The organism is Planktothrix mougeotii LEGE 06226, from assembly GCF_015207485.1.
Taxonomy (GTDB): Bacteria; Cyanobacteriota; Cyanobacteriia; order Cyanobacteriales; family Microcoleaceae; genus Planktothrix.
This window is the reverse complement of the sequence record NZ_JADEWU010000013.1, coordinates 1-57671: the sequence shown is the minus strand read 5'-3', so window position 1 is coordinate 57671 and position 57671 is coordinate 1. Positions and strand designations below refer to the sequence as shown.

The 57671-nt window shown below is 38.7% G+C and carries 46 protein-coding genes and 1 tRNA gene (1 of these 47 running past the window's edge); 17 read left to right on the top strand and 30 right to left on the bottom strand.

The genetic code is table 11. The features are described 5' to 3' along the window. Together IQ236_RS08205 and IQ236_RS08200 are read right to left on the bottom strand one after the other, a co-directional pair. Positions 1–1600 carry the 5' portion of an ArsA family ATPase gene (locus IQ236_RS08205; RefSeq protein ID WP_193868810.1) on the bottom strand. It extends 302 nt beyond the left edge of the window, so only the first 1600 of its 1902 coding nucleotides appear in the window; its start codon is at positions 1598–1600; its stop codon lies beyond the left edge, outside the window. Positions 1601–1612: 12 nt separating this feature from the next. Next, positions 1613–2296: a GvpL/GvpF family gas vesicle protein gene (locus tag IQ236_RS08200; protein ID WP_190516860.1), complete on the bottom strand. Its 684-nt coding sequence runs from the start codon at positions 2294–2296 to the stop codon at positions 1613–1615. A 141-nt stretch (positions 2297–2437) separates the two neighbouring features. Between IQ236_RS08200 and IQ236_RS08195 the strand changes: the two genes are divergently transcribed. Then, positions 2438–2755 (top strand): gas vesicle protein, encoded by a 318-nt coding sequence (locus tag IQ236_RS08195; RefSeq protein ID WP_193868809.1) that lies wholly within the window; start codon positions 2438–2440, stop codon positions 2753–2755. Positions 2756–2959: 204 nt separating this feature from the next. Here the strand turns inward: IQ236_RS08195 and IQ236_RS08190 are convergent, their stop codons facing one another. The 9 genes from IQ236_RS08190 to mgtE all read right to left on the bottom strand — a co-directional run bounded on the left by IQ236_RS08190 (position 2960) and on the right by mgtE (position 10182). Continuing rightward, positions 2960–3202: a gas vesicle protein GvpG gene (locus IQ236_RS08190; protein WP_072721105.1), complete on the bottom strand. Its 243-nt coding sequence runs from the start codon at positions 3200–3202 to the stop codon at positions 2960–2962. A gap of 14 nt (positions 3203–3216) precedes the next feature. Further along, complete coding sequence (gvpF, locus tag IQ236_RS08185; protein ID WP_193868808.1) at positions 3217–3951, bottom strand: gas vesicle protein GvpF; 735 nt, start codon at positions 3949–3951, stop codon at positions 3217–3219. Positions 3952–3966: 15 nt separating this feature from the next. Next, positions 3967–4443 (bottom strand): gas vesicle protein K, encoded by a 477-nt coding sequence (locus IQ236_RS08180; protein WP_193868807.1) that lies wholly within the window; start codon positions 4441–4443, stop codon positions 3967–3969. Positions 4444–4548: 105 nt separating this feature from the next. After that, a complete protein-coding gene (locus IQ236_RS08175; RefSeq protein WP_190516866.1) occupies positions 4549–4980 on the bottom strand; it encodes a gas vesicle protein in 432 nt (143 codons plus the stop codon). 8 nt (positions 4981–4988) lie between these two features. Next, complete coding sequence (gene gvpN / locus IQ236_RS08170) at positions 4989–6134, bottom strand: gas vesicle protein GvpN (protein WP_193868806.1); 1146 nt, start codon at positions 6132–6134, stop codon at positions 4989–4991. A 399-nt stretch (positions 6135–6533) separates the two neighbouring features. Then, complete coding sequence (gene gvpC, locus IQ236_RS08165) at positions 6534–6920, bottom strand: gas vesicle protein GvpC (RefSeq protein WP_193868805.1); 387 nt, start codon at positions 6918–6920, stop codon at positions 6534–6536. A 214-nt stretch (positions 6921–7134) separates the two neighbouring features. Continuing rightward, positions 7135–7350, bottom strand: a complete 216-nt coding sequence (gene gvpA / locus IQ236_RS08160; protein WP_002735503.1) for a gas vesicle structural protein GvpA — start codon at positions 7348–7350, stop codon at positions 7135–7137. Positions 7351–8037: 687 nt separating this feature from the next. Continuing rightward, complete coding sequence (locus IQ236_RS08155; protein WP_193868804.1) at positions 8038–8682, bottom strand: hypothetical protein; 645 nt, start codon at positions 8680–8682, stop codon at positions 8038–8040. A gap of 96 nt (positions 8683–8778) precedes the next feature. Continuing rightward, a complete protein-coding gene (mgtE, locus tag IQ236_RS08150) occupies positions 8779–10182 on the bottom strand; it encodes a magnesium transporter (RefSeq protein ID WP_190516873.1) in 1404 nt (467 codons plus the stop codon). 382 nt (positions 10183–10564) lie between these two features. Between mgtE and sbcD the strand changes: the two genes are divergently transcribed. Beyond that, positions 10565–11791, top strand: coding sequence for an exonuclease subunit SbcD (gene sbcD / locus IQ236_RS08145; RefSeq protein ID WP_193868803.1), 1227 nt, complete (start codon positions 10565–10567; stop codon positions 11789–11791). Between the two features lie 2 nt (positions 11792–11793). Here the strand turns inward: sbcD and IQ236_RS08140 are convergent, their stop codons facing one another. Continuing rightward, a complete protein-coding gene (locus tag IQ236_RS08140) occupies positions 11794–13092 on the bottom strand; it encodes a CBS domain-containing protein (RefSeq protein WP_193868802.1) in 1299 nt (432 codons plus the stop codon). Positions 13093–13263: 171 nt separating this feature from the next. Here IQ236_RS08140 and IQ236_RS08135 point away from each other — a divergent pair, with 171 nt between their 5' ends. Further along, positions 13264–15144: a hybrid sensor histidine kinase/response regulator gene (locus IQ236_RS08135; RefSeq protein WP_193868801.1), complete on the top strand. Its 1881-nt coding sequence runs from the start codon at positions 13264–13266 to the stop codon at positions 15142–15144. Between the two features lie 39 nt (positions 15145–15183). After that, entirely contained in the window at positions 15184–15864 is a 681-nt protein-coding gene (locus IQ236_RS08130) for an N-acetylmannosamine-6-phosphate 2-epimerase (RefSeq protein WP_193868800.1), read from the top strand. A 69-nt stretch (positions 15865–15933) separates the two neighbouring features. Here IQ236_RS08130 and IQ236_RS08125 read toward each other — a convergent pair whose 3' ends face one another. After that, positions 15934–16944, bottom strand: a complete 1011-nt coding sequence (locus IQ236_RS08125) for a lysylphosphatidylglycerol synthase transmembrane domain-containing protein (protein ID WP_228041490.1) — start codon at positions 16942–16944, stop codon at positions 15934–15936. 22 nt (positions 16945–16966) lie between these two features. Next, entirely contained in the window at positions 16967–17686 is a 720-nt protein-coding gene (locus IQ236_RS08120; RefSeq protein ID WP_193868799.1) for a C40 family peptidase, read from the bottom strand. A 72-nt stretch (positions 17687–17758) separates the two neighbouring features. On the opposite strand from IQ236_RS08120, the gene IQ236_RS08115 reads away from it, so the two are divergent. Next, positions 17759–18694, top strand: coding sequence for a serine hydrolase (locus tag IQ236_RS08115; protein ID WP_190516885.1), 936 nt, complete (start codon positions 17759–17761; stop codon positions 18692–18694). 80 nt (positions 18695–18774) lie between these two features. Here the strand turns inward: IQ236_RS08115 and IQ236_RS08110 are convergent, their stop codons facing one another. The 3 genes from IQ236_RS08110 to grrP all read right to left on the bottom strand — a co-directional run bounded on the left by IQ236_RS08110 (position 18775) and on the right by grrP (position 21573). Next, positions 18775–19692, bottom strand: coding sequence for a ChaN family lipoprotein (locus IQ236_RS08110; protein WP_193868798.1), 918 nt, complete (start codon positions 19690–19692; stop codon positions 18775–18777). Positions 19693–19987: 295 nt separating this feature from the next. Then, positions 19988–20569 carry a superoxide dismutase family protein gene (locus tag IQ236_RS08105; protein WP_193868797.1) on the bottom strand — a complete coding sequence of 194 codons (582 nt, stop codon included), beginning with the start codon at positions 20567–20569 and terminating at the stop codon, positions 19988–19990. A gap of 110 nt (positions 20570–20679) precedes the next feature. Then, a complete protein-coding gene (gene grrP, locus IQ236_RS08100) occupies positions 20680–21573 on the bottom strand; it encodes an extracellular substrate binding-like orphan protein GrrP (protein ID WP_193868796.1) in 894 nt (297 codons plus the stop codon). A 133-nt stretch (positions 21574–21706) separates the two neighbouring features. Between grrP and grrA the strand changes: the two genes are divergently transcribed. Beyond that, the gene (gene grrA, locus IQ236_RS08095) at positions 21707–22039 is read left to right on the top strand and encodes a GrrA/OscA1 family cyclophane-containing rSAM-modified RiPP (RefSeq protein WP_193868795.1); all 333 of its coding nucleotides are present in this window, start codon (positions 21707–21709) and stop codon (positions 22037–22039) included. 85 nt (positions 22040–22124) lie between these two features. After that, the gene (grrM, locus tag IQ236_RS08090; protein ID WP_193868794.1) at positions 22125–23279 is read left to right on the top strand and encodes a cyclophane-forming radical SAM/SPASM peptide maturase GrrM/OscB; all 1155 of its coding nucleotides are present in this window, start codon (positions 22125–22127) and stop codon (positions 23277–23279) included. A 214-nt stretch (positions 23280–23493) separates the two neighbouring features. Here grrM and IQ236_RS08085 read toward each other — a convergent pair whose 3' ends face one another. Both IQ236_RS08085 and pyrE read right to left on the bottom strand, forming a co-directional pair. Then, positions 23494–24009 (bottom strand): hypothetical protein, encoded by a 516-nt coding sequence (locus tag IQ236_RS08085; protein WP_193868793.1) that lies wholly within the window; start codon positions 24007–24009, stop codon positions 23494–23496. A 55-nt stretch (positions 24010–24064) separates the two neighbouring features. Beyond that, positions 24065–24691 (bottom strand): orotate phosphoribosyltransferase, encoded by a 627-nt coding sequence (pyrE, locus tag IQ236_RS08080; protein ID WP_193868792.1) that lies wholly within the window; start codon positions 24689–24691, stop codon positions 24065–24067. A 153-nt stretch (positions 24692–24844) separates the two neighbouring features. Between pyrE and IQ236_RS08075 the strand changes: the two genes are divergently transcribed. Then, a complete protein-coding gene (locus IQ236_RS08075) occupies positions 24845–33697 on the top strand; it encodes a CHAT domain-containing protein (protein ID WP_193868791.1) in 8853 nt (2950 codons plus the stop codon). Between the two features lie 280 nt (positions 33698–33977). Here the strand turns inward: IQ236_RS08075 and IQ236_RS08070 are convergent, their stop codons facing one another. Further along, a complete protein-coding gene (locus IQ236_RS08070) occupies positions 33978–36296 on the bottom strand; it encodes a VIT domain-containing protein (protein WP_193868790.1) in 2319 nt (772 codons plus the stop codon). 222 nt (positions 36297–36518) lie between these two features. Between IQ236_RS08070 and IQ236_RS08065 the strand changes: the two genes are divergently transcribed. Next, on the top strand, positions 36519–37748 hold the full coding sequence (locus tag IQ236_RS08065) for a DNA methyltransferase (RefSeq protein WP_193868789.1): 1230 nt from the start codon (positions 36519–36521) through the stop codon (positions 37746–37748). A gap of 157 nt (positions 37749–37905) precedes the next feature. On the opposite strand, the gene IQ236_RS08060 is transcribed toward IQ236_RS08065, so the two are convergent. Then, entirely contained in the window at positions 37906–38826 is a 921-nt protein-coding gene (locus tag IQ236_RS08060; RefSeq protein WP_193868788.1) for an NAD(+) kinase, read from the bottom strand. A 104-nt stretch (positions 38827–38930) separates the two neighbouring features. Here IQ236_RS08060 and IQ236_RS08055 point away from each other — a divergent pair, with 104 nt between their 5' ends. Next, positions 38931–39605 (top strand): Uma2 family endonuclease, encoded by a 675-nt coding sequence (locus tag IQ236_RS08055; protein WP_193868787.1) that lies wholly within the window; start codon positions 38931–38933, stop codon positions 39603–39605. 40 nt (positions 39606–39645) lie between these two features. Here the strand turns inward: IQ236_RS08055 and IQ236_RS08050 are convergent, their stop codons facing one another. The 6 genes from IQ236_RS08050 to IQ236_RS08025 all read right to left on the bottom strand — a co-directional run bounded on the left by IQ236_RS08050 (position 39646) and on the right by IQ236_RS08025 (position 49366). After that, the gene (locus IQ236_RS08050; RefSeq protein WP_228041489.1) at positions 39646–41178 is read right to left on the bottom strand and encodes a DUF1574 family protein; all 1533 of its coding nucleotides are present in this window, start codon (positions 41176–41178) and stop codon (positions 39646–39648) included. A gap of 77 nt (positions 41179–41255) precedes the next feature. Continuing rightward, on the bottom strand, positions 41256–44993 hold the full coding sequence (gene cobN / locus IQ236_RS08045) for a cobaltochelatase subunit CobN (protein ID WP_193868786.1): 3738 nt from the start codon (positions 44991–44993) through the stop codon (positions 41256–41258). Between the two features lie 18 nt (positions 44994–45011). Beyond that, positions 45012–45383, bottom strand: a complete 372-nt coding sequence (locus IQ236_RS08040; protein ID WP_193868785.1) for a cupin domain-containing protein — start codon at positions 45381–45383, stop codon at positions 45012–45014. Between the two features lie 172 nt (positions 45384–45555). Then, on the bottom strand, positions 45556–47031 hold the full coding sequence (locus IQ236_RS08035) for an alpha-amylase (protein WP_193868784.1): 1476 nt from the start codon (positions 47029–47031) through the stop codon (positions 45556–45558). A gap of 116 nt (positions 47032–47147) precedes the next feature. Beyond that, complete coding sequence (locus IQ236_RS08030) at positions 47148–48008, bottom strand: DUF4435 domain-containing protein (RefSeq protein ID WP_193868783.1); 861 nt, start codon at positions 48006–48008, stop codon at positions 47148–47150. Beyond that, positions 48005–49366: an AAA family ATPase gene (locus tag IQ236_RS08025; protein WP_193868782.1), complete on the bottom strand. Its 1362-nt coding sequence runs from the start codon at positions 49364–49366 to the stop codon at positions 48005–48007. Before IQ236_RS08025 ends, IQ236_RS08030 begins: the two co-directional genes overlap by 4 nt. Positions 49367–49553: 187 nt before the next feature. Here IQ236_RS08025 and IQ236_RS08020 point away from each other — a divergent pair, with 187 nt between their 5' ends. After that, the gene (locus tag IQ236_RS08020) at positions 49554–50108 is read left to right on the top strand and encodes a Uma2 family endonuclease (RefSeq protein ID WP_193868781.1); all 555 of its coding nucleotides are present in this window, start codon (positions 49554–49556) and stop codon (positions 50106–50108) included. A gap of 130 nt (positions 50109–50238) precedes the next feature. Next, on the top strand, positions 50239–51321 hold the full coding sequence (locus tag IQ236_RS08015) for an ATP-dependent 6-phosphofructokinase (RefSeq protein ID WP_193868780.1): 1083 nt from the start codon (positions 50239–50241) through the stop codon (positions 51319–51321). A 76-nt stretch (positions 51322–51397) separates the two neighbouring features. Here the strand turns inward: IQ236_RS08015 and IQ236_RS08010 are convergent. Continuing rightward, a tRNA-Leu gene (locus tag IQ236_RS08010) sits at positions 51398–51478 on the bottom strand. A 169-nt stretch (positions 51479–51647) separates the two neighbouring features. Between IQ236_RS08010 and accC the strand changes: the two genes are divergently transcribed. Next, positions 51648–53000 carry an acetyl-CoA carboxylase biotin carboxylase subunit gene (gene accC, locus IQ236_RS08005; protein ID WP_193868779.1) on the top strand — a complete coding sequence of 451 codons (1353 nt, stop codon included), beginning with the start codon at positions 51648–51650 and terminating at the stop codon, positions 52998–53000. A gap of 78 nt (positions 53001–53078) precedes the next feature. Here accC and IQ236_RS08000 read toward each other — a convergent pair whose 3' ends face one another. Then, on the bottom strand, positions 53079–53831 hold the full coding sequence (locus tag IQ236_RS08000; RefSeq protein ID WP_193868778.1) for a histidine kinase: 753 nt from the start codon (positions 53829–53831) through the stop codon (positions 53079–53081). A 646-nt stretch (positions 53832–54477) separates the two neighbouring features. On the opposite strand from IQ236_RS08000, the gene psb35 reads away from it, so the two are divergent. The 4 genes from psb35 (at position 54478) to IQ236_RS07980 (ending at position 56060) form a co-directional block, all read left to right on the top strand. Then, positions 54478–54621 carry a photosystem II assembly protein Psb35 gene (gene psb35 / locus IQ236_RS07995; protein ID WP_456107203.1) on the top strand — a complete coding sequence of 48 codons (144 nt, stop codon included), beginning with the start codon at positions 54478–54480 and terminating at the stop codon, positions 54619–54621. A 113-nt stretch (positions 54622–54734) separates the two neighbouring features. Next, positions 54735–55085 (top strand): hypothetical protein, encoded by a 351-nt coding sequence (locus IQ236_RS07990; RefSeq protein WP_228041488.1) that lies wholly within the window; start codon positions 54735–54737, stop codon positions 55083–55085. 305 nt (positions 55086–55390) lie between these two features. Continuing rightward, the gene (locus IQ236_RS07985) at positions 55391–55600 is read left to right on the top strand and encodes a hypothetical protein (RefSeq protein WP_193868840.1); all 210 of its coding nucleotides are present in this window, start codon (positions 55391–55393) and stop codon (positions 55598–55600) included. Between the two features lie 103 nt (positions 55601–55703). Next, positions 55704–56060 (top strand): hypothetical protein, encoded by a 357-nt coding sequence (locus IQ236_RS07980; RefSeq protein WP_072720211.1) that lies wholly within the window; start codon positions 55704–55706, stop codon positions 56058–56060. A gap of 121 nt (positions 56061–56181) precedes the next feature. Here IQ236_RS07980 and mnmE read toward each other — a convergent pair whose 3' ends face one another. Beyond that, positions 56182–57591: a tRNA uridine-5-carboxymethylaminomethyl(34) synthesis GTPase MnmE gene (gene mnmE / locus IQ236_RS07975; protein WP_193868776.1), complete on the bottom strand. Its 1410-nt coding sequence runs from the start codon at positions 57589–57591 to the stop codon at positions 56182–56184. Positions 57592–57671: the final 80 nt, after the last annotated feature.

Below are 57671 nucleotides of genomic sequence, written 5' to 3'. Positions count from 1 at the left end.
GCCCCATTAAATCTAAACGCCCTAATACATTTTGATACTTCATCCACAGCTTAAAAATCCAAGCTAACCACTCCCCTAAAGCGGTTGGCATTTCTAAAAAACGCAGAAGATGACCGGTAGGAGCCGTATCTAAAATAATTAAGTCTTGTTGTTTCTGGTCTAATAAATCCATGACGGTTACTAACGATAACATTTCATCAATTCCCGGTAAGGATTGAGCTACTATTTGTCGCCAAGCTTCGGGAGTATAGGCCAGTTTTATCGATCCGTCTTCCTTGCCTTCACCGCTAATCATTTCTGCAAGTTCCCATAAATAATCATTGCGAAATTGCTCTAAAACAATATCAGCATCGACTTCTTGACCACTTAAATTGGAGGTTAATTGTGTGGGTTGATGTCCTAATTTTTCCCCAAAGGCATCTCCTAAAGAATGGGCTGGATCAATAGAAATAATCCGAATATTTTTCTCAGGATAACGATGGGCTAATCCCCAACCCAGGGCAGCAGCAACGGTTGTTTTACCTACACCTCCCTTTCCTCCAATGATAATTAATTGACGTTTTTCAGCAATAAAATCGCTAAAACTAGGGAGAATTTTTTCGGGCCATTGGATAGGAGGTGGGGGAACTAATTCTACAGTGTCAAGGGTTTGAATTTGGCTCATGATTAAATCTAAAGCTTCACCCCCTAGAGGTTCTGTTGATTGTTGGGGAAGGGTAAAAATGGCATCTTGACCCGGAAGTTTAAGGAATTTACTCAGAAGTTCTTGTTGTTCGCTATAGCGATCTAAGTTGAGGTTTGATGGGGATAAAATTCGATTGATAAATAAACTACCGCAGGGAATATTTAAGTGCTGCAAACTCTTGAGTAATCGTTCGGTTTCTAATAAACTCATCGGTTCTGCAATTGCCACGACTAAACAAACGGTGAAACTGGCATCTTGCAATAGTTGTTTTCCTTCGGTTAATTCCGATTTCATTTTAACTAAGAAATCATCCACTTCATCCGCATTGTAAGTTTTTACAAAGGTTTGGGAGATGACTCGATGTTTTTCTTGAAATAATTCTAAAGAATTTAAAATAATCTCTAAAAAATCTTTAATTCCTAATAAATTTAAGGTATGACCGGAAGGAGCCATATCAACAACAATTCGATCAACGATTTTTTCAGTGAGTAATCGTTGAATTTCTAATAACCCCATAATTTCATCTAAACCGGGCCAGTCTAAATCCCAAACAGGGGTTAAATCTTCGCCTTCAACAAAGCTACCTCGTTCAACTAAGAGTTCTAAAAATTTTCCATATTTTTCTTTAAATTCTAATAGTAATTTTCCCGCATCTAACGCTCTAACCTTTAAATTTGGTAAGTCTTTTAAAGGTAATGCTTGATCTAAGACTTGTGTTTGTAAGATATCTCCTAAAGAATGGGCTGGATCTGTTGAGATTAATAGGATTTGTTCATCAGGAAATAATTGAGCCCAACGACGAGCAAATCCACAGGAAAGGGTGGTTTTTCCCACTCCTCCTTTGCCACTAAACATGACTAAATGGCGAGTGTCATAAGGGTTAAGAATGTTGTTTACAGGGTGAAAGTTAATCATATAGAAACTCAGTTAAATAAAGTGATAGGGTGGAGAAACTTGTCCTAATTGCAATTCCCAACGGGGACAAACTTTCTGCCAATTCAAGAAATGATTAGTTAGGAAAGGTTCATCTTGACAAGGCACTAAAAGATAAATTCGTGATTCTGCTCCTGGACAAGCATTGATAATCGTTGATTGATACTGATCGGTAACTAAATGAACGACCTTTTGCCATTCTGTTGCTTGCAGGATATAAAAGTTTTGTTGGGTTTGATAGTGCTGTTTTTTAACTAAAAAATATTGTCTTCCCGTCATCTCAGAACCTAAAACAGGTTCCTCTAACTTACGAGGAATACATTTTAAAATATATTCCCCTTTTCCTTGGAGTTGTTGGAGTTTTTTTTGGTATTCTTCGCTATTAGAACCGAGATGATCAAGTAAATTGTCTCCCTCTAAAAAAGACGTGCCAAAACGTAAGGGCAAAACTGTCGTTTGCTGAAACAATTCGCAGATGACACGATCATGGGATAAAACAGCTTGAATTAAGCGTTCATTATCCTTTTGTAAGGCATCTAAACAGACGTCTGGTTCTACTAGAGCCGAGATTTTTCCTGAAGCCATCAGTAAGACTGGGCTGGCAATTCCAACAGGTAATTTCAAGATCTGTTTTGGAGTTTTTAAAAAAGCGTAAGTATATAAATTATATAATTTCATAGGGCTGGCAAAAGAAATTTTTCAAAAATTTTACAAATCTTTGTATTTGAAAGTGAAATTTCAGTTTTAGTCTTTTTTTAAGAAAACCATGTATAACATCCAATTCCTCGCTATAATATTATAAACTATTCAGGAATTCTTATGACAAGCAATCGTGTTAAAGGCCCAATCAAACCTAAAATCAGCACCATGCCTCGGAATAAATCTGAAGCATCTCAGCAACTTGAATTGTATAAGTTGATTACTGAAAAACAGCGTATCCAAAAAGAATTACAATTGATGGAGCAGCGACTTCAACAGTTAAAAAATCGTCTCACGGTTCTGAATCATCAAATCGATAGTACAGAACAGAATATTCAAGATTTACGCCAAGCTAATCCCACTATACCTAAAATGCTTCATCCTTCTAAACCGATTGCTCAGTCTTCTAATTTCCAAGCCTTTTACCTGGAATATTAAAACTGAAGAGTGCGGGTTAAAGATGGGAATTTCTTTAATTCTTTACCTTGTAAAACCCGCTTTTTTAAGATCATGATAGAAAAAAAAATAATCCTATCTCTAGCTTTTATCAATCGATGAGATTAGGAAAATGCAAGAATAGGATTTTAATTCAACAATAATTTTTATCTTTTTCTACTCATGAAGGTGATCAGGATATTGAGGCTAGTTCTCTACAGACTCTTCTTCTAAAGCCTGAATTTTTAATAAAAGTTCTTCTTCCTGAATTTCAAACTCTTCCTCAGAAATGTTGCCCATATCATAAGCTAGTTGTAATGATAATAATAATTTGTGCAAATTTTCAGTGTCATCATATTCCGTATTTGCACGCTCTTCAATTTTCTCTCCGATCCAGATTAAGCCATTCAGGGGCCCGGTAACAGGAAAGCATAAAAGATCAAGAAACATAACTGATACTCTCCTTACATGAGTTGAGCAAAGGTATAAGGTGCTGTTAAATTGTTGTAGCGAATTCGCAAGCGATCGCCAAATTGTTGATCGATCGCTTCAACTTTCTGACTAAATTCAGATTCTTGATCCCAAGGAATTAAATAAGCCGTATTGTAAATCATGTCATCCATCATCGGCTCGTTTTCTACAACCTCTTGAGCACAGTGATTTAATTGATCTCGAAAGACCTGAACAATTTCTTGTTTACATTGGTATAAGCTGTTTTCAATCCTTTGACCAATATAGATAATTTCTTCCATCGTTAACGTTTTGCCGAGCATATCATCCCGTTGTTTTTTTAACTCCTGATTACACTCGAGAATTCTTTTTAATTCAGACGGGCTATCCCAAAAAATCTTAATGCTAACTTCTCGTTTTCCTGACAATTTGGTAAATAACTCTTTGAGTTGATTTTGATAAGGGATAATCAATTGTTCTATCACCGTTTCCCAGGTTTTCACAACCAATCCAAAACGCAATGGTAGCAAAGTACGGAACCCTGCTTCCATTACGTTTTCTAGGACTTTTTCATGACAGATTAGATAGCGACGGGAAGCCAAATATTTCTCTTTATGAACAACAGAGTAGAGAAAACTAAATCCTTCAATGACTTCACTGTGAACGAGTTCATGATCAATCCCTTCCCAAACCATTTCGTCAGGAATCTGATCGGCAAATATTCCATATAAATAAAGACCCGTAGCCATAAATCATCTCCAAAATTAAAGGGGCTGAGAAGTTAGCACTAAACGAAGCTTTAGATGAATTAAATCAAGTTTAGCTAAACCTAAATCGACATTTCCTTCTACAACAACTCCAGTATTTAAAAGTCGGTCAACCAATTCTAATATAGAAGGACTGGCGCTATATTCTCCAGGGTAATAGCTTCCTGGGGAGGGTAAAAGCGTACCAAATTCTCCAAGATTGATATTCAAATCTTTCGGATCGACTTCAAAAATTGCACACAAATGGAGAATTTGCTCTTGTAATTTTTGCAAACTTTCTGCGGCTCTATCTAAATCAGCTTCGCTGAGAATTTTGCCTTCTTCCATGCGGCGAATGATTTGAGCTTCTAACAGTTGACGTACCAGTTCTACCACCGTTAACAGTAAAGGTGCTAAACCCCCTTTACTATGAGTTGTTTCAGAAGTCGGTAAGATCTCAGGGGCAGTATCACAAGGTGTGCAAACAAGTGTCATAATCGCAGTTAGTAAATAGGTTTTTGGCGACGAAGCTCAAGCCTTGAATTTCGCAAACTTGAAATTTTCTCTAAGTTTAAATGAGGCAAACTACCTCCTAACTTGTTAGGACTTAAGCAAAGAATTGTTTGGCTTTTGGGAATGTTTTTCATTGTTCGGACTGGTATCATGGCTTTCTATTGCACTCGATTGGGTTAAGGATTTTAAGGCTTTAAGTTCAGCTTCTAAGCTCTGGAGTCGCTGTGAAAGTTCTTGATTTTCTGTTAATAAAGCTTGAGATTGACTATTAAGATAGGGATCACTTTCCCACCAATTAATTCCAATCTCCCGTGCTTTATCAACAGAGGCAATTAATAGACGAATGCGGATATGTAGAAGTTCAGTAGAAGCGATTGCCACAGAAATATCGCCAGCAATCACAATTCCTTTATCTAAAACTCGTTCAAGGATATCCGCTAAACTAGAACCTTGAGTAGCCGTTGTTATGGAGCTATTTGAGTGGCTTTTGATGGGGGGAGCAAAAGTGGAGGAAGTCACGGTTGGTTTCACTCAAAAAGAATATAAAACTGGTCTTGTTGTTTCAACAATTTCTTTTGCAGTAAAGAACGAACAGCTTTTTCTGCTTGATTTTGCTTGAGGTTTAAAGTTTTGTAAATTTCATGAAAGCTGGCTTTGCGGGTTTGCTGCAAATAATTATAAATTTTCTGTTCATGTTCCTTTAAAGCATCAGGAGGTAACGCACTGGCATTTGGACTACCCGTTTCTTCTACAACAGGTAAGGATTCTGTTGGATTCTCGTTAAGAATTTCCCATAAAATAGTTGTCGATTGATCGATGGGTAAATTAGTCCGTGATAAGAGAACATCTGCACAAATATCGCGGAAATCTGCGTGATTGGGGGTGGCAACAATCTCGTGTTCGGCGCAGACTTTGGCAATCATTAAACAAGAACGCAAACCTGATGTTTTTTCAGCCGTAGTTTTCAGACGGAAAGTTTTGACGAGGTTGACAATAAATAACGCATCTTCTCGACGAATACCCGTTTTTTGGGCGAGAATTTCAGTCTGAGTCAGTTCATCCGGTTCTGGCATATTAATGGTTACCAACCGATCCATTAAGGCATCTTGGGTAGCATGAACGCCACAATATTCTTCCGGGTTAGAGGTAAAAATTGCCCGAAACTGAGAATGGACTTGCAGGTAATCGGGTTGATTGCTAGTGGGCGGCAGGGTCAGAATTTTTTCTTCTAAGGCGGAGAGTAAAACGTTGTTGACTTCGGGTCGAGAACGGTTAAATTCATCATAAACTAACGTAAATCCTTCTCGACAGGCCATCGTCAATCGAGAATCCACCCAATTATGTTTGAGCTCGTCCTCAACTTTGAGAACGCTGTGGATATAGTTATCCATCAGTTTTTTGTGGGTATAACCTGACTGAGAGCCAATTAAATCGGAACTGGTGAAGTCATCATCTCCGAAAATTAGCATGACGGGTCTAGCTAAACAATTGGCCAGGTGCATGGCTAGTGTGGTTTTTCCGGTTCCGGCAGGGCCACGCAGATGAATGGAAAAACCAGAGTGCAGGTAACGTAAAGCCCGGGTTGTAATTTGATGAATTGAAGGTGTGACGACAAATTGACCAGGGCGAACGCGGAGGACGGATCTTCTTGTTTGAGGTTCAGCAACTGTCATGGTTGAAATCTAGTAAACGTCAATAAATTTTTTGAGAAGTTTGATGAAGAAAGTTGACAAATTGCAAACAAATGTGCTATTTTGTAAATACAGTTATATATAGTTACCAAAGCTACAATTCTTGCAAATCTGTTAGCGGTAAGACTAACCGTTATAGCCTGCTAAGGGGAAGAGGTAACTAGCCCTTAGTTTTCAGGAATCCTGTATCCGCTAGGACAGGAGTTCTACTTCTAGGTTGAGTTTTGGATCTCAAAAGAAGTAGGATTAGTCATACCAGGTTGAAAACCTAAAACTCATTGTTGTATTTTAATGATAACCCTCTAGTTTAGCTCGATAAAAAGCGACTAGAGGGGTTTTTTTATCCTAGTCTTTGAGCTTGGTTAAAACAAACCAGGAGAATTATTTTCCAAAAACATAGATAGACAACTCTTGGCGAAATTGGCGCAAATCTTGTTTTTGCTGCTTCGCTTGAGCTAGACGTTCTTTTTGGATAGCTGTTAAAAACACCCGATTTTCTTGTTTCAATTTTTTGTGGAATTGACTTAGAGAAATCGCTTGTTTCTTGGCTTGAGACAGACGTTCTTTTTGGATAGCTGTTAAAAACACCCGATTTTCTTGTTTCAATTTTTTGTGAAATTGACGTAGGGAAATCGCTTGCTCTTCAGCTTGTTGTTGTCTTTTAACTTGGGTAGCCGACAGAAAAGCTTGAGTCTCTTGGCAGAGTTCAGCCACTTCTTCTGCAACAGATAAACGCTCCTGTCGGAATTTTTCCATGAGAGCAGTCATGGGGTTTTCCTCAATAACACTAAATCATGACTAACCCCACTCATCAGCCGAATGTTGACAGCGACTGACTGGGGTTAAACAGTACAAATACCTGCTTTTCCCGCTCCCTCATCCTATGGAGTCTTTACGAAGGTAAGGGGATAAAAGAAAAGCAGACACTTGTTGAGAACTTGAAGATTCCTCAACCACAAGATTGAAGAATCTATTATTAATCTTAGGCAGGAACCGCAGCAGATTGAGTCAGACCAACGGCTTCAGCATATTTCAGGTAGGTTTCAACAGAAGCGATAACGACGCGGGCTTCAATTGCTAACAGTTCAATTCCCACAAGAGAGACACGAGCCCAAGCATCAATAACAATCCCTTTATCAAGAATGCGATCAATAACTTCAGCTAAACTAGAGGAAGAATTTGTTTTTTCGACAGCCATGGTTTTGTACCTTTATTACTCATTGTTGTTTATTTTGTCTGGGGTTAAGAAGTCTTTCACCTCTCCCTGACACTTTGAATCATATCAATAATTTTTCAAATTTGTCAACACTTTTACAAAAGTTTTTTGTTAAATAATGTAAAGCTTATTTTGGTTTTTTCAAAAGGTTTTTAGGGCATTATGTAATAATGTAAAGTTTATTTTGGTACAATTACGGATATTTTGATTAAACATAAGAGAAATTACGGTCAAGAAAATTGCTCTAACATCAATACTTTGATTAGGATCAGGGTAGAATTTTTGTCTGAGATCAGTTAACATTCATTAAAAATGCAACTTTTTATATGAATTTCTTCCTCTCAATATGAATACTACCCGACTTAAAACTCCTTACAGTGCTAGGGTTTGAGGTATTTTCAAGGGTTAAGTCAGAAGTCTTGAATTCCCTGGCAATACTTACACCACCAAAAATTGATTTAAGAGTTTGGATGAATACAACCGTAAATATACGGATACAACCGTAAATATACGGATGTATGCTTACGGCAGTACGGAGATCTTATCGCTTGAAACAGCCTCTTCTTTGGATGGAATGCCAATGATCTAATATAATGAGAAGGCAGAAGACAAAGGATACTCAACCATTTAATAATGCAACAAACGTGAACTCTTGACTTTTGACTCCCGTTATGAATTGACTTGTCGCTTAACTTCCTGTTCAATTTGCTGGGGAATTTTAGCGAGTTCTGCCGAAAGTTGTTGTAGAGATTGTTCTACTTTTTGATGTAGTTCATTCATTTGGTGTTGTTGTAAATTTCCCCATTGAGGTAATTGATTAATAAATTGTTGAAGATCGACAATAACATGAGTTAAGCTATTGATTTGTTCCAATTCAGGGCGTTTTTGGAACGTTTGGACAATAACTTCTAACTCCGATTGCATCATCGTTAAGGTTTTTTCTAATAAATTTTGACGTTCTAATAGATTTTGAATCACGATCATTAAAGATTGTAATTCCTGAGCTAATTGAGGATTCGGAGTAAAGGCCAGCCCTGAAGAAATATTCAAAGTATTAATTGTATTTTTTAATTGATCCATTAATTGATCTAAATCCGCTTGATGTTGCTGAACTAAGCTTTTTGTATGGGTAGCACTTTTCCGAGCTTGTTGGGCCAATAATTGACGATTCAACCAATTCAATCCTAAAGCTAAAGATCCCGGAATCACTGCATAAGTTATGGGTTGTCCGGTGAGAAGACTAAAAGAACCAATAATTGCAGCAATAATCAAAATTAATTCTACGATTTCAGGCCATCGTTTATGATTCAGCATATTAATACTCTCAAGTGAAGTTAAATAAAGGCTTCTGGTAAAGAAGGAGAATCGTGGACGCTGCTTTAAAAGTAACAATCCCGATAATCACCTCCCCTAAATTTGCAAAATCAATCGAGCCAAATTAAAATAAATTAACACCCCTAAAACATCAACAGCCGTGGTAATAAACGGTGCTGACATTAAAGCCGGATCTAATCCTAATGAACGGAATAAAAAGGGCAAAGAAGAACCCGCCACCGAAGCTAAGATGGAAATCGCGACTAAACTAACTCCCACCGCCACAGCAACAGATAAATTGCCTTGGACAACAAATGTATTTGCCCAAATTGTAGCTAAAATTCCTAAGATTGAACCTAATAATGCTCCCGCTAATCCCTCGCGGATAATGACTTGTAATGGCCCCATTGCCCGGATTTCATCGGTATTCATCCCCCGAATCACAACAGTAGACGATTGCGCCCCCACATTGCCTCCTGTTCCCGTCAGTAAGGGAATAAAAAACGACAGTGCCACCACCTGATGTAACAGATCCTGTTGCATTTTCAAAATTGAACCCGTGACACTATTTGTTAAGAGTAAAACTAATAACCAAACCACCCGTCTGCGGGCGATTGTTAGCAAATTTGCCTGAAAATAATTATCGCCATCGGTTTGCACCCCCCCCAAAGCATAAATATCTTTTGTGGCTTCCTGTTGAATAATATCTAACACATCATCAACGGTAATAATTCCCACTAATCGCCGTTCACTATCTACCACTGGAATTGCTAAAAAATCGTACCGTTGAATAATATCAGCGACTTCCTCTTGATCGGTGTCCGTTTGCACAGAAACAATATCCTGATTCATAATTTCACCGACGGTTTGTTCTAGTTGGGCGGTGACTAAATCCCGCAAGGATAAAATTCCCAATAACCGCCGATCTGAGTCGGTCACATACAGAGAATAAATCGTTTCTGTGACATGGGCTAAACTGCGAATTCGTTCTAAACTTTGGCTAACGGTAAAATATTCTTTGAGGGAAACATACTCCGGCGTCATGATTCGTCCGGCGGTTCCCGCTTCATAGCCTAATAACAACGCCGTTGATTGACGTTCTGTGGGGCTTAATTCGGCAACAATTCGCCGCACAACGGAGGCGGGTAACTCCTCAAATAAACGCGCTCGGTCATCCGGTGACATTTTATCTACAATGTCGATGACTTCTTGGCGCTTGAATTTTTCGCAGAGAGATTGTTGAACGCTGGAGTCGAGTTGTTCGTAGACTTCGATCGCCTCATCTTTGGGTAATAACCGAAAAGCAATCACCTGCATGGTTTCGGGTAAACCTTCGATCGCCTCGGCGATATCCGCCGGTTGTACAGGCTTCAGGATGCTTTTGGCGGCTGTTAAGTCTCCGAGCTCCAGTAACACTTGTAGTTGCGTCCGTACCAACTCCCGTAACTCTTTACGAGAGATGGTTGAGGTTGGGGGTATGGATTGATTGGCTTCAGTCAAAGGCAGCCCTCCTAAAACAGTTCTGCATCCAGATCAAGTCTAAAGGCTTAAGGTGAACCTTCACCCTCTAAATCAAAAACACCGAACACCGAACACCGAACACCGAACACCGAACACCGAACACCGAACAGGGAATTAGAAATGTGTCAATAATTCTGTCTGTGCTAAATTAACTAGATTTTGATGAAATCCTAAATTTTGAAAGGGATCTAATCTGGGTGTTGATGAATTGATTATAGAGCAAGTTGATCGTTTTCCATCAAGTTACAATTAAACGTTGATTTGTTGTTTCCCTTTTGGGTTAAAGATAAAGGCTGAAGCCCAACAACGAATTGTCTGGTTTAGATTATACTAAAATGAATCCTGTTAGATAAACTCAACAATGATTAAAATTTTGCATCTTTCCGATATTCATTTAGGGAGTAGTTTTTCTCACGGTCGAATTAATCCTGAAACGGGGTTAAATAGCAGATTAGAGGATTTTATCGCCACCTTGGGACGTTGTATTGATCGAGCGATCGCAGAACCCGTTGATTTAGTTTTATTTGGGGGAGATGCCTTTCCTGATGCCACCCCTGCTCCTTATGTTAAACAAGCTTTTGCGGCTCAATTTCGGCGGTTAGTAGATGCAGAAATTCCCACGGTTTTATTAGTCGGAAATCATGATCAACATTCCCAAGGACAAGGGGGAGCCAGTTTAGGAATTTATCGCACGTTAGGGGTTCCCGGATTTGTTGTGGGGGATAGCTTAGAAACCCATACCATTCAAACCCGAAATGGAGCCATTCAAATTATTACTTTACCTTGGTTAACCCGCTCAACATTATTAACTCGCCCTGAAACCGAAAAACTGTCTTTAGAAGCCGTTAATCAACTGTTAATTGACCGTTTAACCGTTGTTTTAGAAGGAGAAATTCGGAGTTTAAATCCTGAATTACCCACAATTTTATTAGGACATTTAATGGTTGAGAGAGCGAATTTAGGAGCCGAACGATTTTTAGCTGTTGGTAAAGGATTTAATATCCCGCTTTCCCTCTTAACTCGCTCTTGTTTTGAATATGTCGCCCTAGGTCATGTCCATAAACATCAAAATCTTAACCGCACCAATGATCCACCTGTGATTTATCCTGGAAGTATTGAACGGGTTGATTTTAGCGAAGAAAAAGAAGAGAAAGGATTTGTATTAATTGAACTCGAAAAAGGAAAAGTTAAATGGGAGTTTTGTGCTTTACCCGCTCGTGCTTTTTGTACGATTAAAGTTGATCTATCTAAAAGCGATAATCCTCAACAAATGGTAATAAAAGCCATTCAAAAACATAAAATTGAAGCAGCTGTTGTGCGTTTAATTTATCAACTGCGTTCAGATCAATTGGATTTAATTAATACCGCCGAATTACATGATCTTTTAAGGAGTGCCCATACCTATACTATTCAACCGGAATTAGTCAGTCAGTTAGCTCGACCCCGTTTACCGCAATTAGGAACACAAGGGAGTAGTCTGGAACCGTTAGATGCTTTAAAAACCTATTTAACCAGTCGAGAAGATTTGCAAGGATTTCAATCTGAAATGATGGAAGCTGCTCAACTGTTATTAGCGGGAGAAAAATAGAATCAAGATTCAGGGGGAGAATTATGATTCCGTTGTTGCAACGTCCGTTCAATTAAGCCAATTAAATGCTGCGGATTTGACTCTGAACTAGGATTCTCTTCTGGGGTGAGGGCTAATTTTTCGATTTTAGAAATCAAAGAAGGAATCAACTCAGGACTCATATTTTTAGCTTGTTCTACAATTAAAATAATTAAATTCGGATCATAATTATCAATCAGTCTCTCTAATTCCTTAACAACCAGTTCTGCCCGTTCTAACTTTGAGAGAATAGAACGAGCAATCTCAGCGTCATTTTCAGCAATATCTTGAAGTTTTTGAGAATGAAATCTAAAATGATTTGCTACTTTATTCATCTGCTGATTGACATTTAAAATTTGATTGAGCAGTTGATTGATTTCCATATTAATCCGACTCAATCCTTGGGAAGGAGTTTGAGATTGATGAGCAATAATAGAGGCTTGTACTGCTAAATGACGAATTTGTTGAAGAATCTTAGCAATTAAATTACACGCCGAGTGAATAGATTCTAAATCATTAGAAATAGATTCACTAATCCTTTGAACATGACTTGTATTAGCATGGATAGAATTTGTACTAACATAAATTGAATAAAAAGATTTGTTAGTTTCTCCAATCACTAGCTGACTTAATTGTAAAAAATCCTCATTAATCTTCGTAATTTTTTGTGCGGTTTCAAAAATTTCCTGCTGCTTAATTTTTAAAAAATCACCATAATTTTTCTTGATTACTTCTTGTTGATTTTGATAATGTTTTGTATATTTTTTAAACTTTATTTTTTCAGCTTCAATGATTTGAAAAGATTGTTCAAGTTGGGATTGTTGCTGCTGAATCAAAGTTTGAGAATGATTTAAGAGTTGATTTTGAGCCAACAATATAGTTTGAATATCCAGAATTCGATAAAATTTATTATCAAAAATAACAACAATCGGCTCATAAATTAATTCTTTAGAGCGATTCAAGGCACTATTGACAGCATCTCCAATTTTACAATTTTGATCCAGTAACAAAGCAGGAATCCTCAGATAATTAAGCAGCATTTGAATCGGTTGATTGCAATACAAATTTTCTCGCTGGGTAGTATTGACTTGTTCTCGAAACTTAGCCCGTGAAATCATGCCTAAGAAGTGGTGGTTATCCATAATAATCACGCCCGGTAAATCGGGGTTTTGGGCAAACTTCTTAGCCACACTCTGTCCTAAAGTGCTAGAACTGACGGTAAAGTCATAAGAAAGGACAGAAGCTAAGGTAGAATCAAAAGTTATGGGAGATTGGCTGCTCATTCATTTTGGCGGTTCAACGCAAACAGGGTTTCTTCCAAGATCATACTGATGAGGTAAGACTGTTCTGTCCATCTTAGAACCGTAAACTCACAAATAGCTACAAAAATGGCTACAACCTTTTTGTTTTTTCTTCCTCCCCCCTATTCTTTAGAGTGACGGTTATATAAGCCTGTGGACGATGCCTTATACCAGCAGCTTCAACAAGAACGACTTCTGAATCAAGTCACGACTCAGATTCGTCAGAGCTTGGATTTATCGGTGATTTTGTCAACTGCGGTTAAACAGTTGCGACAATTTTTATCGGTTGATCGGTTGCTCATTTATCAATTTGAGCTACAATACCTGTCAACGGTAGAAGCCCCTGAATTGGACGGGGGAGGGGAACGAATCTTAGAACCATCATCCCAGTGCAGGGGTGAAGATGTCCCAGGATATGCCTGTGGAAAAGTGACCTATGAAGATCGCTCTTCTCAGGAGATTCTTTCCGTTTTAAATTTATCAGAAGATCAGCATTGTTTTAAACAAGAGTGTAGTTTTTTAGATAAATATCGTCAAGGTTTTATTAAATCTGTTTCTAATGTAGAACATGACTATGCTCACACTCCCTGTTTTATTGAATTTTTAAAACAATTTCAAGTTCAATCTCTCATCATTGTTCCCATTGTGGTTCAAGACAACCTTTGGGGTTTATTAATTGCTCATCAATGTCTCAAACCCCGCCAGTGGAAAACAATGGAAAAACGATTTTTAAAAAAAATCACCCAACATTTATCCATTGCAATTCATCAAGCCCAACTCTACGCCCAACTTCAACAACAAAAACAAACCCTAGAACAACGAGTCCGAGAACGAACACAAGCCCTGCATGATGCTTTATTAGGAGCACAAGCAGCGAACCGAGCGAAAAGCCAATTTTTAGCCACCATGAGTCATGAATTACGCACCCCCTTAACTTGCGTGATTGGCATTTCAGAAACATTATTACGCTACTCTGGAGAACAACAAGCCAATCAAAAAATGCCCCTTGATAAGCAGCAACGGTATTTAAAAACAATTCATGATAGTGGCGAAAAGTTACTGGGACTGATTAATGATATTTTAGATTTATCCGAAGTAGAAGCCGGAAAAACTGTCCTCCAGATTAGTGAATTTTCTTGGTCTAAATTAGTCCATCAAAGTCTAAATTCTTTTCAAGAAAAAGCTCAAAATCATCAGATAAATCTCACCAGTGATGTTAAAATAAAACCACACCAAAACCGCTTTACAGGAGATCAGGAACGGATTCGGAAAATTATCTTTAATTTATTAGAAAATGCCATCAAATTTACCCCAGATGGCGGTCGAGTTACCTTGAAAATTAAGGTAGACAATAATATCGCTATTCTGCAAATCGAAGACACGGGAATTGGAATTCCTGATGATAAAATGCCCTTATTATTTGAAAAATTTCAGCAATTAAATTCCGCTTATGATCGTCAGTATGAAGGGACAGGGTTAGGATTAGCCTTAACAAAACAATTAGTAGAATTACATGGAGGTGTGATTCACGTTCAATCAACCACTGGAGTAGGTTCTATCTTTACCGTACACTTACCTGCTTTACCTTTAATGTCTCAAAAACCTCAAGGTGAAATTACGGAATCTCCGTTTAAAACTTCTCTGCCTTCAGTGTATCTTAATTCTCCTCGTCGCAAGTGTGTTTTAATTGAACGGGATGAAGAAACCGCCACTTTAATTTGTGATTTATTAACCGCCTCTGGATATCAAGTGGTTTGGTTAATGGAAGGATTTACCGCCGTTAAACAAATTGAACTGTTACAACCAGATGCTATCATTATTGACCTGAATTTACCGGGACAATTCAGCCATGAAATTCTCAATCAACTTCATCATCAACCCCAAACCCAAAAAATTAAAATTTTAGCCTTAACCTATGAAAGCTGCTTTGTGGAGTCCAAAGTTAACCCATCCTTTGAATATTATGATTGTTTAGTTAAACCGATTCAACCCGACGAGTTACTCAATAAAATGATAGCCTTAAAAATGAATTAAATCTTAACCCATTTTACCCTTTACTATTCACCTTTGACCATGAAAGCAGAAATTTTGTTACCCTTAAAACAGGGATTAATTGTATCCTGTCAAGCGCCTGTTGATTCCCCGTTACATCATCCGATTGTGATTTCAGCCATGGCGAAAGCAGCCATTAATCGAGGTGCTGTGGGGGTGAGAATTGATACTCCAACTCATATTGAAGCGGTACGTCAACAGGTTTCTCAACCCATTATCGGCTTATGGAAACAACAAATTCCAGGGTTTGACGTGTATATTACGCCTCGATTTGAAGATGCTGTCGCCGTTGCTAAATCTGGGGCTGATATTATTGCCATTGATGCGACATTGCGAGAACATCCCCAAGGAGAAACGGTTCGGAATTTAATTCCTAAAATCCATCAAGAATTAGGGAAATTAGTGATGGCGGATGTGGATAGTTTAGAAGCCGCTAAAATTGCCGCAGACGCAGGCGCAGATTGTGTTGGAACAACATTATATGGTTATACCCAAGCCACCCAACATCAATCACCTCCCAGCTTTGAATTATTAACTCAAATGGTCAATCAGTTACAGGTTCCTGTTATTTGTGAAGGGGGAATTTCTTCCCCAGAAATGGCGAAACAAGCCTTAGATTTAGGTGCTTATGCCGTCGTTGTTGGGGGCGCAATTACCGGAATTGATCTGTTAGTTCAAGCGTATCAAAAAGCGGTTTCTTGATCATAAAATAGGCAATAGGCAATAGGCAATAGGCAATAGGCAATAGGGAAAGGGGAATAGAGCAACCGTTTAGGGTATCGGGTGAGAATGATCTAAAAATCGTTCATCTAATTTAGCCAATAATGCCCCCACTGTTTCAGCCATAATACTAACTAATCGATAAAAAGCGATGACACTTAATAAAATCGGGGCAGAAAATTGGTGACTCAATAAGGCTAAAGCCGTTGCTTCAAAAACCCCTAATCCTCCCGGTGCGCCGGGAATTAGTAACCCTAATAACCAAGAAAAACTATAAGCTCCCAATAACAACGAAATTTGATTAAAATGTACGCTCTGGAAAGCTAATAAAACAAACATAAACCCTGACCATCTTAATAAAATAAACCCCACTTCTCCCAACAAAGGTCTGAAGGGGTAATGGTCTAATTGACAAGAGGGTTGTTCAGGAAGTTCAGAAAGTTTATTTTTAAATTTTGACTTTTCTAAAAATCTCAGAATCGGGTTTAAAATAATAGGATGAATCCCAATACCCAGAGCAATTAAAGCTAGAATTTGTAAGATCCAATAGGGACTACGATAGCTAACTAAAGCCACTCCTAATGCTGCCGTTGCCATCATTAAGGGTTCTAATAATACACTTAAAGCAGCAGCTTCTAGGGCAATACCAGTATCCTTCATTGCCACAATTCGCCCATAAAAATGCCAAATATTCCCCGGCAAATATTTAGCAATATTAGTAATTAAATAGAGTTGTAATCCCCAACGAGGTCTAACAGGTTGCTTAAACTCTTTGACAATTCCTAACCACACCCAGGCTGACCAAGTATGAGCAAAAAGCGTTACCACAAGAGCTACGGCAAGATACATCCAGCCTGTTGAGGTAATCTCAATTTCTGAAATTTCTTGCCAATACTTTCTAAAATTTGCAGCCAAGAAAAATAAGGTTCCGCCTACAATCATCCATTTTAAATAAGGCTTAACAAGACCCAGGATGATTTTTATCGGTTTGAGGAAACCCTTGGAGGTTGGACGTTCTGCATCTGAGTTGGGCTGCTGCATTTTAACTTTTGTGGGTTGCATTTTAGAGTTTTAATCGGTGGAATCAAGAAGCAGGTTGATAACTAGAAATGACTCGTCCTACCCCCCGCAACTGTTGAAAATAATACTGAATACAGGCATCCCCTTCTGGTGATAAGACATCTATTTTAATTCCATTTCGACCGTGTTCACGCCCCGAACTATGAATATATTGTCCTTCTGTCAGGTATAATCCAACGTGGGTGGCTTTTTGGGGCGTTCCAAAAAAGATTAAATCCCCAGGGAGAAGACTAGAAAAATCTAAAGGGTGTCGATGGAAGGTTATCGGTTGTGTAAAGGCTTCCTGTTGATACGCATCTCTGGGTATCCAAATTCCCACCGAAGCAAATGCCGCTTGCATTAAACCCGAACAATCATAATCAGGGCCAACTGTGCCTCCCCACAGATAATAATTGGGAGTGTCCATTGCAGCTTGAGTAAACTCAATGACTTGGGGAATTACCGCTTGAATTTCAGCATCGGAGAAAACCGGGGCGTGATAAGGTTGAGTCGCCATCTCTAAATGATTCTGATCACCCGTGCATAACCAAGCTGTATAATCGTCTTCGCAGAGTTGTACTAAAATACTCATTGAACGATTAATCTGATTTTGGGGTTCAGGAAGCCAACGTAAATGACGTCCTTTTCTCGCTTGCGTCGCTAAAGTTTTGCACTCGCTCGAATCATAGAGATCTAAATTCTCTCTACAGATATACTCAATCGAATCTGATAAACATTCAACCATGATAGATGAGTCGATAGAAAAATACACATCCACAGCCAACCCTTAACCGTTAACCCTCAACCATCAACAACAATGACTTTTTTCCATTTCGATGACCAATTAGAAACCCTCGGCAAAGGCATTATAGATGCAACGCGCACACAATTTCCATCTGTAGCGGAAAATCAACTCGCCATGACCTGGTTAGTTTATGACCCCCCCATTTCGGTCAATACCGGAGGGGCCTTAACCCCGGAAGAGTTTTGGAAATATCCTGTTCGTGGATTTCATTATCGGGGAATTGAACGAATTTATCCAGCTAGTATTGTGAAATTGTTTTATTTATTAGCTGTTTTTGAATGGAAAGAGAAGGGGATGTTACGAACAACCCCAGAATTAGAACGGGCGACGAGAGATATGATGATTGATTCGAGTCATGATGCCACCAGTTTAGTCGTTGATGTGTTAACGGGAACCACCAGTGGCCCCGAATTACCTACAGGGCCGTTTGAAACGTGGAAAAGTCAACGCAATTTGGTTAACCGTTATCTGAAAACCCTGAACTGGCCGGAATTTGAATCGATTAATGTTAATCAAAAAACTTGGTGTGATGGCGCCTATGGTCGGGAACGAATTTTTTTAGGAGAATTAATGGAAAATCGCAATATGTTAACCACGAATGCCACAGCAAGATTATTGCATAGTATTATCGGTGGCGTTGCGGTTTCTTCTATGGCTTCGGGTCTGATGATGAAATTAATCAAACGCAGTCTTGACCCCAAAGAGTTAGCAGAAAATCCAGAAAATCAAGTTACGGGTTTTTTGGGGGGTGGACTCCCGAAAACGGCAAAATTGTGGTCAAAAGCAGGTCATACTAGCCAAGTTCGTCATGATGCTGCTTATATTGAACTTCCTTCTGCTCGACCCTCTATATTAGTGGTATTTACAGAAGGAAAAGCTCAAAGTAAAAATCAAGAACTCTTACCTTTTATTTCCCAAAAGGTTGTAGAAGCAATTAAAACCCTTTAAAGCAACTCAGTAATCTTTTAATGTTTCTGTTGTTCCTAAATGAGCAATGGGTAATCAAACAGAGGAATTGTTAGGATTGCTTACTTTTGTCTAAAATTTGCCTCATGTTGCCAAATAAAATCAGCAATTGCTGAATCCTCTGAAAGCAGGGACTCTTCATCTTGAGATTGAAATAGGATAGATTTTTGAATCAAAGGATGATCAATGAACCGCCTTTTTACCCGGTTTGGGATTCCATAGCCATAAACAATATGACCTTGACCTGCTAAGACAATGACCTGAAAATCTGGGTTGTTTTTAACAAAATTTGCGATCGCATCTGCCATAGTTTCATCCCATAGAATTTGAGCTTGGAAAAATCGCTCAAAATTCTCACTATTCCCATGATTTCCTTGATGATATTGTTGATAAATTTCCAATAACATTTCTCGATATTCAGCAGGATTGAGATCAATTTCAGACAAAGGCGGAATATATTGTTGTTCAGATTGTGTTAAACTTTCTAACCCTTCTCGTGCGACTTTGCGGGTGATTTCTGTGGGGGTATTAATGGCTAAAATAGGAATCTTCTGCTGTTGAGCAAATCGTACAATTTCAGCATAATTCTCCCAAGGAAAACCCCAACGTTGATTATATTGACTTTTTTCTATTAATTGGGATTCTGTAATTTCTCCTGTTAAATATTGATTTAAAACAGTTTGATAGGGACGTTGAAACATCTCCATTGCGATCGCGATTTTAGGATTTTGTCGAAATAAAGCTTGAATTAATTGCAATTGAGCTTGATGATCTTTAACATTATTGTGGGTTTCTCCTAAATAAATAATATCCGTTTGGGCAAGCTTTTGCATTAAATTATTGCGATTATTTTGATTAAAAATTGCCGAAGATTCTGATAACGGTGTTGCCAAGCCTTGTTGAGTTAAAGTTGGAAAGCCACACCCTAATAAAACTCCCAAAGAATAACTTAAAGCAGGTTTAAATAAACAAATTTTCATAACAATAATTCAGAAGAAGGAATTGGGAAAAAAGAGGGACAAAAATTTTGATTTTAGTATCAGTCTATATCCTAACTAAAGTCAGTGATCAAACCCGAATTTTCTTAATCTGATCTCAAGTTAATGATCCCCCCTAACCTCCCTTAAAAAAGGGGGAACAAGAGATCTAAGTCCCATTTTTTTAGTAAGAAATATCCTACTTAACCCTGCTAAAAAAGGGGATAAAGATCCTACCAAGTCCCCCTTTTTAAGGGAGATTTAGGGGGATCTAATCTCGGCTGTAATCAAATAAAAACTAAGCATTTAACTTAATGACTCCACAGCCTAAACGTCCGCCTCCAGCACCACCTTTTACTCCCGTTGTACCTTGATCTTCATCCACATGAACAATAAATGCGCTACCATCTTGATCAAATAAACTTAATGGCCCTGGGGATATACTCACCCGATTTGTGGTGTAAGTTAACACGGCTTTTCCATTCGCATCTGCCACTAAATTGGGTAAATCTCCCATGTGAAACGGATGGTTAGCATCAGGATTTGTGTCTCCAAAAGGCCCTGGATCAAAATGACCACCAGCCGCGTTAAAATCGGGTTCACAACTGCCTTTTTGATGAATATGAAAGCCATGTTTTGTATTAGGAGGTAAACCGCTAATTTCGGCTTGAACCTGAACTAATGGTAAAATATTGTCGGTTTGAATTTGCGTTAAGGTTACTGTTCCTGATAACTGTGATTCTGAAGTTCCCTGAACAGCAGCCTGAGCTTTTAAAGCATTAGTCGCTTCTGAAATATTGGGTTGAGTACAACTTACTAGAAACACCAAGATTAATAAACATCCCCAGAAAAGAGAATTGATCTTTTTTAGGATTGCCATGGGATTTTCTCATCAAGAATAATGTTAGTTTATCATATTAAATCTGATTTAAACAAAGGATAGGGGGTAATACCTATTTAACCCCCTAGTAAGTCTTAGGTTTTTCTGTATTATTTACTAATCCGAATTTGTTCTCTGGAGTTAACGACCTCTGTAAAATAATCTTGAATTAACTTCGGGTCAACAGTTATAATTCCCTGGGGGCCAAACCAACGATTAACAAGTTCAACAGAACTCGCTTCTCCATCCAGATAACCTTGCATGAGTCGGATAATTGAATAGTTGACAATATCCAAGAATTTAGAGTTATTTTCAGGAACAATACAAGCAATTCCTTCTCGATTATAAGGTTGATTAACGGTGGTCATAAACGCATTCGGCTGGCTGACAGTTTGACGATATCCTTCTAAAGCAATCATATCGGATGCTAAAGCATCAATACTTCCCGAATTAACAGCTTTAAATCCTTCTTCTAAGGTAGAAATTGGAACAAAGGTTGCATTAGGTTGAACCAATTTAATCACCTGTTCTGCAATCGTTTTCGGTAACACACCAATGCGTTTACCTTGTAAAGATTCGGGCGAACCTAAACCACTTCCTGCTTTTAATAAAAGGGTTGTACCACTTCTGGCTAAAGGCACAGAGAAATCAACAAATAAATCCCGATTCCAAGTAAAACCCACATTACAAGCTAAATCAATTTCTTGGCTCTCCATCTTTGCCATTCCGTCTTCAGGAGTGATGGTAACAAAATCAATTTGAATCGGTCGCCCTAATTGTTCTTCAACTCTGGCTTTAATTAAATTCACTAAATCTACAGAATAACCGACTAATTGCCCTTTATCATTGACATAAGATAAAGGAACGGCTTCCGTTAAAGTTCCAACGGTTAAAGTTCCTGTCCGCGCCGCCCGTTCTAAAACGGTTTCTGCATGACTTGTTAAGGAAAAACCAAACGTTAATCCTAAACTCATTAACACGGTCAAGACTGGTCTTTTAATCATGGATACTCCTCTAAAATCAGGTTAACGTGATGGAAAATAATTGTAGAATTATAGCAAACTCTTGCAATATGAGATATAATCCTGATAGAAAACAGATTGACCGGAAAATATACCACCCAGTAAAAATAACGACATGAAAATTAAAACAGCAACCGGATTTGTCGGTTTTATCTTATCTCTTTCAGCCTTAAATGTTGCTGCCGCAGAAGCTACAACTGCATCTCCATCTTCTGAACAATCTGTGACCACTATTGAACAACGGTTGTCTCGGTTATCGGCTACGGTGAAAGCTCAACAAGAACAACTCTCTGAATTGGCACAATTACCCCCAAATATCGGCATTGGCCTAGGTTGGGCTAATGGTAACGGTCGAGGCTGGGTAAATGGTCGTGGTGGTGGAGGCTGGGTAAATGGTCGTGGTGGTGGAGGTTGGGCTGATGGGGGCGGTTTCTTTAATCGCCGTTAGAGTTTAGGGAATCAGGCTTAGGGCCTTAAGTCTTAGCCTGGTTACTGAATTGCGATTGTACTCGGTTTCATTTTATATTTTTGGTATGATTCCCGATTTTAATCTTGCTGATTTTGGGCCAATTAATTTAGTTGTTCTGCAAACAACATCCTTCTGTAATTTAGATTGTGATTATTGTTATTTACCCCATCGAGAACAAAAAAATCAATTATCTTTAGATTTAATTCATCCAATTTTTAAAACCATTCTCACTAGCCCATTTGTACAACGAGATTTTACAGTTTGTTGGCACGCAGGAGAACCTCTGGCTGTTCCGATTTCTTTTTATGAATCAGCTTTTGAATTAATTGAAGAAGCGAGTCAAATCTATAATCCTAAATCCTATAAAATCTGGCAATCCGTTCAAACCAATGCCACCTTAATTAATCAAAAATGGTGTGATTTATTTAAAAAACATGATGTATTAGTTGGCGTGAGTCTTGATGGCCCTGATTTTATCCATGATGCTCATCGTAAAACCCGTAAAGGCACAGGAAGTCATCAGAGTGCGATGCGGGGAATTTCACTATTACAAAAAAATGATATTCCGGTTTATCTTATTACTGTCCTCACGGAACAATCTTTAGATTATCCTGATGAAATCTTTAACTTTTTTATCGAAAATAATCTTACTGATGTGGGGTTTAATTTAGAAGAAACAGAAGGAATTCATCAATCTTCTTCCCTAGCCAACCGAGAACTTGAAAACCGATATAAAGCTTTTATTAAACGAATCTGGGATTTAACCGCCGAAAACCAAGGACAATTTAAAATCCGAGAATTTGAAAACCTCGGTAGCGTTATTTATAATGATTGTCGTTTAGATAAAACCGATATGAATTCTCCCTTTGTGATTGTCAGTGTTGATTATCAAGGGAATTTTTCAACCTTTGACCCCGAATTATTATCGGTTAAAACCAAAGACTATGGAGATTTTATTTTAGGTCATGTATTAACCGATAGTTTGGAGTCGGTTTGTGCTACAGAAAAATTCCGTAAAATTTATCACGATATGAAAGCCGGAGTAGAACAATGTCAGCAAACCTGTCAATATTTCGGAGTTTGTGGGGGTGGCGCAGGAAGTAACAAATATTGGGAAAATGGAACCTTTACTTCTACAGAAACCCATGCTTGTCGTTATCGGACTCAAATTATTACAGATGTTATTTTAGAGGAATTAGAAAAAATCTATCATATATAGCAGGGAACAGGGAACAGGGAACAGGGAACAGGGAATAAGAATTTAGTAGAGACGCGCCATGTAGAGACGCGCCATGGCGCGTCTCTACAGCTTTAATGCGTAGAGGTATATTTTATTTAAAAATTAAAAAGTTGAACCCCTCTCCTAGCTAGAGAAGGGTTGGGGAAAGGGTCATACAATTTTCTTGAAGAGAAACAAGGAAACAGCCCTGGGCTTATTTACAAAACTCAAATTGAGCGATTTCTTTGGGTAAAGCTGGAGCATGGGGAACTTTAACTCCTTTGGGGGCTAAAATACCAATTCCATAAACACAGCCATCTTTAGCACTACAGGTGGCCATATTGAGATTGAGTTCATAATCTTTGAATTCGGGGGGTTTAAAAGTCATGACCGATAAGGTATCTTTCTCCGACTGTAAAACTTCTCCGCCGAGGGTTTTAATACTCAAATTCACGTCGCTACAATTTTCGTCACAATAGCCGACAAATAAATATTCTATAGAAGGGTCAAGCCGCATGGTTAAAGGGGCGTTGGCTTTCGGTGGCCCCTTGCGAACAACGGGCCAAAATGCCAATTCATAACCGTCTCTTCCCGCCTCCTTAACGACTTCTTTGAGTTTACAAACCACTGTTTTCTCGTCTGCGGTGAGTTCCTTAGCAACCGCAGCCCCCAGGAACACTGTACCTAACAGCAGCGCAAATCCAGGCCCGATTAAATGTTTGCTATTCATCGATAATTTTTGGGAAGGGATGGTATGTCGCAAAATTAGAAATATCAGGAGGATATCATATTTTTGCTTCGTTGTTGATAGCATTATGGGCTTTTAAGTCATCAATTGTAAATAAGCGATGAAATTCTAAGCCTTCCGCCGCGTAAAGTTCCCCGCCTCCCTGTTGTCGGTCTACTAAGGCAATAATATGATTTACCGCATAACCCGCATCTTGGAGGCGTTTAACGGCTTTCATCGCCGACTGTCCCGTTGTCACCACATCTTCTAAAACCACCACTGGAGTTCCGGGGGGTAAGGTTGGCCCTTCAATATACGCTTGGGTTCCGTGTCCTTTGGCTTCCTTACGAATAATTAAAGCAAAAACCGATTGATTTTGATATGCTGAAACCACACTCACCGCCGAAACAATAGGGTCAGCACCCAGGGTTAATCCGGCGACGGCTTGGGTATTTTCGGGTAACATTGCTAATAATAAACGGCCGATGGCTAAAGCGCCTTGAGGGTGGAGAGTGACTTGTTTACAATTAATATAATAGGAACTCTGTTGACCTGAAGAGAGGACAAAATCTCCTTCTTTGTAGGCTAACTGACACAATAAATCCAGTAGCCATTGTCGCAAAGTGGTTAAGTCCGTTGTGGTGACAGACTCGTTTAAAGTGACTTGCTGTTGTTGTTGATTCATTGATGATGAGAAAGGATTTAGTTCATGATTTTAGTCTACAGGAAAAATGACATCCTTTTATAAAAATTTATGATTTTTGATCAAGATCAATAGTTGCCACTTCCTCCAAATTATAATAGGATGTATCCAGGTTTCTCTGGATTGGCTTAAGATATGAATCGCAAACAAACGGGTGGCTTCAACTTGCAACTATTCCAGCGAATTCCGGTTTTGTTCACGACCCGGATTATTTTTCCCACAACCCTCTTCATTTGCCTATTTCCTTCTACGATAACAGCCCAAATTATTCCCGCCCAGGATGGAACCGGAACCCAAGTTACGCCTCAAGGAAATCAGTTTAATATTAATGGGGGCCGTTTATCGGGAGACGGTGCAAATTTATTTCATAGTTTTGAAAAGTTGGGATTATCTCAAGGAGAAATTCTCAATTTTATTTCTAATCCCACGATTCAAAATATCTTAGGACGAGTCACCGGAGGAGACGCTTCTTTTATTAATGGATTAATTCAAGTAACTGGGGGAAATTCTAACCTATTTTTAATCAATCCCGCCGGAATTGTCTTTGGAGAAAACGCTAGTTTAAATATTCCCGCCTCTTTTACCGCTACGACGGCCAGTTCTATCGGATTTGGGAATCAGAATTGGTTTCAAGCATTAGGTGAAAATCAATGGCAAACCTTAGTCGGAACTCCTAGGGATTTTGTCTTTAATTCTGAAAATCCAGGGAGTTTAGTTAATTTAGGAAATCTTACGGTTTCCCCCGGAGAAAATATTACCATATTAGCGGGAACGGTTCTCAATACCGGAACAATATCCGCACCAGGGGGAGAAATTACCATTGCTGCGGTGACGGGGGAAAATTTAGTTAGAATTTCCCAAGATGGACATTTATTAAATTTAGAATTAACCTCAGATATTCCTCAAAATTCCCCCAGTTTTACCCCGCTATCCTTACCCGAATTATTAACGGGAGGAAACTCAGGAAATGCAAATCAAGTTCAAGTCAATGAACAAGGACAGGTAATTTTAACAGCTTCAGGGGTTGCGGTTCCGACAGAACCCGGAACCACGATTTTATCAGGAAGAATTGATGTGAGTTCTCCCACCCAAACCGGGGGAAATCTTCAATTAGCGGGAGAAAAAATCGGACTAATTAATAGTACGTTAGACGCATCGGGGTTAACCGGAGGAGGAACAGTTTTAATTGGGGGGGACTATAAAGGATTAGGCGATTTCCCCACATCTGAAAAAACCTTTATTAGTTCCGATTCTTTTGTGAATGCTAATGCTTTAGCAACAGGGAATGGCGGTGAAGTTATTGTTTGGTCTGAAGATTTAACTCAAGTTTATGGTTTAATTCAAGTTCGGGGAGGAACACAAAATGGCAATGGCGGATTTGTTGAAACCAGTAGTCGCGGTATTTTAGAGATTAACACGACACCCGATATTGCAGCACCTTCTGGGTTAGGGGGAACGTGGTTACTTGACCCGAATAATATTGATATTGTCGATGATACTCAGGGAAATACAAACCTGAATGAAAATTTTTTATCAACAGGTGAATTATTATTTAATACCACTGATGATAATGCTCGGTTAAGTGTATTTGTATTACGGTCTGCTTTAACCGAAGGAAATGTAATTGTAGAAACGGGAGATGAGGGAAATAATTCCCAAGATGGGAATATTACATTTCAAACTTCCTTAGATTTTGATGGAATTGGAGATGACCGAAGCTTAACATTAAATGCAGCCGGAAATATTATTTTAGATGGACAAACCATTAGTGATAGTAACCCCGGTGATAGTGATCAATTAAGTCTTAATTTTAATGCCGATTTTGAAAATAATAATAATGGTTCTGTTTTTATTCGTAACGCTATAATTGATACAAACGGGGGAGATTTTACCGCAACAGGTCGAGGAAATCCGACTTTTCGGTCTGGGGTTTTGATAGATAATAGCCAACTGAATACCCTGGGAGGAAATATTAACCTTGAGGGAATTGCCGTTGATAACTTACCCTTTAATCATGGGATTTTATTAACCAATAGTAGCTTAAATTCTGCCAATGGAAATGTTACCTTAACGGGAACCAGTGGCGCACAAACTGATACCAATATGGGGGTATGGTTAGAACAATCTACCATTAACTCAGACGCAGGTAGTATTAATATTTTAGGGAATAGTCAAGGAAGTCAAACCAATAATATTGGGATTTTACTCAATAATAATTCTACCTTACAAAGTACAACGGGAAATATTAGCTTAATCGGAAGCAGTGACAATGGCTTAAATAGTTTTGGAGTAAATTTAAACCAAAGCCAGATTTTAACCATTGATGGCACAATTCAACTGACAGGAACTTCCGCCGGAAGTGATGGGAGTGTAGGAATTTATGTCAGTGAGAGTAATATTGCTTCAACGGGAACCGGAATTATTGATTTGCGCGGCAATAATAACGCCACTGGGGATAATAATGATGGAATTTCTCTATTAAATAACGGACTTATTTTTTCGGCTGGAACTGGAAGAATTAATCTATCCGGGGTGAGTGGTGAGGGGAATAATAGCGAGGGAATTTTTATTGCTAATGGACAAATACAAACTCTGGATGGAGATGTTTCAATTCAAGGTTTAGGACGAGGTGCAAATACAAGTCCGGGGATTTTTATTGGGGGGGGAGGCGAAATTATTTCTAGTGGAATTGGTAATATTAGTTTAGATGGATTAAGTAATGCAACAGGGAGTGGGAGTCATGGGATTTCCTTATTTGGAGATGCAAACCTTACCGCAAAAACAACAGGAAATATTACCCTGGTTGGAAGCAGTAGTCCTACCACCAATAGTCAAGGTATTTTTATTCTCGATAACCCTATTCTTCAAGTTAGTAATGGAAATCTGAATTTAACAGGAGTGAGTACAGCACCGTTTAACGGACAGGGTATTTTATTAGGAAATAGTTTTCTAACTTCATCAGGAACAGGAACCATTAATTTAAGTGGAACTGGGAATGGCACTGGGGGGGATAGTAATGGGATTCTTTTAATTAATGCTGCACAAATTAATAGTTTAAGCAGTGGGGATATTAATTTACAAGGTCGTGGTGCTGCGGTTCCTGATAGTGAAGGGATAGGAATTTTTCAAGGAAGTCAAATTCAAACCAATACGGGGTCAATTTTAATCGATGGGGTGAATAATGGTGAGAATACCAGCAGTGTTATTATTGGAGATAATACCCCCATTACAACCACAGGTTCAGGAAGGATTACTATATCAGGAAATCAGGATTTATTCATCAGTTCCTTAACCAATTCAGGGGGTGCAATTAATCTCCAAAGTAGCGAAGGAAGTATTAATAGTAGTTTTGGAACTCTGGATAGTAGTTCGGCTGTTGGGAATGGGGGAACTGTTACTATTGATGCGGCGGGTAATATTAGTATTGCGAGTATTAATTCCAGCACAACTGCAAATTCTGGTAATACTCAAGCGGGAAGCGTCACCCTGACTTCTGCCAATGATACGGTAACAATTACTAATAATATTAATGCTTCAGCAACCACAGGTCAAGGCAATAATATTACGATTTCTGCACCTGTTCAACTGACCCAACCCACCACTACTTTGAATACCGTAGGGAGTACCAGTAGTGGGGATATTATTTTTAATAATACTGTTAATGGAACTACACCGGGAAGCAATAGTTTAATTTTGCAAGCGGGAACGGGAACGGTCAGTTTTAATGATAGTGTGGGGAATATCAACTCCCTGAATGGTTTAACGATAACGGGGGGTAATATTAATAGTATCGCACCGATTAATATTGCTACTTCTGGATTAACCATTAATGCCAGTGGAGCGGTTAATTTAGCTGATATTTTAGCGAATAATGGCGGAATTATCAATATTTTAGCAACGGGAAATATTACAACTCAGGATATTATTACTGAGGGTGAAACCATTACTTTAAGCAGTAGTAACGGTGATATTAATACCCAAAACGGACTTCTAAACAGTGGGTCTAGTAATAATAATGGTGGAAACCAAATTATCAACGCATCGGGAACGGTTACGTTAGGAGAAATTAATACCACTACCACCTTTAGTTCGAGTAATAGTCAAGCGGGAACTCTGGATATTACATCGGGAAATAATACCATTAGTTTAACCGGAGATATTAATACTTCTGCAACCCAAGGTCAGGGAAGTGATGTGAATTTTAATACCAATGTTGTTATTTCCCAGGATAATGTAACGATAACAACAACCGGAAATAATAGCAGTGGTAATGTTACCTTTAATGGAACTGTAAATGGGGGTCGTGATAATAATGCTGGGAGTAATAGTTTAACCTTACAAACGGGAGAGGGAGATGTTAATTTTAATCAAGCGGTCGGCGATAGCATTCCTCTACAAAATTTAACCCTAAATAGCGGAACTGTTGTTACTCAGTCCCCGGTTACGGTTGAGAATGGGGGAATTAATATTACCGCAACGGAGGATGTTACGTTTAACGATACGGTGACAACGAATAATAATAGTCCCGTAGATGTTGTCGCCGAGGGAGACATTACCACAAGGGATATTATTAGTAATGGAGAACGAATTGCGCTCACCAGTAATACGGGAAATATTAATACAACGGCGGGTATTCTTAATAGTAGCTCTACCACCGAAGATGGGGGAGAAATTAACCTGAATGCGGCTCAAAATTTAACCGTTGGTGAAATAACAACCCGAACTGAGTCTAATTTAGGAACTTCTCAAGCTGGAACCTTGACTCTCGCCGGAAATAGTATCACGTTAACCAATAATATTGATACGTCTGCGACTATTGGGTCGGGTAATAATATTACGTTTAATTCTCCGGTTATTTTAGATGGGGATACCGTTACTTTAACCACATCGGGAACCGCAGGAAGTGGAAATGTTACCTTTAATAATACCGTTGATAGTAATACGCCAGGAAATTCTAATTTAACTATTCAAGCCGGGACGGGAACGGTTAGCGTTAATGAAACAATAGGTGGAACGAATACCCTGAATGGGTTAACTGTTAATAGTGGAGATATGAATAGTAATGCTGCTATTACTGTTGAAGCAGGAGGGGTTAATCTTAATAGTAGTGGAAGTGTTAATTTAACTGCACCTATCACCACAAGCCAAACCGGAACGATTAATATTAATGCTGAAAATAATATTACTACTACTGACCTAACTACCCAAGGTCAAGATATTAACCTCAATAGTAATACCGGAACTATTGATAGCAGTTTAGGAACCCTTAATACCAGTTCAACGAATAGCGATGGCGGTGATATTAATATGACGACAAGTACAGACGCGCCAGGGCGCGTCTCTCTCGGTGAAATTAACACCAGTACCCAAACCAACCAAGGGGGAACCCTAAATGTTAGTGGTGAAACTATTGCGTTAACCGGAAATATTAATACCTCTGGAAATAACGGAACTGGGAGTAATGTAACCTTTAATAACCCCGTTGAAGTTACTCAACCTGTTAATATCAAGACTTCTGGAACATCGGGAAGTGGTAACATTACCTTTAACACTACCGTTAATAGTATTCCTGCTGATAATAACGGTTTAACATTGCAAGCGGGAACCGGAAATATCCAATTTAATAATAGCGTAACCGTTGGCGGATTAGATATTACGGCTGGAACCGTTAATAGTACCTCTCCCATTACCGTTAATACCGGAGATTTTATCATTAATTCCAGTGATACTGTCACCCTTCCCCAAGATATTACCACCACAAATAGCAGTGAAATTCAAATTACCGCAACTAATAATATTGTAACCGGAAATCTCACCACCAACGGTCAACCTATTACCCTCAATAGTTCCAACGGAAATATTACAACAAACCCCGGAACTCTCAATACCAGTTCCGAAAATAATGGCGGTGCTATTACCATTAATACCCCAGGAACTCTCAACTTAGGCGGCGTTAATACCAGTACCAATAACGGTCAAGCTGGAACCCTCAATATCAATACTCAAAATAATCCAATTATTTTAAATAACGATATCAATACCTCTGCGAGTAATGGTGCTGGAAGTCAACAACAATATAATAGTCCCCTTCAACTCGCATCCCCTAATATTACCCTAACTTCATCTGGTAGTAATAGCAGTGGAAATATTAGTTTTAATTTTCCGGTAAATGGGAATAGCAATTTAACCGTTAACGCTGGAAGTGGTAATCTTACGTTCTCAACCGTTGGTGATAGTAACCCCCTCTCTAGTTTACAAGTCAATACCACTGGACTAACAACCCTACAAGGCAATTTAACGACTAATAATAGTGTTGATTTTAGTAATGCTTCAGGGGGAACCCAACTCGCCAATAATATCAGTATTAATACCGCCGCCAATAATGGCGATATTCTATTTAATAATAGTCCGATAACAGGTTCCCAAACCCTAACTCTTAATGCAGGAAGTGGAACCATTTCTCTGAATACCGTTGGTAATAATAATAACCCCGTAAGCGGATTAATTTTCCAACAAGCAAACGCCGTTAACCTGTTTGGCGATATCTACACCAGCAGTGGACTCGATTTCTCTTCCGTAAATACCGTAAATATTGCTGGAAATCAAGTTACATTAAACACCAGTATTGGTAACGGGGCGATTAACTTCCTCGGCTCAACCCTAACAGGTCAAGGAAATTTAACTCTCACAGCCGGAAACAATGATGTAAATTTAGATACCTTTAATTCCGAAACACCCCTCAACGGTTTAGGCATTACCGCCAGAACCGTCCAAGCCAATGCTCCCATTACCGTAGGGTCAGGGGGACTTAATATTAATGCGAGTAATATTGTTACCCTAACGGGCAATATCCTCAGTAATAGTACGGTTGCAATTACAGCCACTAACGACATTAATACCCGTGACATTACGGCTTCTCAGGGTATCATATTTAACAGCCGCAACGGGAATATTACGGTTAATTCCCTGAACACTTCATCCCCCAATGCTAACGCTGGGGAGATTACCTTAAATACCCCCCAAGGGAATATTACCACCAACAGCCTGAATAGTTCATCTCCCAATAGTCAAGGTGGGGAGATCACCCTAAGTAGCCCTATTGGAACCGTTACAACGGGAAATATACTGACATCAGGCTTAACTGGCGGTAACATTAGTGTCAATGCACAAATCAGTATTACGACCGGACAAATAAACACCCAAGGCCAAACCCAAGCAGGTAACGTATTCCTCGACCCCATCAACGATGTCCAGGTTGAATATATTAATGCAGAATCCCCCAATGGTCGTGGTGGTAACGTTTTTGTTGAATCAACGCAAGGCTACTTCCGTGCTACTAATTCCTTCCCCACCTTATTTTCCCCAACGGGAACCGCCAGTATCTCGACGGCTGGTCGCCTCGGTAGCGGTTCTATTACCATTCGTCATGCTGGCGGGCCACTTAATTCCCCCGTCGCTTCCTTTGAAATCAAAGGTAACTTAACTGTCAATGGAACCGCCGCCACGATTACAACGGGTGATTTTAGCATTCTCCCCCCGCAAAGCTTTGAGGGTTCATTTACATTAGGAAATATTGCCATTCAAACTGATGACGCGCCGAATATTCCTCCCAGTCAAAATCCCACCCAGGGGAATACCGGAGTTATTATTCAACAAAATATATCAATTCCTCCGAACAAAGTGCAAGTACAAGATGCAATTCTTCCAAAATTAATCGGTAATTCGAGTTACCCTTCCCTCCCCCAAGAATTTTTATCAACCGTAGATGTTGCCTTTGATTTTAATAATTTAGATTCAACTTTTCTCTTATTAGAACAATTTAGAAATCAAGAATTTGAACAATATTTAGGAGTGAAATCAACTTTATTAGACCGTTTAGAAGTTCAACAACGCTTAAAAGAATTGGAACTAAAAACCCAACAAGTTTATGCGATTGTTTATATCGTTTCCCGTGAAGACCAATTAGAAATTATTGTGGTTCCTTCCTCCGGTGAACCGTTGCGACATAGTGTTCCTGAAGCGACACGAGAAAAATTATTCCCCATTGTTCGAGAACTCCAAAGCGAAATTACCAACCCCCGAAAACGTAATACTGTGAGTTATCAAGCTCCGGCTCAACAACTTTATGAATGGATGATTCAACCCATAGCAGACGATTTACAAAAATTAGGGGTTTCTACGATTCTTTTTTCCCTCGACCCCGGTTTACGCAGTTTACCGATAGCAGCATTATGGGATGGTCAGCAATTTTTAGTTGAAAAATATGCGATTAGTTTAATTCCCAGTACCAGTTTAATTGACTTTCGATATCAACCCATTGGTGAAGCCGAAGTCTTAGCAATGGGAGCGAGTCAATTTCAACAACAAAATCCTTTACCTGCGGTTCCTGTCGAATTAGAAAATATTATTGATATTTGGCCCGGTGAAGAATTTTTAAACGAAAGATTCACCCTCGAAAATTTGAAATCCCAACGTCGCTTATCTAATTTTGACGTGATTCATTTAGCCACTCACGCTGATTTTAAAGCGGGATCTCCCAGTAATTCTTATATTCAATTATGGAATGAAAAATTACCCCTAACAGAATTACCCAGCTTAAATTTAGATAATCCAACGGTAGAATTGTTAACTTTAAGTGCTTGTCGAACCGCTTTAGGAGATCGACGTTCAGAATTAGGATTTGCGGGGTTAGCAGTGCAAGCCGGGGTTAAATCAGCTTTAGCCAGTTTATGGTATGTGAGCGACCAAGGAACGTTAGCATTAATGAGTGAATTTTATCAAGATTTAAAACAAGCTCCCATTAAAGCCATTGCGTTACAAACTGCACAAATTGATATGATTCAAGAAAAAACTCGCCTCGAAAATGATCAATTAATTACCAGCTTTGGCACAATTCCCCTTCCTAATGATCTCGCAGGAAGCAATATTACCAGCCTATCCCATCCCTATTATTGGTCAGGATTTACCCTAATTGGAAGTCCCTGGTAATCAGTTATCAGTGTAGAGACGTGCCATGGCGCGTCTGTACCAGTTATCAGTTATCAGTTATCAGTGTAGAGACGTGCCATGGCGCGTCTGTACCAGTTATCAGTTATCAGTGTAGAGACGTGCCATGGCGCGTCTGTACCAGTTATCAGTTATCAGTGTAGAGACGTGCCATGGCGCGTCTGTACCAGTTATCAGTTGGGTAGTGTGAGCGTCCCCGCTCGCTAACAGCCAACAACTAACAACTAACAACCAATAACTAACAAGTAACAGTAGTCAACCATTAACTGTCAATTTTCAAAGTTAAAACAACAGTTATGGGGTTAGTTTGAACAGGTTTCCAAGTTAAGAGCGATCGCCGAATTAATTCAATGATTTTAGAGTTTGTAATTGTAGAAGCATCTTCATCTAAAATCACCTGTTTAACCCGTCCTTTATTAATCTTTAACTCCAACACTAAATCACCCTTAATTCCCGTTGGAATTTTAATTGATTGTAAATGTTGAGTTAAAATAGCGATCGCTTTTTCATCTAATCCCGTCGCGCTCACCACTTCTAAAGATGTTAAAATAGAAGATGGAGGTTCAAATTCAAAAAATACGCCTTCCTCGAACAAAGCATCCATCTCTGTTGGCTCTGAAAGTGTAGAACGGTTATTCATGATGAAACCTCGCATCATTTCTATCCCTTGAGAGAATATAGAACGAGTTGCTGGAGCAGATGGAGCGTAAAGCACGGAACTATACATCCCCTCATAACTGACCGCTTCCGGCATTTCCACAGGGACTTGCACCGACACCGAAGCCTCGTTAGGATTTACCCGCACGTCATCACTCACCGCTACAAACGCTGTATACTGAGATAATAACTGATAAGTGAGAGCCGTTTCCGTTACCGCTTCTACTCCCGCCTTGGTTTCCCCTTGCACCATCTGATTCATCAATGCCTTAATTCGAGAGCGTCCCCACAGTTGAGCAACAGCCGGATTTCCCGCCGATTCAAAATTCAAGTTAAACTGCTGTTGATAAGGAATTCCACCCGCCGCAGACCCCTGAATCTGCAAAACCCCAGAATTGCTATCCGGTTTCTTGCCAAATAAGACTAAGGGTTGTTCTGCAAATAAATCCGGGGCTAAAGTAGGATAAATAACAGTTTCTTCTCCCTCTCCTTGCCAAGATACCTGAATATTGGTTAAAACGGGGTTATTAATCTGAGTAAAAAACTGTTCCACAACGGGTTCAACAGGTTCATCATGGCGAATAATCCGAGAAATTCCTCGCCCCAACTCAGCAATGCGGTTAATCAAAAACCGATTAACGGAACTCCCCGCCCCAAAACTATGCAGGCGGTTTCCGGGTTTGAGATGTTGTTGCACCTCCGCCAGCACTTGATTTTCATTGCCAATATAACCATCCGTCAACAACACCACCGTCCGCAACCGCCCTACATCCGTAACCGGGAAGTTCAAAACCGCCTGAATTCCTCGTAACAGTTCCGTACCCCCATTCGCCTTTAAGTGATTAATATACTGCAACGCTTGGGCGCGATTTTGGGGGGTGTTCGCCAAGGGAACCACAGACAACTGTTGCGTGGTATTGGCAAAATCAATAATACTAAAGGTATCGTCGGGATTTAAGTGATTAATAAACTGTCGCATCAATTCCTGGCATTGCATCAGTGGCATACCAGCTTGAGAACCCGAAGTATCGATGAGAAAAACCACATCTTTCGGAACAATTTGATTTGTTGCATACTTAATCGCCGGAATCAAATAAACCGCAAAATGTCCCCCCCGTTCATCGGATTGAGTTAAAATTGTTGTTTGGGTGTGTTCTCCAGCCACCTGATAGCGCAACATCAAGTCTTTATTGGGGATAGTATCTCCCTCTGCTAAGGTAATGTGGGCATTTTGTCCGCTATGATCAATCTGAAGTTGATGGGAGGGAGAATTAATCCCCAGAATTGGCACACCCGCATCAATTTCAACTGTTACATTAATATCATGACGCGATCGCATCCCCTTCGGCAAAATAGGCGCATTTAAACGAGACGCATCAGGAACTAAATCCGTATCTTGATTTTGGGTCAGGGGTACACTAGGATCTTCAATCGCAACCCCCGGAATATAACGGGGGCCAACCACCATTGGAAACACAAATTCATAGTTTCCCCCGGTAAATTTCAAGCTATCGGAATAGCGAATAATCACATCAATTTGTTCACCGGGTTTAATATTAGCCAAAGATTGAGTAAAAATATTATCTCGTTCTTGTTCTAACAGTCCGGCGGTGCGTCCTTGTTGTTTCGCCTGTTCATAAATTTGTTGCGCTTCTTCGCGTTTTTTAATGTTACCTTTAATAGTGCGATCGCCAATTTGAATTAACATTTCATCTACAGCGGCTTCATCGGGTAACGGAAAAATATAAACCGCTTCTAAGGTCGTGGTAAAAGGATTTTCAAAACTCTGGGTGACTTCCACCCGTGATAGATTCCCCGCAATTTTAGCAATTACATTGGTATGTTTAAGGGGAAAGGCGATCGATTCTTTGTTAGGGCTTTGAATATATAACCCACTCGGTTGATCTTTAATATTTTGAGGCATAATGAGATAACCTCTCGGCTTGTTAACTGTTTCTAGTGTAGCTTTGTTTTTTGGGAAATGCAATGCTTCTCTGTTGAGATATTTGTGACATTATTCTTAATTTACACCTTGTTGTATACTCAATTGAGGCAAACTAAATTTATAAAATTTACTGTGAATAACGAAAACCTTTATCTGAAAAAGAGTCACGCAATGGCTAGAAGCTTTATTAAGTGCTGAGTAATGTTATCAACTGTAAAACAAAGACCAGAATATACGTTTAAATATAATCAGAATTTAGGACGACACGGATGGTTACGTCTGACTCCTGCCTATGGCGTAAAATTAGTTGAAAAGCTTTTAACTTCTGTTGAACCAGATGCAATTATTCTTGATCCCTTTTCAGGTACAGGAACTACAGGACTTGTGGCGGCTGAACAGGGAAAACAGACAATTTTATTAGATATTAATCCGTTTTTAGTTTGGTTAGGAACTGCCAAATGTAGAAACTATTCTAAGGCTGAATTAACAGATATCAGGAACCGAATAAAACTTGTTTTTCAGGACTACAAAACTTTAATTAATCAAGACAATTGGATACCCCCTATATTTAATATTGAAAGATGGTGGTCTAGGCATACCCTAAAATTACTGACAGCTTTGCGAACCGCTTTAGTCAATTATTTTGGTGAACCCGAAAATAATCATTATAGTTTAGTGTGGATTGCTTTTTGCCGTCTGATTATCGAAACTTCTTCCGCCTCGTTTAACCATGTTTCTATGTCATTTCAGGAAACAGTTAACCAGTTTGATATAGAATATACTGAAGAATTATTTCTGACTATTCTTGAGTTTATTTTAAACACAGCAGAAACCAATATTTCAGGGATGATAACTATTATTGAGACAGATTCTAAAACTCTAATCGGATTAGATCATATTAAAGCTGATCAAGTGATTACTTCACCACCTTATCCTAATCGCATGAGTTATATTCGTGAACTGCGTCCTTATATGTATTGGACTAAGTTTATAACTGAAGCAAAAGAAGCTGGTGAAATTGACTGGTTAACAATTGGGGGAACTTGGGGAATTGCTACCAGTCGTTTAAATTCTTGGCAAATCGAAGAAAAGAATTTACCTAAAGAACTATTTATAACTGTAGATAAAATCAACAAATCTGGGGGTAAAAATGCTGATTTAATGGCTATTTATGTGTTAAAATATTTTCATGATATTCATCTTCATTTATCTTCACTGAGGTCTATTCTTAAAGATCAAGCAAATTTATATTATATTATTGGTAATTCAAATTTTTTTAACAATACTGTTGATACAGCATTAATTTTATCTGAGTCTCTGAAAATTTTAGGTTATAAACAGATCAATTATGAAATTATCAGAAAACGAAATTGTAATAAAGCATTATATGAATATTGTGTTTCTGCAAGTCGAACCGAAAGTAAGACATAAACAGACAAATACGCCTACCTTGACTCACTAGGTTATAGAGTTTAAATGGGTAAAAGCTTAACACCTGTTCAAACTCCCCCAGTTTTTGGTAAAGAATTTTTAAGGTTACGTCTATATCTTCTAAATGTTGACGAGCGCTCATTTGTTTTTTCTAGCTTCAATTCCGATGATTATTAATATGGCGAATTCTTGCCCCAGCCCATTGTAATTTTTCCCTTAAAGTTTGATAAAACGAATAATTTTCACGCAGAATAATAAATTTTGCCTCACAATTTGCCATAGAAACATCTACCCGTTGACCGGGCCAAACCGAGGTTGCTAATACCCCATCCATCCAGAGTTTAGTATCATGTTCGGGGTCAGCTAACGGCCAAACGCTAACAACTGAACCGGGAGGTAAAACGATGGGACGACTGGATAAACTTAAGGGACAAATGGGAGTAACCGTAATAGCCGCCATTCCAGGGTGTAAAATCGGCCCTCCGGCGGATGTATTATAACAAGTAGAACCGCTTGGAGTTCCCACAATTAAACCATCCCCTTGATATTGATCAACGATTTCTCCATCCACTTCCATCTCTAAAAATGATGTGGGCATTCGATAGGCAGAAGCAGGTTTAATACACATTTCATTTAAGGCTAAAAAGCGATCGCTAACGGGTTCTAAATTGGTTCGATTTCCTTCATAAACAGTCGCTTGTAACATCACCCGACTTTGCACAGCATAACGATCTTGAAACAGTCGATCAATGACCGCTTCCGTATTTTGAACATCTTCAAAATACTCAGTTAAAAATCCTAAATGTCCCCCTATATTAGCGGCTAAAATGGGAATTCCTTCCGGGGCTAAATGTCGGGCGGCGGCTAAGGCTGTTCCATCTCCACCTAATACAATGGCTAAATCAATGGGAACGCTACTAGAAGCGAGAAAAACAGGATAAGGGTTATCTTTAGCCCCACTTGGCCCCATTAATACATGACATCCCTGCTTTTCTAAATATTTAGCATATTGCTCCGCCCAGCGTTGGCTTAACGGATCTCTAGCTTTGTGCGCGATAATCACCTGTTTTATTTCCACGACGCTATCCCATTTTTGCTCAAAGTCTTGTTATTATTATCCCTGATCGATTACCAAATTTGGATAAATTGATTACACTAGATTGATAGAGCTAAAATTAAGTTATGGTTCAACTCAAATCTGCCGAGATTATTTATCCAGAAGGTGACGGGAAACCAATGGCTGATAATACCAAACAATTTCGTTGGATTGTTGTAATTGAACAGAATTTAGAACAACTTTATGCCAATGATCCTAATGTATTTATAGCCGGCGATTTATTTTGGTATCCCGTTGAAGGACGAAATACGATTGTACAAGCCCCGGATGTTATGATTGCTTTGGGTAGACCTAAAGGCGATCGCCGATCCTATAAACAATGGCAAGAAGAGGGTATTGCTCCTCAAGTTGTCTTTGAAATTCTTTCTCCTTGTAATTCCCCAACGGATATGGACAAAAAATTATTATTTTATGACCGTTATGGGGTAGAAGAATATTATATCTATGACCCGGATACGAATCAATTTAAAGGATGGTTACGCCGGGAAATGGGTTTAGATATCATTGAAGAAATTAACGGTTGGGTGAGTCCTCATTTAGGAATTCGCTTTGATTTATCGGGGGAAGAATTACAAATTTATCGTCCCGATGGCAATCCGTTTTTATCTTATCATGAAGTCAGTGAACAATTAGAACAAGAACGCCAACGGGCTGAAGACGCTCAACAACGATTAGCAGAAATGGAAACGTTATTGCAACAATATCGAGATCGTTTTGGGAATTTACCGACTCAAGAATAGAAGTGTAGAAACCGAGTTTATCATTGAATAAACCCGGTTTCTATGATCTCGCACGGGGCCAAGGAATAGACGGGTTAGCAACAATTGTTTGGGCAACGATACTCGCTCCATAACGGTTTAAATGACTGGGATCGGCAAAATAATTATATTGAGTTAATGCCTTTTCAGATAAATCAATAAAAATAAAACCATACTCTTGAGATAACTGTTGCATTTGTTCTTGAAATTCAACTTCAGCCGACCAGCGAGTACCATCTAAATAATCATCCGTGAGAGGTAAGTTCACTAACACCAATTGAATATTATTAGAACGAACAAAAGCGACCACTGAATCAAAAGCCCTCGCTTGTTCTCCTCCTAAATTAAAGGCTCGATAATCTCCATCATAAGCTCCAGAAACATAAGGTTTTTGCTGATAATAGGTCTTGGGGTTAAACCGAATCGATAAAGGTAAAAATCCATTGGCTTCAATTGCATCTAAAGAAACCAGAGTTGCGGAAACATTAAATTCTGAAGGGCGATAGAATAAATTCTGATAGCCCGATAAAGTATTATCATTAGAAATTGCAGCTAAACTAGAATCATAATTTTGAATAAAACTAGAGGTTTCAAACTGAAATTTAGGGTTATCTTTCTGTTTACAAGAGTTCGGTAATTGATAACATTTGGTTTTAGAATTGGGTTCAGCTTTAGCTAATTGGGGTCGAATGCCAGCCGCTATTTTTTGATGGGCTTGGGAGGCAATTATAGCCTCATAGGTGCGATCAATTCGACCACTATTAAACGCCCTCACTCCATCCGCCCAAATGATTAATTTAGGCAGTTGTTCTGGGGTTAAAACTTTTCTCAAAATATAATCAACGACTTGCGCCGTTGCACCATTTACCCCAAAGTTAAAAATCCTTAAATTTTGATATCCTTTTTTAGCTAACGCTTGCTGCATTTGTGCCGGATCAACCCCTTGTAAAGCACGAGAACTTCCCACAATTAAAATATCAGGTCTACCAAAGGTACTCAAATAAGATAAATATAATTGTAATTGTTGATCTAACGGTTCACTATCAAAACTGGGAAACTGAGCAACGGAACCCGAACGTGCAGCTTGCTGTTGAGAATAAGCTAAATTTCGCATATATTCAATCACTTTTTTCTCAGCAAATACTCGTTTAGGACTATTAGCAGGAACCGCTTGCATCCACGCCACCGCTTGTAACCATAACCGGGCAACTTCATCCCATTCTGATTTAGATTTAGCGGTTTGTGCTAAATTAGCAGCTTGTAAAGCAAATTTCATCGATTCATCTAAATGATTTTCTTCAATACAAGTTTGAGATTTAGAAATAGTTTGATTCGATAAATTTTCCTGTCCTACTAATATTTTTTTGGCATCTAATTTCGGAGAATTGGGAACAATAGACGCTGCGATCGCAGTCTCAGAAGAAGCAGGAGGTTGAGAAGATTGTTTGAATGATGAACACCCAACCGTTAAGAGAATAAAGGGAACTGTAGCGATCATTAAGCTATGTTTACCGTTTGATCGCATCAACAAGTTCAATATAGACAATAGACTCATAGCAATTGTTAGCTAGGCGTAAATGATTTAGGTTAATCGGGCTGTCTCTGACATCATTATAAATGAAAAAGCTCCGGTTAAACCTTCCCTTCAATCATTCCCTCGGCTTGATGAACAATTGCTCTTAACTGTTCGATCCTATCTTGACTTGCTGTTTGCCACATTTTTCGTTGATAAGCTTCTAATAATCGTTCTGCCATATCCCGTAACGCCCAAGGATTTTTTTCTTGAATAAATTGTTGTACTTTCTCATCAAAAATGTAAGCGTTTGCAACTCCTTCATACATAAAATCCTCAACACAATTTGCTGTCACATCATAAGCGAATAAATAATCAACGGTTGCTGATAGTTCAAATGCTCCTTTATAACCATGTCGCATCACGCCAGCAATCCATTTTGGATTAATTACACGAGAACGATAGACTTTAGCAATTTCTTCTTTTAAAAGTCTAATTTTGGGGTTTTCAGGAATCGCATTATCCCCAAAATAAGTTTGAGGATTTTTCCCCGTTAACGTTCTAACTGCAACGGTCATTCCCCCTTGAAATTGATAATAATCATCAGAATCTAATAAATCATGTTCTCGATTATCTTGATTATGGAGAACAATTTGCATCTTTTCTAGGCGATTTTGAAACGCTTCAGACGCAGAAATTCCCTGCTGATACCCAGAATTTGCACTCGTATAAGCGTAACTACTCCAGTTAATATAAGCCGTCGCTAAATCTTGATCATCTTGCCAATTTTGCGACTCAATTAACCCTTGTAAACCTGCTCCATAAGCACCGGGTTTAGACCCGAAAATTCTCAAGCGCGATCGCAAATTTGCCTGTTCTATTGTTAAACCTTCTTTCATCCAAAATTGCGTTTCCTGTTGAACTTGTGCCGCTAAAGGATTTTGATCTGCGGTTTCATCTAAATTAGAAATAGCAATTACCGCCTGATCAAATAAATCAATTAAATTAGGAAAAGCATCTCTAAAAAACCCGGAAATTCTCAAAGTAACATCCACGCGGGGACGACCTAAAATCGAAATCGGTAATATTTCAAAATCAACAACTCGCCGTGAAGGATAATCCCATACTGGTTTTACGCCTAATAATGCTAAAGCTTCAGCAATATCATCCCCCCCAGTTCGCATGGTTGAAGTTCCCCAAACCGATAACCCTAATGTTTGAGGATATTCCCCATTTTCTTGAGTATAACGTTCAATTAATGCGGTGGCGGCTAACTCCGCAACTTTCCAAGCGGTTTCTGTTGGAATGGCACGAATATCAACGGAATAAAAATTGCGTCCTGTGGGTAAAACATCGGGTTTTCCCCTAGTAGGAGCACCGGATGCACCACTGGGGATAAATTGACCATCTAAACCTTTTAATAAATTGGTAATTTCTTCAGAACTTTTTAATAAATTGGGTAATAATTTGTTATAAATCCAGTTTAATTCCTGTTGAATTAATTTCCCTTCTTCCTGAAAATTTGGTAATTTTTCGATTAATTTAATCGCATATTCTTCAATCACAGCCACCCCGTCCCCAACGGTTCGACAGAATTGATAATTAATAGTTTGATTAATCATTTCCCCATAATCTGAGGTTAATGGATCAAATTCTAACTGCCAATCTTCTGCGATCGCACGAGTTAATCCTAATCGTTTAGAATCAGGATGACGAGCGATCGCTATGATTAAATCCCTTAATTGTTCACCTTGGGGACATTGCCCAAAAATATGTAATCCATCTCGAATCTGTGCTTCTTTTAATTCACATAAATATCGATCTAATTCACTAAAAATAGAATTTTTATCTGGATTAATCGCTTTTTTATTAAATTTCGGTAAACCCAATTCTTCCTCTAAATTTTCTTGTTGAATTAATTGAATTATTCTTTCTGAAATTAACGATAACCGTGACGGGTCTAAACTTTGTGCCTCATAATATTCATCCATTAACCCTTCTAATTTTTGTAATGAGCCATATAATTCAGCACGGGTTAACGGCGGTGTTAAATGGTCTAAAATAACCGCTTGAGAACGACGTTTGGCTTGGGTTCCTTCCCCTGGATCATTAACAATAAAGGGGTAAAAATTCGGTAATGCACCTAACGCTATTTCAGGATAACAGTTTTCAGATAATCCGACACTTTTTCCGGGTAGCCATTCCAAATTCCCATGTTTTCCTAAATGAATAATGGCATCCGCTTGAAATTGATATCGTAACCAATAATAAAATGCTAAATAGTCGGGTGTCGGTTCTAAATCAGGAGCATGATAATTTAAACTCGGATCAAGATCATATCCCCTTGAGGGTTGGATACCAATAAAAATATGACTCAGTTGAATTCCTGAAATGGCAAAACCTTGAGAAGTCTTTTGTTTCTCCTGAAAATGATGATCCCATCGCTTATTAATTGCTGTTTGAACAGATAGCGGTAACGTTGAAAAATACTGTTGATAGTCTTCAAAGGATAAACATTGATAAACAGACCGTAATTCCCATCCTTCAGGATCATTCGTCACACCAGAAGTTAATTGATCAATTAATTGTTCTCCGGTTTCAGGATAATTTTCTAAAGAATATCCCGCAGTTTTTAACGCTTCTAAAATCTTAATACAACTAGCTGGCGTATCCAAACCCACCCCATTTGCTAACCGTCCATCTCGACAAGGATAGTTTGCTAAAATAATCGCAATACGTCGTTTTTCGGGAGGTTTCTGTTGTAATTTAATCCAATTTCTGGCTAACTCTGCGACAAAGTTAATCCGATTTTCTACCGCCACATATCGCACAACATTTGTTTCTAAGATTGAATTCCAATTTTCAACAGCCTTAAAAGAAATAACCCGACTAATAATCCGTCCATCTACTTCCGGTAAAGCTACATTCATAGCAATATCCCTAGGGGAAAGTCCCATAAAATTATTCTCCCACTGTTCTAAAGTTCCCCCGCTTAAAATTACTTGCAAAACGGGAATATTTAAAGAAAATAATGGCGGTTGACTCTCATCTTCAGAAATCGAAGAAATTGAAAAACTGGTAGTATTAATTAACAATTGAGGTGTTTTAGGCTTAAAATAGGTTAAAACTTCCGTTTGTAGATCAGGATCTCGCAAAGAAGAAACAAAAATAGGAATAGGTTTTAACTGATATTTAACTAATGCTTGACACAGAAAATCTATCGGATCTAAATTGCCAGATAAGTAATGAGCGCGATAAAATAGAATCCCAATAGCAGCAATATAATGATTAGAGTTTAAATTAGGATTCCATTGATAATAACCTACTTTAGGAATAGTAACGGGAGGAATAATCGGATAATTTTTAGTAAAAATATGATTAGCAATTAATAATAATGCTTGAGTAAAATTATCAACACCTCCTTCGGTTAAATATCGCCAAACTTGATTGACAAGGGATAACGATACCGTTGAATGACTGATTAAATCCGGGTCAGGACGATCATCACCAGGGAGAATAATTAATTGAGCTTTAGTTTTAGTAACAATTTCTTGTAAAACTTCTAACCCATACGACCAATAGGAACGTCCTCCTAATAATCTTAAAATAATGATTTGTGCTTTTTCTAAAATAGTTTCTGCATAGGTATCAATGGTTAATTGTTGTTGTAATTGTAATAAATTCGTAACTCGAAAAGCCGGAAAATCAGCCGGAAGTTTAGACCCAACTGTTGCTAAAGTTTGAATATCTGTATCCGCCGCCGTTAAAAAAATAATCGGTGCAGGAGTTTGTTCAATAAAAATTACCCCTTCAGTATCGGGGTTCCATCCTCCGGGTGTAGCTGCAATTCTGTGCATTTTAATTCCAAAATAAAGTTAATCCTGATCCTGATCTCGATGCACAATATTCGGAGAAAAAGCGGGAAGACAAACCGCCACATATTCCGCGCCATCTTCCGTTGGTGTACTATAACGTACCCATTCTCCTTTATGCGTAATTACCGCTTGTCCTGCTAAAATATCCCGTTGACCTCCTTCATATTCGATCCGTAATACTCCCTTTAAAACAACTGTAAATTCATCAAATTCGGGTCGTTGTCCGGGTTCAATCCACCCCCCCGGAGAGTTCATATAAGCTATACTAACTTTATCGGTTTTACTATTGACTCGTCCAATATATTCATCAATTAATTTCGGTTTATTTCCTGCGGCTGTGATTCGACTCGGTTGTTCAATAAAATCAGGCATGGTTATCTGTTAATAAAATTTTTGAGGGTTAGGATTCTGAACAAGAAAAGACTCTTAAAAAATCTAATCAATATTAACATCCTTTGCTTGTTCAGAATTTATTATAACTGATTTTCAAGCTTGAAAAACTATCGCACTCGTAGAAATTGATTAAAATCCCAAATTCAAGATTCTACTCCTGAACCCAAATAGAAACACAACCTCCTTTACAAGAAAATTCACCCCAACCGGAATCATTGGTTTCAATGGGCTCTTGAATATTCCCTGTTAGGTCATAAAATTTAGTGTTGGGTTTACCCACTTCCATCGGTTTAATTCCTTCTGGGCCATCACTTAAAATCACCGCCATTGCTTTCGGATGTTGTTCATCTCCTAAGCGAGTCCAACCAATAATATCGGGGTGATCAAAATAGTCATATTGAGGGCCGTAGCCGTAATTTTGACGCGCATAAAGACACTGATCAATAAACTGTTTATGGGAGGGTAAAACAATTTTATAAGTATTCCCATCCCGTCCTCTATCTTCATATTCTGCCCCGTAATAATCGGCGTAAAAAATACAAGGATAACCTTCTTGACGCAATAAAATAATGGCATAAGCCAAGGGTTTAAACCAAGGTTCAACGACAGATTCTAAGGCTTGTAACGGTTGAGAATCATGGTTTTCAACAAAAGTAACGGCATTCATTGCCCGTCCTTTAATTAAACTTCCATCCAGAATGGTTCGCATATCATAATATCCCCCAGCTTTACTCGCATAGTGAAAATTATAATGAAGGGTCACATCAAACACGGACATTCGTTGACCTACAGAGTCTAAATACCAATTCAAGATGCCAGTATCAGGCGCCCAATATTCCCCAACAATAAACAATTCTCGACCGACATATTTTTCCATAGTATCTAACCATTCTGGGAAAAACCAACTGGAAATATGTTTAATGGCATCTAAGCGAAATCCATCCACACCCGTTGTATCCAGATACCATTTTCCCCAGTTGATCATTTCCTGTCTGACTTCCTCATGTTGAAAGTCTAAATCTGCCCCCATTAAATAAGCAAAATTCCCAAATTCTAACGCCACATAATCATCAAAGGTTTTCCCCTCAAATAAATAAACCGTTCCCGATTCTTTGCTATATTCATCATAATCAACGGCATCAAAATGCCACCAATGCCACTCAAATTGAGAGTATTTTCCCTGACGACCCGGAAAGTTAAACAGGGTGTAACCTTGAATATCTCTTAAATCTCCTTTTGGTGTTTTGCGATTATTATAAGGGAAAGGAATGGCTTTGGCAATTTCGGCTCCATCTGCCCCGATTCTGTGATTTAATACGATATCTGCATAAACTTGAATTCCGGCTTGATGCAAGCTATTAATGGCATCTAAATATTCTTGACGAGTGCCATATTTCGTTCTAATTGACCCTTTTTGATCAAATTCTCCTAAATCATACAAATCATACACGGCATATCCCACATCCATTCCACCACTTGCGCCTTTGTAAGCCGGTGGTAGCCATAAAGCAGTAATTCCTGCATCCGCTAACTCTTGGGCGTTAATTTTTGTTTTATCCCACAAGGTTCCATCAGCCGGGAGATACCAATGGAAATATTGCATCATCACACCATTAATTTTTGCCATGTTTCCGGGTTAATATAAAATAGTAACTATGGATTGAGTTTGGAGTTGAGTCTCTTAAATCCTTTGATTTAGATTAAAACAATCGCCTTTCTCCTTCCTTGGGAATATTATAGCGATTATGTTCGCAAAACTCTGAATGGTGAATTTTGATTTTCCCAAGTACAAATAGACAAGTAAATTTGCGTTTTGCAAAAGTAAGATTCTTCGTAGGCAAGCCTTAAATTACGCTCTAAACTCTCCCGTTCAACATCACGAGCATTGGCAGAACCAATTGCTTTGCGTAAGCTAACAGATAGGATTTCCACCAAGTGATGACCACAGCAGACTTGCCAGGGATCATGGTTGCTACTTTTTTGGTTTGTTATCCGTTGTTGTAAATCTTCATTTTTCAGTGTAAAGGCTTGGGATTTATTCTTAACTTCTTGAATTAGTTTAATTTCATTAATTTTTAGGGTTTTCTCATCAATAAAGTTACTAAATTTAATCCCCTCAAAAGTTAAGTTTAATCCATCACGATTAGAAACCCAAAGAAGATACCCAACTGATATACCAGCTTCAAGTAATGCTGTTCTTATATCTCGACCAAATGCAGTAATTTTATCCTCAGAGCCAAACTCACGAATCACTTTATCAAAGGCTCTTGAATTGATCAGCATCGTTTCAAGGTCATGGGTATCTGTACGAATTAGATTAGGGTTAGTATACGGTGAAGTTTCAAGATGATCAAAATCTGCATCAACAATAGCTAAAATTCCATCAAAATTGTCTTTCTCCAAAATACCCAGAACATCAATAATTAGAAGTTTACTTGAGGGTTTGCCTGAAATACTCTTTAATTCACAGGTTGTTTTATCAATAAAACGTTCATAAAATGTTTGATCTGTCCTACCTTCAACTAATAAAAAAGTTCCTGAAAAAGTGCTACGTCTTAGCCGAATGGCATTGGCATGACGGTCAGCAGAAAGATACTCCCTCATTTCCTGGCTCCTTTCAGTTCCACCGTCAAATCCCAACGCTCTTGAATAATATCGGGTGAGTGAGTCGCCATTAAAATATCTAAATTTGCAAGCTTTGTAATTTCTTGTAAGTCCTTTAAAAATTGGGCTTGCCATCCTACATGAAGCGATAGTTCGGGTTCGTCAATTAGCACTAGAGAATTAGGTTTAACCTTAAATAGTAATTCGTAAAGAAGAACTAATTCATGCTGCTCACCCGATGACAAATCGGTTGGGGAAAGAATATCTGTATTAGAGGAAAATGGATGATGTGTCTTGAAAACAAAGCCTTTTTCTTTGCTAAAATTCATTTCTTTATAAGAATAAGAAAATTTATTGTTAATAATTTTTCTTAAAAGTTCAATTTTACTAGCAATTTCATCAAAAACACTCAATTTTTTTTCTACATCTTTAACATACACTGACAAAATATTTATGGTGCTTTCATCTATAGATTGAGGCTGAATTTGAAAGTCTGAATTTTCATCTTTATCTAATAAACCAACCTCGATTAGACGAGAGCGAGTTTCCTCAAGTTCATTGAGATGAGTACGAAGTTCTTCATCTGTTAAATCAAAGTCAGGAGATGATTGTTGTTGGACAACTCTTGCAGGAAATGTTCTATCAAGAGATTGAGATGTTGTGCCATATTCTGCCAGCTTAGATTCAATCAGTTTTGCAAGCTCGTTAGAATAAGATGAAACCGTTGGTATCATGGAAGATGTTCCCAAATTCACTCTTGAAGAACGAATAGGCTCAAAGTTTAATAAACGTTGTGATTCTATAAGGCGGACATGAATATTATCTGTTAATGCTTTTAACAAATCTGGTATTTTATATCGTGATTTTATGTTGAACGGGATAACATCTTCAAATCTCTCTATAACTTCGTTTAAAGAAAGAGTTTCACCTGTGGGGACATAGACCCATGTTTTAACTGCTACTCGTTCCAATCCAGGAATTCTATCGTCCAAAATACTGACTAGCAAATCGATATCTGGGGAGTCTTCCGTTTCTAGTAAAGGCCAAGTACGACTTTTTGAATTAGGCTTATGAAATTCGATGAAATACTCTCTATTTTTTGTTTTTGTAGAATCATCCGAAGTGCTTATTACCTCAAGGCTTGTGCCATTATTAAAATCTACTTGAAAATTTTTAAATGGAATACTACGAAACACCGAATATCGATAATTGAACAACCCATTTAGCATCCTCAGTATAGCGGTTTTTCCAAAACCATTAGGCCCATGAATGATTGTAATTCTCTCATCTATATTCAATGGAATTACATGATCAAAAATTCCAAATAGACCATTAACGGATATTTGCTTAATTTGCATAGTGTTTGAGTTCCATAGCCATAGGCTGCTTAACTGCAATTATAACTTTTAGTTGTACTTGTCTCAATAACGCAGAACTTTTGTAAATTGTTTCACTCATAAAAGTAGCGATAGCCTTCGGCTGGGCGGAGCCCATCGCATTCTAATCCGTTATCTTAAAAATACCCACTCCTAATTGTTGATCAAAATGACACTATCAATCGCAAAATGGAAACTAGACGACTATCACCGCATCGTTGAAATGGGTTTACTCGATGATCGCCCCGTTGAACTGCTGTATGGAGAAATTGTTCAAATGTCCCCAGAAGGAGAACCTCACGCCTATTTCAGTAGCGAAGCAGGTGATTATCTCAGCCGTTTACTAGGAAATCGTGCCCTGGTTCGTCAAGCTAAACCCATCACCCTTCCTAACGACTCCGAACCCGAAGCCGATATTGTCATTGTTCAACGTTTGGGTAGAGAATATCTCAGCCATCATCCCTATCCTGAAAATATTTTTTGGGTGATCGAATACTCCCAGTCCAGCTTAGAAAAAGACTCAACGGTAAAATATCGCCTTTATGCTGAAGCGGGAATTGCGGAATATTGGTTGGTTAACCTAGGGCGTCGGGAACTAATTATTTATCGTGACCCCCGTGATGGCGAATATGGTTCCAAAATTACCTTAACCGAAGGTGAAGTCACACCCCTGGCCTTTGCCGAGATCCAAATTCCTGTTGAAGCCCTGATTTCAGCAGATTAATAAGTGTTTATACCTGTATTTTCCCCTGGATTTGTTACCCAAATCTTAAAGATGAGCAAAGATTTATTGATTATTTCCCAATCGGATGTAATCTAAAAATTTGCATCTGTAATCCACAATTCACCAAAATATGGGAGAACAAAAACGCATTGGTATTTTAACCAGTGGGGGAGACTGTGCAGGTTTAAATGCAGCAATTCGGGCTGTGGTGTATCGGGCATCTGGAACCTTTGGATGGGAGGTTTTCGGGATTCGAGAAGCCACCCAAGGGTTAATGACCCGTCCTGTGAACAGCGCGCCTCTGACGATTGATAAAGTTGATAATATTCTTACGGCCGGGGGGACGATTTTGGGAACCACGAATAAAGGTGATCCCTTTGCCTTTCCCATGCCGGATGGAAGTTTGCTAGATCGCTCTGAGGAGATTATTGAAGGATATCATCTCTTAGGATTAAATGCCTTAATTGGTATTGGGGGAGATGGCAGTTTAGCAATTTTGCGACGCATTGCCCAACAAGGAAATCTTAATTTAATTGGTATTCCTAAAACCATTGATAATGATGTGGGAAGCACGGATTTATCCATCGGGTTTAGTACGGCTGTTGATATTGCAACGGAAGCTTTAGATCGTCTGCATTTTACTGCCGCCAGTCATAGCCGCGTGATGATTTTAGAAGTTATGGGGCGAGATGCAGGACATATTGCCCTTCATGCAGGAATTGCGGGAGGTGCAGATATTATTTTAATTCCTGAAATTCCTTACAGTTTGGATCGAATTTGTCACCAAATTGCCGAACGACAAAAACAAGGGAAAAACTATTGTTTAGTGGTGGTTGCAGAAGCGGTTAAAACGGAAACGGGAGAACCTGTCACTAATATTAATCGCATGGGACAAGCTCGTTTAGGCGGTATTGGACAATATTTAGCGGATGAAATTTGTGCTCGCAGTGGCGCAGAAACTCGCGTGACAGTTCTCGGTCATATTCAACGAGGGGGAACTCCTTCACCGATGGATCGCATTATTGCTTCTGCTTTTGGCGTCGCAGCCGTGGATTTAATTGCGGAAGACAAATATGATCAGGTTGTGGTTTGGCGAGATCGTAAAGTGTCGAGTATTCCAATTCTCGATGCGATCGCTCAATATCGGGCTGTTAATGCTAATGATATCTTAGTCGAAACGGCTCGAAGTATGGGCATTTGTTTAGGAGATTAATTCTGTTTAATTCTCCGTGATCAATTAATAACTTAACTCCCTTTCCCTAATCGGGGAGAGGGATGCTGATCATTAATGCGGATGGCGAGACTCGAACTCGCAAGGGAAGCCCACACGCCCCTCAAACGTGCGCGTATACCAATTCCGCCACATCCGCTTATGAACACTGCCTTGAATTAATTTAGCAGCTAATTTACTAATATAGCACAGCCTCCTAAAAGTGTCACCCTTTTTTCCAACTTTTTTCCCGGCTCCCCTCTTCCCGTGATGACCAAAATCCTCTATCCTAACTGAATGGTGAACAGCAACAGCAAGAGCAACAAAAGATGCGATTCTCAAAAATCTTAATTGCCAATCGAGGGGAAATAGCCTTACGGATTCTTCGCACCTGCGAGGAGATGGGTATTGCGACGGTTGCTGTTCATTCAACGGTAGATCGTCACGCCCTTCATGTCCAACTTGCGGATGAAGCGGTTTGTATTGGGGAACCCAGCAGCAGCAAAAGTTATTTGAATATTCCCAATATTATCGCGGCGGCTCTGACTCGCAACGCCACAGCCCTTCATCCCGGCTATGGGTTTTTAGCGGAAAACGCCCGGTTTGCCGAAATTTGTGCCGATCACGAAATTGCTTTTATTGGCCCTACCCCGGACGCGATTCGGTCTATGGGGGACAAATCAACCGCCAAGGAAACCATGCAGCGTGTCGGAGTTCCCACCGTCCCCGGTAGTGACGGACTCCTGACTGACGAAAAAGAAGCCCTGGTACTAGCCAAAAAAATCGGTTTTCCGGTCATTATTAAAGCCACAGCAGGGGGTGGCGGTCGCGGAATGCGATTAGTCAAGCAGGAAGAGGATCTCCCCAAACTGTTTGCAGCAGCCCAAGGGGAAGCAGAAGCTGCCTTTGGAAATCCGGGGGTTTATTTAGAGAAATTTATTGAACGTCCTCGCCATATTGAAATTCAGATTTTAGCTGATAATTATGGCAATGTAATTTATTTGGGAGAACGGGATTGTTCGATTCAACGCCGTCACCAAAAACTATTAGAAGAAGCACCCAGTCCCGTGATGACTCCGAAACTGCGACACAAAATGGGAATGGCGGCGGTAAAAGCAGCAAAATCTATTAATTATACCGGGGCGGGAACGGTAGAATTTCTGGTTGATCAATCGGGTAATTTCTATTTTATGGAAATGAATACTCGAATTCAAGTGGAACATCCGGTTACGGAAATGATTACCGGATTAGATTTAATTGCTGAACAAATTCGCATCGCCCAAGGAGAAAAATTATCCTTAACTCAAGATAAAGTTCAACTGCGGGGTCATTCCATTGAATGTCGGATTAATGCAGAAGATCCTGACCATAATTTCCGCCCCCACCCCGGTCGTATTAGTGGCTATTTACCCCCCGGAGGAAATGGGGTCAGAATTGATTCCCATGTCTATACAGACTATGAAATTCCGCCTTATTATGACTCTTTAATTGGGAAATTAATTGTTTGGGGCCCCGACCGTCCGACTGCAATCTTGAGAATGAAACGGGCTTTACGAGAATTTGCCATTACTGGTGTTCCAACAACTATAGGATTTCATCAAAGAATTCTGGAAACTCCTGAATTTTTACGGGGAGAAATTTATACCAATTTTGTTGAACAAATGATGAAACAAGGACAATAAAAAGTAGGGTGTATGAGCTTGGCTCACGCACCCCTTTATCGAGTATTTATTGCTATAAAGCCGTATTCTTTTTAGGCGTTAGGTTTCTGAAAAGGATTTCCACAGATCCCGTAAACGTTGTTTAATTTGTTTTTCTTTCTGAGCGATCGCCGTTCCCGCTTCTCCTAATTTTACTTCAAAGGCTTTGCGTTTTTCGTCGAGTTTTCCACTATAGGTTTCGGGTTCATCCTTGGCTTTTTCATACCAAACTTTTGCTTCATCCAAATAATGCTTGATATCCTCATAACGCTGTCCATAGCGTCCGACTAAGTTAGCATTAATAATGGCTAATTGTGCTTTAAGTTGAGCATAGCGTTTTTGCATTAATGCCACTTCTTCACTATCCTTAATATTGTGAACAGCGGACTCAATGGCTGATTTAATTTGATCTGACTTATCGGTTCCCACTTCTTGAATATCATTCAAGGCTAAATCAATACTATTTTGTAACTCTTGTTCCTCTTGATCAAGTTGGATTTCGAGTTGTTTCACTTCCGCTTTTGTTTTATTGATGGACTGGCGTTTTTTGCTGCTGATTCCATCAATTACTCCCTCAATAGAAGCTGTAACATTTTCTTGAACTTCCTCACCTTTTCCTTTAACCGTTTCTAAAACTGTTCCGACTACCTCTTTCACTAAACCTCGGATCTCTTGAGAACCCCCTTTAAATTCTGAACCCATTTCTGAAATGGCAGACTTGACAATTTCACGAATTCGTTCAGCCCGTAATTTGTTCTCAGATTGTGCTTTTTTTAAATCCGATGCTAATTTATCTTGAATAGAATCTGACATAGGAATATCCTCAATAATCATTAAATTGCTTCAACAGCTTTTTATCAGCTTGTCTATCACTGCTCCCATTTCCTATCATAAAGAAATGCTGGAGATTCTGGGAGTAAAGTTCTCTACACTCTCCATATCGCAATAGCCGTATTTTTGAGACTGTATTAATCAATTTCTATAAGGGAACAGGGAACAGGGAACAGGGAATTACGAATTACGAATTACGAATTACGAATGGGGAAGAGGGAAGAGGGAAGAGGGATAATACTTCTGGCTGTTTCATGTCAGTTGTAAATGATTACAATCTCCGTCTCGAAGGCGCGGATTGCTATAAATATATCTTAAGATAGATGTTTTTTGAGTTTTAGTTTAATAGAAATCAGTTTAACTCATTGACGCTACAGTTGTAAATCCCCTAACACTGATCTTGATTTAAAATGAATAAATGACCGTTCCTGTTTTTCAGATAATATTCCCTCAAATTCTGTTTATTTTTCTCTATCTACGGTAATACATGGCTTTAATTAAAATCAATATAAAGGGAGATGTGTTTAACCTCAGAAAAACAGATACTAAGTTCATTACATTCTGAATCAAGGAGGTTCAAATGGATCTATTCATCTTGGAAGTGGGAACAAATACCCCTCATTTCCCGATGTCTGCAACCTTAGTTTTAATTCTGGGGTTTTTAGCAGCCACAACCATTGGTTCTGTCGCTTGGTACAACTCTAAACGTCCTGTTGGTTGGAAGGATAAAGAACGTCCTGACTTTGTTCCTGAAGTGGATAGTGACCAATAAAAAATAGAATTTCTGGGGGGTTTGAAAATTCATTTGATTGTTAATTTTAAACCCATTCTAAAGCCTGAGTTGTTTTTTAAATCAGTTCAATAAAACTTTTGAGGTCAATAATTATGTCTAAAGAAGAAAAGAAAACTCCTCATATTCTCCACGAAGAAGCAGAACCTAATCCTACTTATGATCGGGGAATTATGCCCGCAGAAGTCGGTGCTAGAATTGACCGAGAACAGGAAAATTTTAAAAAAACTCCTGAACATGAAGAAGGGACTTTAGACACCACTGCTGGTTATACAATGGATCGAGAAGGGTTATTAAATAACTACGCCATTGAACCAGAAATGTATGTCAATGTTCCCGGAGATTTGAAAGAAGAAGAAGAAGCCGATAAAGCTCGTCGAGTTCAAACCTTACATGAAGTTAAGGAAGTTGAAGGGGGCGTAGGGAAAGGTCAGGGTATTATTTAGAAAAACTGGATTAATCTGACTTGAATGCTAACACTATAAACAAAGCCTAGCTTTTGAGCTAGGTTTTTTTATCTATTATATAAATAGAGTATAATTGTTTGTTTTTGAGCTTTATAATTCATCTATATATTGATATTTAAAATAGCTTTATGGAAATATCAATTTAGAATTATATGGAATAATTTAAAAAAATATTTATTCTATAAAAGGATTGATGACTTAGCGAATAGAGCCGAATATATTAGAAGAGTAAAACCGGGTTTAGTCATTAGTCTGAAACCCCAAAAAAGGAAAGGAGGCGACTGATGAAACTCAAAAATAATAGATTTTTGAAGTTAATCGTTTGGATTTTTACAGAAATTCTATTAAATTTTTTAGGACTTGATGATTTGGCAGATTATAGCGAGTTTTTATTTGAAAAGACAGTTTATAAACCCAGAGTTGTCATAGCAGAATTTGGGTTTAATCTAGGATTAAATGAAGTTCAGAATGGAGATGAGCATTTCACCTTTTAAAATCTATTTCTTAAGATTTACTCAAATTTATTCCCTAGGATAGAGCTAAAATTCTCTTACTCCTAGAATAATAGGATTAGTAATACATATAAGGAGAATTTCAATGAAATTTCCCTCAATAAATTTTTCTAATTTACGTCCTTTACGCTTTTTAATGGCAGCTTTATTGTTGGCTTTTCTATGGATTGGATCTGCTGTTCCCAGTTGGGCTGGAGTCAGTAGTCCTTCTCAAGGGGAAGATGCTCTTAAGCAAATTCAAAAAGATTCTGAACAAGTGCTCAGAGGTGGCCCTCCTTCTTTAGAAGATGTACAAGCTAAAGCTCAAGAAGGGATTAATGAAGTTCAAGGGGGTGCGGATAAAGAAAAAATGAAAAATCCTGCTAATAGCCAAAGTTCTACTTCTGTAGAAGAGAAAATTAAAGAAGGTATGGATAATATCCGCGATATTTTTAACCCCTAATTTTCTTTAATTGCTCACGACGGTATTACTTTCTTCTGGGTTTATTAAGTTCGATTGCTATAGTTATAAAAGTGTTGTTGGGTCTAACAGCACTTTTTTATTATTTTATCAAGGCTTTAGATTATTTTCCAATACAAAATCTGCTGAAAATTCGATCTAAAACGGATTCTGTAACTTCTTCTCCGGTAACTTCCCCTAACGCATGAATGGCACCTCGCAGATCAATTGTCCAAAAATCAAAAGGAAGTTGTTGCTTAATCGTTGTTTCCACTTGTTCTAAACATACTTTTGCACGGGTTAACGCAGTGGCTTGACGTTGATTAATCGCAAACTCTAAATTGGCTGCGTGAATATTTCCACCCTGAACTAAATTTAATATCGCTGTTTCTAACTCTGGAATTCCTTGATTTAAAGCAGCAGACATAGGAACAATTTCTCGATTTTCTAAATTAAAATATTGAATAGCTTTTGCTTTTAATTCCTCTAATTCTTGGGGGTTAACTTGATCAATTTTATTAAAAATAACAATTAAACCTGCTTTTTTAACTTGTTGATAAATGTCTAAATCTGCTTCAGTTAAACCTATTGCAGCATCCAATGTTAATAATACTAAATCGGCTGATTGTGCAGTTTGTCGCGATCGCTCTATGCCGATTTTTTCGACTTGATCTTCAGAGTGGCGAATTCCAGCCGTATCTAACACTTGAATCGGGATTCCTCCCACAACCAATTGCGATTCTACCACATCACGAGTTGTTCCGGGTAAATCCGTAACAATGGCGCGATCGCTTCGACTCCAAGCATTTAATAAACTCGATTTTCCCACATTCGGACGACCAACAATCGCAACTTTTAACCCCGTTCTTAATAATTCTCCCGTGTCGGCGGTCGCTAAAAATTGCGATAATTCTTCTAAAACGTGATGAATTTCCGTGATAATTTCCGATTCATTTAAGGGCGGTAAATCCTCCTCAAAATCCACCCTAGCTTCAATTTCTGCTAAAATATCTAAACAAGTTCCTCGTAATTCTCGAATGGGATTTGCTAATTTTCCTTGTAATCCGGCTAAAGCCATTTGGGCGGCTGCAATCGATTGAGATCCGACTAATTCCGCCACACTTTCCGCTTGAGTTAAATCTAACCGTCCATTTAAAAATGCCCGCAGGGTAAATTCTCCCGGTTGGGCTAACCTAGCTCCTAATTCTATACACAATTGCAACACTTGTTGAACCGCAATAATCCCCCCATGACAATGAAATTCTACGACATCCTCACGGGTATAGGAACGGGGAGATAACATTAATAATAATAAAACTTCATCAATAATTTTTAGAGTTTTTGGATGGCGAATATACCCATATAAAATCCGGTGACTTTCCCAAGTTTGTCGTCCTGGGGAATAAAATAACTGTTTAGCAATAGATTGAGAGTCTGTTCCCGACATCCGCACAATTCCCACGCTTCCCTGTTGCGGTACAATAGCCGTGGCGATCGCTACAATTGTTCCCCCAGTTGCCAAAAATTCAGCCATTTTTTGCCATTAATAAAATCCTATTGATCTTTGATTTTAACGTAAAAATATTCGGCAATAGGCAATAGGCAATTTGACAC

Coding starts and splice junctions, on each gene's coding strand:
- IQ236_RS08025 (WP_193868782.1), bottom strand. CDS start 49,366: ATGCAAATTAAGCAAATATCCGTTAATGGTCTATTTGGAATTTTTGAT.
- IQ236_RS07990 (WP_228041488.1), top strand. CDS start 54,735: ATGTCTAAAGAAGAAAAGAAAACTCCTCATATTCTCCACGAAGAAGCA.
- IQ236_RS08035 (WP_193868784.1), bottom strand. CDS start 47,031: ATGGCAAAAATTAATGGTGTGATGATGCAATATTTCCATTGGTATCTC.
- mnmE (WP_193868776.1), bottom strand. CDS start 57,591: ATGGCTGAATTTTTGGCAACTGGGGGAACAATTGTAGCGATCGCCACG.
- IQ236_RS08020 (WP_193868781.1), top strand. CDS start 49,554: ATGACACTATCAATCGCAAAATGGAAACTAGACGACTATCACCGCATC.
- IQ236_RS08075 (WP_193868791.1), top strand. CDS start 24,845: ATGAATCGCAAACAAACGGGTGGCTTCAACTTGCAACTATTCCAGCGA.
- IQ236_RS08000 (WP_193868778.1), bottom strand. CDS start 53,831: ATGTCAGATTCTATTCAAGATAAATTAGCATCGGATTTAAAAAAAGCA.
- IQ236_RS08030 (WP_193868783.1), bottom strand. CDS start 48,008: ATGAGGGAGTATCTTTCTGCTGACCGTCATGCCAATGCCATTCGGCTA.
- gvpN (WP_193868806.1), bottom strand. CDS start 6,134: ATGACAGTTGCTGAACCTCAAACAAGAAGATCCGTCCTCCGCGTTCGC.
- IQ236_RS08050 (WP_228041489.1), bottom strand. CDS start 41,178: ATGAGTCTATTGTCTATATTGAACTTGTTGATGCGATCAAACGGTAAA.
- gvpC (WP_193868805.1), bottom strand. CDS start 6,920: ATGACTGCTCTCATGGAAAAATTCCGACAGGAGCGTTTATCTGTTGCA.
- IQ236_RS07985 (WP_193868840.1), top strand. CDS start 55,391: ATGAAACTCAAAAATAATAGATTTTTGAAGTTAATCGTTTGGATTTTT.
- IQ236_RS08140 (WP_193868802.1), bottom strand. CDS start 13,092: ATGAGCAGCCAATCTCCCATAACTTTTGATTCTACCTTAGCTTCTGTC.
- IQ236_RS08065 (WP_193868789.1), top strand. CDS start 36,519: ATGTTATCAACTGTAAAACAAAGACCAGAATATACGTTTAAATATAAT.
- IQ236_RS08125 (WP_228041490.1), bottom strand. CDS start 16,944: ATGCAACCCACAAAAGTTAAAATGCAGCAGCCCAACTCAGATGCAGAA.
- pyrE (WP_193868792.1), bottom strand. CDS start 24,691: ATGAATCAACAACAACAGCAAGTCACTTTAAACGAGTCTGTCACCACA.
- IQ236_RS08110 (WP_193868798.1), bottom strand. CDS start 19,692: ATGAAAATTTGTTTATTTAAACCTGCTTTAAGTTATTCTTTGGGAGTT.
- grrA (WP_193868795.1), top strand. CDS start 21,707: ATGAAAATTAAAACAGCAACCGGATTTGTCGGTTTTATCTTATCTCTT.
- IQ236_RS08180 (WP_193868807.1), bottom strand. CDS start 4,443: ATGACACTTGTTTGCACACCTTGTGATACTGCCCCTGAGATCTTACCG.
- gvpA (WP_002735503.1), bottom strand. CDS start 7,350: ATGGCTGTCGAAAAAACAAATTCTTCCTCTAGTTTAGCTGAAGTTATT.
- IQ236_RS08120 (WP_193868799.1), bottom strand. CDS start 17,686: ATGGTTGAATGTTTATCAGATTCGATTGAGTATATCTGTAGAGAGAAT.
- IQ236_RS08200 (WP_190516860.1), bottom strand. CDS start 2,296: ATGAAATTATATAATTTATATACTTACGCTTTTTTAAAAACTCCAAAA.
- IQ236_RS08040 (WP_193868785.1), bottom strand. CDS start 45,383: ATGCCTGATTTTATTGAACAACCGAGTCGAATCACAGCCGCAGGAAAT.
- IQ236_RS08070 (WP_193868790.1), bottom strand. CDS start 36,296: ATGCCTCAAAATATTAAAGATCAACCGAGTGGGTTATATATTCAAAGC.
- gvpF (WP_193868808.1), bottom strand. CDS start 3,951: ATGGCTACGGGTCTTTATTTATATGGAATATTTGCCGATCAGATTCCT.
- IQ236_RS08055 (WP_193868787.1), top strand. CDS start 38,931: ATGGTTCAACTCAAATCTGCCGAGATTATTTATCCAGAAGGTGACGGG.
- IQ236_RS08130 (WP_193868800.1), top strand. CDS start 15,184: ATGAAAGCAGAAATTTTGTTACCCTTAAAACAGGGATTAATTGTATCC.
- IQ236_RS08190 (WP_072721105.1), bottom strand. CDS start 3,202: ATGTTTCTTGATCTTTTATGCTTTCCTGTTACCGGGCCCCTGAATGGC.
- IQ236_RS07980 (WP_072720211.1), top strand. CDS start 55,704: ATGAAATTTCCCTCAATAAATTTTTCTAATTTACGTCCTTTACGCTTT.
- IQ236_RS08015 (WP_193868780.1), top strand. CDS start 50,239: ATGGGAGAACAAAAACGCATTGGTATTTTAACCAGTGGGGGAGACTGT.
- accC (WP_193868779.1), top strand. CDS start 51,648: ATGCGATTCTCAAAAATCTTAATTGCCAATCGAGGGGAAATAGCCTTA.
- sbcD (WP_193868803.1), top strand. CDS start 10,565: ATGATTAAAATTTTGCATCTTTCCGATATTCATTTAGGGAGTAGTTTT.
- grrM (WP_193868794.1), top strand. CDS start 22,125: ATGATTCCCGATTTTAATCTTGCTGATTTTGGGCCAATTAATTTAGTT.
- IQ236_RS08155 (WP_193868804.1), bottom strand. CDS start 8,682: ATGCTGAATCATAAACGATGGCCTGAAATCGTAGAATTAATTTTGATT.
- IQ236_RS08115 (WP_190516885.1), top strand. CDS start 17,759: ATGACTTTTTTCCATTTCGATGACCAATTAGAAACCCTCGGCAAAGGC.
- IQ236_RS08195 (WP_193868809.1), top strand. CDS start 2,438: ATGACAAGCAATCGTGTTAAAGGCCCAATCAAACCTAAAATCAGCACC.
- cobN (WP_193868786.1), bottom strand. CDS start 44,993: ATGCACAGAATTGCAGCTACACCCGGAGGATGGAACCCCGATACTGAA.
- psb35 (WP_456107203.1), top strand. CDS start 54,478: ATGTCTGCAACCTTAGTTTTAATTCTGGGGTTTTTAGCAGCCACAACC.
- grrP (WP_193868796.1), bottom strand. CDS start 21,573: ATGATTAAAAGACCAGTCTTGACCGTGTTAATGAGTTTAGGATTAACG.
- IQ236_RS08085 (WP_193868793.1), bottom strand. CDS start 24,009: ATGAATAGCAAACATTTAATCGGGCCTGGATTTGCGCTGCTGTTAGGT.
- IQ236_RS08105 (WP_193868797.1), bottom strand. CDS start 20,569: ATGGCAATCCTAAAAAAGATCAATTCTCTTTTCTGGGGATGTTTATTA.